This window comes from Corynebacterium macginleyi (assembly GCF_003688935.1).
Taxonomy (GTDB): Bacteria; Actinomycetota; Actinomycetes; order Mycobacteriales; family Mycobacteriaceae; genus Corynebacterium; species Corynebacterium macginleyi.
Window position 1 is genome coordinate 1 of sequence record NZ_REGE01000014.1, and the last position, 47,157, is coordinate 47,157.

Genomic DNA, 47,157 nt, shown 5'->3' on the forward strand with positions numbered 1-47,157 from the left:
CCAGATTCGCGGCTTCACGCCGGTACTCCGGGGTGTACTTCTTCCTTGACGAACTCACAATGAACATCCTCTCCTACGGACACAAGATCCGTACTAATAGGGTGTCCACTAAACGAGGGTAACCTCAGTAGCGCTTGAGTGTGTATCCGGTAGCAGTTCACAACGCTAGGGGCTCTCCTTCCGGTAGGTGCAACCCTCGGGTGCGGCACGTACCGGAAGGGCTCCGGTTACGACGGATTACCGTGCGGTGATAGCGCTGCTAATACGGCAGCGTTCTTACCGCTAGTGAAGATTAGCTAGGGTGCTCGCACCATGCGATTTACTGGGCGAGGCATGCACCGCGAAGCCTCGGCCTGACTACTGCCTAGCAGGTCGCGGCGTTGACGAAGGGCGGACCGCGGGAAGTCTCGCCCCGGTGGGCGCAGGCCCATCCGCTACTGGATACTCGCTCAGGTGCTACCAGATACTCACCACACCGCTACCATGTCAGTCTCCTGAACACACTAGGCTGGGTATTCGGACGTGTCGTGTGGAATCAGAATATTCAGCCGCACCCGTGGATTGAGGGCCCGACCCCCGATGTGTCCACTTTTCGGGGGTCGGGCCCGCTCGCAGTATGTCAGCGTTGTCTACAACGAGCGCCTTTCCCAGCACGGTATTACAGCTTCCACCGGAAGTGTTGGTGACTCCTATGATAATGCTCTGGCTGAAAACGTTAACGGACCCTCACAAGAACGAACTGATCCATACCCGCAGGTGGGATGATGTTGTCGAGGTAGAAATCGCCACGTTTGAGTGGGTGTCATGGTGGAACGAGGCAAGGCTCAACCAAAGCCTGGGGTACCGAACCCCGGTCGAGGTGGAAACCGAATTGTGGAAGAAGACCCCGCAACAGGGAATAATGCAAATCAAGGCAAATGCCTAGGAACAAAACCCGGGGCACTTCATACTGGCAAATCCGTGGGTATGTTGACTCGGATAACAAATTTGGCGCATCGCTTCGCGCTGACTGGTATTGCCAAGTCACACCCCAGCAGGATGGAGGGTTTGTGGCCTAAACGACAGGATGTGTTGGTGAAGTTATATGTTTAGCCCGTCTGGCGTGCTGGTATTAGGATTATTTCACTTATCAGGAGGGATAACGCAGCCTCGGACCTGAAATACCGCCGAGGACGTGCTGATGTGCTATGCGCCGAGGTTCACGATGAATGGATGAGTAAGAATCATCCTCGATGCCCCGTCTGTAGCGGGGCCTGCACGAAAAGCGGGACTACAAGCACCAATCCGCTAGCAATGGCAATAGAGCGCCTGTAACTACTGTCACTCGCGCTAGAGGCTGACCCAAGAAAGTGAACGCATCAGAGGCAGACCCACGTGCCAAAGCACACACCCTAGCCAGCCAAGCAACACAAGCCACCAGCGGCTGTGAATACGGTCCACCAGCAACTTTCGACAGTGCCTATAACCACTCTATGGGAATGCGCAAAGGCCATGTGCCCTAAACCACGCAGTCCACCAACACAAAATGTCGTTTAACACGACACGCCGAAAAACAACACGTTTTGTCGTTTAGCCCGGGTTTGTAGTCCATACCCAAGTGAAATAGCTACAATTACAGCTACACCCGCCTCAGTACCGGATGAGTACAGCCCACCCCTGCAACACTATTAATGCAGGTGGTGGGCTATTTTTGGTGTGGAGCCGACGACGGGAATCGAACCCGCGCCAGCAGCTTGGGAAGCTGCAGTTCTACCATTAAACTACGTCGGCACTGCGCTGAATGCGCTTTCCCTACTATACACCTTAAGGAGGCGATTGAGTAGAATCGGGTCCGTGCTTCTTTCAGATCGTGATATTCGTTCCGCCATTGATTCCGGAGAGCTGGGCATCGAGCCCTTTGATGGTGAGCTTATCCAGCCTTCTTCCGTTGACGTGCGCTTGGATAAATATTTCCGGGTATTTAATAACTCCCGTTATACGCACATTGACCCCAAGGCGGAGATGCCGGAGCTCACCACCCTGGTGGAAGTAGAAGAGGAACAATCCTTTATTCTCCACCCCGGTGAGTTTGTCCTTGGTGCCACGCTGGAGAAATTCACCCTGCCGGCTGACTTGGCCGGTCGGTTGGAGGGCAAGTCCTCGCTGGGGCGGCTGGGCCTTTTAACCCACTCCACTGCGGGTTTTATCGATCCCGGATTTTCTGGGCACATCACCTTGGAACTTTCCAATACCGCGAACCTGCCCATTGCTCTGTGGCCGGGAATGAAGGTGGGCCAGTTGGCTATCTTTAAGATGACCTCGCCGGCGGAAAGCCCCTATGGCACGGGCGCATTGGGATCGAAGTACCAAGGTCAGCGTGGTCCCACGCCATCAAAGTCTTACCTGAACTTCCGCAGGGATTAATCTGGTATTTACATAAAATCTCTAGGATGAGGTTTTATGCGGATGACTGTTATTGGCACCGGTTACCTGGGTGCTACCCACGCCGCCTGCATGGCGGAATTGGGGCATGAAGTTTTAGGCGTTGATGTAGACGAGGATAAAATCTCCGTCTTGCAATCGGGCAAGGTTCCCTTTTTCGAGCCGGGGCTACCGGATGTGCTCGAGCGCAATATTGGTGCTGGGCACTTAGGTTTTAGCACGAATTATGATGAGGCCGCGCAGTTTGCCAACGTGCACTTTCTCGGCGTGGGAACCCCGCAGCGCCGCGGTTCTTATGCAGCGGATCTGACCTATGTTAAGGCTGTTATCACGGACCTGGTGCCCAAGCTGCGCGGAGAACACGTCATCTTCGGCAAGTCCACCGTTCCGGTAGGTACGGCGGCGGAACTCCAAGAACTTGCGGATAGGCTGGCACCGGAGGGAACCTGCGTGGAAATCGCGTGGAACCCGGAATTTTTGCGCGAGGGTTATGCGGTGCATGACACCATCACCCCGGACCGCATCGTCATTGGTATCCGCGAATCAGAATCCCGCGCGGAGGGGCTTGCCCGCGAGATTTACGCGCAACAGCTAGCGCAGGACACGCCTTTCATCGTGACCGACTTGCAGACTGCGGAACTGGTGAAAGTTTCCGCCAATGCTTTTTTGGCCACCAAGATTTCCTTTATCAATGCAGTCTCTGAGATTTGTGAGATCGCAGGTGCTGATGTGGTGGCGTTGGCGGATGCCATTGGCATAGACAAGCGTATAGGCCGCAAGTTCCTCGGTGCGGGCCTAGGTTTTGGCGGTGGTTGTTTGCCCAAGGATATCCGCGCCTTTATGGCGCGCGCCGGTGAGCTCGGCGCCGATCAAGCGCTCACTTTCTTGCGCGAGGTGGATGCGATTAATATGCGCCGGCGCGACCGCATGGTGAATATGGCGAAAGAGGCCTTCAATGGCTCGTTGTTAGGTCACCGAGTCACCGTGCTGGGCTGTGCCTTTAAGCCAAACTCAGATGATGTGCGGGATTCGCCGGCGCTATCGGTGGCTGGTTCTTTGTCCCTGGCGGGTGCGGCGGTGACTGTCTATGACCCTGAGGGCATGGAGAACGCTAAAAAGGTTTTCCCCACCTTGAACTATGCCACCGACCCGGAATCCGCCTTGCAGGAGGCGGAATTGGTCATTCTGGCCACCGAATGGCAGCAATTTAAAGAACTGGACCCGAAGGAGGTCAGCGAGCTCGTGGATAATAAGCACATTATCGATGGCCGCAATGTGCTCGATGTTGCGGCGTGGTCCAACGCCGGGTGGAAGATACAGGCGCTGGGTCGCACGCTTTAGCTGCGGCGTGACGGGACTGTAAAGGCGGCAATCAGCGTTGTAATCGGGACTGCGAGGGTCAGCGCCATGGCGCCGACGCCGGAGCGCAAAAGCTCGGTGGCAACGAGATCACTGCTGAGGATTTGTCCCGCGGGGCGTTCGGCGGCGGTAATGAGCAGGAGTAGCGGTAATGCGGCGCCGGTATAGGTCAAAATGAGGGTATAGACCATCGAGGCAATGTGGTCGCGGCCGACCTTCATGGCGGATATGAATAGCTCTACCGGCGTGGCCGCGGGATCGGAATCGTGCAGCTCGGTGATGGTGGAGGCTTGGGCGATGGCGACATCGGCAAGGCTGCCCAACGCACCCACGACGAAACCGCACAGCAGTACGCCGACGATGGAAACATGGGGCATATACAGCAGCAGCTTGAGGTTATCTTCGGAGCTATAGCCTTGTAGTTGCGAACTATCGATGGCTGCCCATGCCAGGAACGCGGCGATGGCGAGCGCCGTTAGTGAGCCACCCACCGCGGAGGCGGACTTCCAATTCACGCCGTGGACAAGCGGCACGGCAAGGAGAATGATGGCGGTACAGGCGGCGAGCGCCACCCAGAGGGGATTGGTGCCCGCGATGAGCGCTGGGATGAGGAAGCTAAAGACGATGCCAAGGCTCAATCCCAAACCAATGATCGCGCGCACTCCGTGCCACGCTGCGAAAGCGATGATGACAATCGCGATGACCACTCCCCAGAGGAGCAGGCTACTGCTGCGCTGATAATCGGCGAAGGTGTACGACACGCCCCCGGCAGGATCGGTGGCTCTGGACAGCACGATGTTATCGCCCGGCTGCAATTGTGGGTCGCCCGCGTTGCCGTAGGTGACCAATTGGGTCATTTTTCCCTCGTCTTCGTCGGAGGTGATCCTCACCAGCGCTCGGTTGCAGTTGACTTCTTCCTTTTCCGGAATCGGTGGCGGGGTATCGAAGACCAGGCCGGTCAGCTCCGATTGGCATGCCGAGTGGTCGGTTTTCTCCACGACCCCCTCGGCCTGCGGGTGGTTGAGCGCATAAGTGGTTTCGAATTCCTCCGAGGTGTGATCAGAGGCGGCGCTCGAGGGCCATAGTAAAACGAGGCTGACCAGCATGGCGATAAGGGCTGCACCAATGGCGGTTACTAAGCCCATGCGCCACGGGTGGCCGGACACCGCCTGCACCAGCTGAGCTGGATTGAGGCGTTCCAAAAACGACCGGCCCTGCCCCTGCCCGCTGGGCTCTGCTTGACGCTGCAATTGCCGAGGCTGCGCAGCCGAGCCCGACGTGGAATTAGAATCCGAGGAATGTCGTCCCATACGATGTATTCTCAACGATTATCGCTGTAATTACCAACCGCCTGCTGGGGTGCTATTGGCGGTAGCTCACCAAGAAATTTCCTAAGCGCTCGATGGCGTTTTCCAGCTGCGAAGCCCACGGCAGCGTGACCACGCGGAAGTGGTCAGGGTGCGGCCAGTTGAAACCGGTGCCTTGGACCATGAGGATCTTCTCCGCCTTGAGAATATCCAACATGAGCTTGGAATCATCGTGAATCTCATAGACATTGGGATCCAAGCGCGGGAAGAGATACAGCGCGCCCTGAGGTTTTACTGTGGAGACTCCCGGGATCTCATTGATCTTTTCATAAGCGATATTGCGCTGGCGCAGCAATCGTCCCCCGGCCCCAGTGAGCTCATAAATGGACTGGCGCCCTCCCAGTGCTACCTGGATGGCATGTTGGGCGGGAACATTCGGACACAGACGGGTACCGGCCAGCAATTCGATGCCCTCGATGAGCCCGTGTGCATGATCCTTCGGGCCCGTAATGACCAGCCAGCCCGCGCGGTACCCACAGACGCGGTAAGCCTTGGACAGGCCATTAAAGGTAAAGGTTAAGAGATCGGGAGCTAGCGAGGCGATAGAAATATGTTTCGCATCATCATAAAGGATGCGATCATAAATCTCATCAGCCAATATGAGTAGGCTGTGCTCTCTGGCTACGTCCACGATTTGTTGCAGGACCTCACGCGAGTACACCGCGCCGGTAGGGTTATTTGGATTGATAACCACGATGGCCTTGGTCTTTTCGGTGACCTTGGACCTAATATCCTCGATGGACGGGTTCCACTCGTCTTCCTCATCGCACAGGTAGTGCACGGGGGTGCCACCGGCCAGCGAGGTTGCCGCTGTCCACAGCGGGTAATCGGGTGCTGGGATAAGGATTTCATCACCATTATTGAGCAGCGCCTGGGCGGTCATGGTGATAAGTTCTGATACGCCATTGCCCAAGAAGACATCGTTAATATCAAAATGCGGGAAATCCTCGAGCTCATAGCGCGTGACGATGGACCGCCGGGCCGAGGTAATGCCTTTAGAGGTGGAATAGCCCTGTGAGGTGGGCAAGGCGCTGATCATATCGCGCATGATGACATCGGGTGCATCGAAGCCAAAGACGGCGGGGTTGCCGGTATTGAGTTTGAGGATGGTGTGTCCATCCATCTCCATCCTCTCCGCTTCCGCTGAGACCTCACCGCGAATATCGTAGGCGATGCCCTTTAATTTTTCGGACTGGTCAAAGATGCGGGGTTTGGGAGAAGTCATGGCCATATTGTGCCATCTTTCACAGCGCTAAGAAATATCGCAGCGCGCCGCAGCGCTATTTTTCACTCCACTTGTTGATGTGCTTCTTCGCCAGTTCTAAAGCCTGGCCAGTAATTTCACCGGCCTGCTGGCGGCGTTCGGCCCACATCTTCTTCTCTAGTTCTTTCTGGTGCGCCCGCTCGTGTGCCGCCAGTGCACGGATTTCGCGCTGCTGTTGGCGCTCAATTTGCTGCACCGAGGGGGCATGCCACGATCGTGGGCCCACTTTGGCCACGTACAACAGGATCCACACGATGGGAATGAGTGCTGTGGCTACGGCACCACCCACCAGCAACCATGGTTCATTCATGGTGGCGCTGAGCATGACAAGAGTAGGCGATGTCACCAGTAGGGCCACCGAACTGGCCAAGGCAGTAGCGATGCGGGGCTTCTTTGCAGCGTTAAAGGCCCGGTCCACATCGCCTTGGGAGTAGATCTTTACCTCTTGGGATGCAGTCGCAGGGATATCTTTGAAGATCGGTGCCAAGTCTTTGTGAGTTTTGGCCTCCATGAGGCTAGTGGAGCGTTCCTCAAACTCAGTCATGGATAAGCGGCCTTCGCCCACTGCGCGGGCCAGGTCGGTCAGGGCATCGTTGCGCTCTGAATCGGATAAACGCAGCGCCCGGTCATAGGGGGAGGGTCCGTAGCTTTTAGTCACAGCCCCCATAATAGACACGCTGATTCCCAAAGAATGTGCCCTGCCGCGGTGGCAGGGCATAGCTTTCAGTGCGGAGCGTATAAGTTAGAGCTCTGGAGATTTTTCTGCCTTATCGCCCTGAGTAGATTCGGTTTTCTTTTTTGGATCGGATTCATCAGTCTTCTTGGAATCTTTCTTTCCAAACAAGTTCGCTAGCAACGGGAAGATGGCAACGGTTAACGCGCCTCCGGCGACGAAGATCGAGGCGGTTTCTTGCTTCATCAATTCGGAATCAACCGCCAGCGACGTCACGGCGACGATGATGGGCAGGCCGGTTGCAGTGTACAAACTGACTTGGAGGCGTTCGCGCACCGTCTCGATTTCAGAACCGGTATGCCCCACATTCTCGCGCAGAAATACCGGAAGGCCGCGGGTGACAAGAATCAGCGCCGGGATGCCCAGTACCTTCCCCGGGTTATTAGCGATGGTATCCCAGCTAATCGACATGCCGGAGACTACGAAGAAAACCGGGATGAGCATGGAGTGGAAGACCACATCGAGGCGGTGCTCCAAGCGGCGATGGAATTCATCCGGGATAATGCGATTCAAGATGATGCCGGCGGCGAAGGCGCCCAGCACGATGTCTAGCTCAAAGACTGCCGTGACGGCCATGAGGGTGGCGAGGATCAAAATGATAAGGCGCAAAATGGTCTGGTTGGTAGACCCCGCACCGGAGATAAACGCCGCTTTAACCCACGGAATCGTCGTTGCAATGGCAGCCGGCATGATGGCCACGGCTATGGCGATGCCGATAAACGCGAGCATAATCAGCAGTGTGGTCCACGTGGAGCGCGTGCTCAGTAGCAGCGCCATCGCGGTAATGGGGGCGACCTCACCAATAGCGCCGTGAATCATGACCGATTTGCCCACTTTGGTCTCGAGCACGCGGTCCTGTTTCAACATGGGCTGGAGCGTGCCCAATGCCGTGGACGTTAGCGCCAATGCCACCACGATGGCACCTGGGACATTATCAACCAAGAAGTACGCACCCACGCCACAGGCCACAACACAGATAAGCCAAGTGGATAAGGCTGTCCCTGCCTCTTTGGTTTTCAACGTAGAAATTTCGATTTCAAAACCGGCGAGTAAGAAAAGCGCGCCGACACCCAGCTCTTTTAGCATGCTGATGCCGGCATCCTCATGGGCGACATCTAAAAGCGAAGGGCCAATGACCATGCCACCGATGATCAGAAGGGCAACGGCTGGCAACCGCTTGCCCAACATGAACGACACCAAGGGTGCCAACAGTGCCGCAAGCATGATCCAGGCAAAGGAAACGAGGCTAGTGGTGTTTTCCGTCGCACCCGCGGCGAGAACAATAGTATCCGCGGCCCATCCTTCATCTAAATGCATGGATCTCAGCGTACGCACTCACCGCTGCGTATGCCTACTCGGTATCCGTGCGCTTCGGTGGCATGGGTGGCCTCGGTGGTTCCGGTGGCTTGGGTGGCTTGGGAGCCCCTGCGCTTGCCGACGGCGCTTTTGGTGCAGGCGGTGCAGGCGGTGCAGGCGGTGCAGGTGGAGCGGGAGGTGAAGGCGGCCCTGGAGGCCCGGGAGGCGCGGATGATGCGGGCGGCGCGGGCGGAGCAGGAGGTGTGGGCGGAGCAGGAGGTGTGGGCGCTGCCTTTGGCGCTGGGGGAGCAGGCGGCGCGGGAGGTGCCGCTGCTTTGGGTTTGTTGTCAGCATGCGGTGGCTTTGGCACTCCTGGAGTCTCTGGAGCCTTGGCAGCGTGCGGCGCCTTCGGCGGCTGTGGAGTGGCAGAGGCCTTGGGGGCCGCAGGCGGCGTGGGAGCGGTCGGTGGGGGTGGCGCGCTGGGCGCCGCAGGAGCCTGTGGTACAGAGGGGACAGCACCACCAGGGACTAGGGGTGCCGCTGGAACGGAGGGCGCTGTGGGAGCGGAGGGTGCCACTGGAGCGGAGGGCGCGGTGGAAACGGCGGGTGGCGCCGAAGCAGAAGGTGCGGCTGGTGGTGTGGAGTTGGTAGATGAAGCCATGTGGTGGCGTACTGGGGTGCCCAAGAAGGTCTTGGGGCGGGGGGCCGGAAGGGTGCCTTTGTCATCCAAGGAAATGGAGTTGCGCAGCATAACCGCTACGTCATTGACTTTCGTGGTGGGGGTGGAATCTCCCGACAGAGACTTCACGCCGCCGGTCATCATGACGTTACAGAAGGGGCAGCCGGTGGCGATTTCCTCGGCACCGGTCTCTAGGGCTTGCTCGGTGCGGAAGTCATTGATGCGGGTGCCGAGCTTTTCTTCCATGAACATGCGGGCACCGCCGGCACCACAACAAAAGGCCTCGTCGCGGTTTTTGTCCATCTCGCGCAGCTCCACACCGGTGGCCTCGAGCAGCTCGCGCGGGGGATCGAAGACCTTATTGTGGCGGCCGAGGAAGCAAGGATCGTGATAGGTAATGGGCTTTCGATTTTCGGGGGTGCGCGGCACCGGCTTGAGCAAGCCCTCGCGGACCAAGCGGTTGAGCAGTTGGGTGTGGTGGAAGACGTCGAAGTGTCCGTCAAAGTCTGGGTATTCGTTGCGGATGGTGTTAAAGCAGTGTGGGCAGGTGGTGATGATTTTGCGCTGGCCCTTCGGCACGCCGTCGAAGGCATTGTTGAGGGTTTCTACGTTTTGCTGCGCCATCATCTGGAACAGGAACTCGTTGCCGGCGCGTCGGGCAGGGTCGCCCGTACAGGTCTCGCCCGTGGAGAGGACGCCGAATCTCACGCCCGCGGTATGGAGCAGGTCCACTACGGCGCGGGTCGTGCGGCGGCCATCGTCATCATAGGCACCAGCGCAGCCCACCCAGAGCAGGTATTCCATTTCGGAGAAATCGGCCTCGTCTTCACCAATGATGGGGACGTCGATGTCGTCGGCGCGGGCCTCGTCGATCCACGCACGGCGCTCAGAATTATTCCGGCCCCACGGGTTGCCCTTGGTTTCCATATTTTTGAACAGCCCGGTGAGCTCGGAGGGAAAGTCCGATTCCGCGAGTACTTTGAAGCGGCGCAGGTTCGCAATGTGATCGATGTGCTCGATATCGGTAGGACACTGATCCACGCAGGCACCGCAGTTGGTGCAGGACCACAGCACATCATCATCGATGACGCCGGCCATTGATAGTACGTCTAGCCCCTCGTGTGGGTTGTAATTATCCAGGGCGCCCTGACGCAGGTCCATCATGAACTTTTTGGGGCTCAGCGGTTTCTCGGTATTCCAGGCAGGGCATAGTTCTTGGCAGCGGCCACATTCGGTACACGAGGTGGAATCCAGCAGCATCTTCCAGCTGCCCGGCGTGATGTCTTTCTCCAAGTCCGGGGTGGGCAAGGATTGCAGTGCCTTCTCACCAGTGGCATTGCGCTGGAAGAAGATATTGAAAAAGCTGGTGAAGCGGTGCCACATGACACCCCACTGGAACTTGCGGGAGATAAAGGCGATAAATAGCAGCCCAGAAAGCAGCTTGAAGAGGGCGAAGACGCTTACCAGCGTCGGTGATTCGGGGAAGAGCTTAGCCAAGTGGATGCTCAAAAAATCTGCCCAAGCGGAACCGTCACCTAAGGTGGCGATCGTGGTGGATTTCACCAAGATCATGCCGAGTCCTTCAGAAAAGACAATAAACTCGACCCAGCGCGCCGAGGCAGTCTGGGAGTTAAAGAAGCGGCTGCTGCGCTCAGTATCGCCGAGTTTGAGGCGCACACTAATAAGGAAGCCGATGCCGAGGACCGTCGCGATGCCTAAAACCTCTTCAATGAAGTGATACACCGGCCAATGGCTGAGCCACGGCCAACCCTGGCCAGGTGCGAAGGTTTGGATATAGGCCTCGAACCACACCAAGATGCCAAAAAGGAACCCCACCATCACCAGCCAGTGGGCAGCATTGACTAACGGTTTACCCTTGAAGTGAGAATGGCCAAAGACCTCAGCAATGACGCGCCACAGGCGTTTGTCTGGGCTATCGGTACGCCTAAGCTGGGTGGGTCCGCCCGAACGGATGAACTTGAAGAGGGCCCATACGCGGGTGAAAAAGTATAGCCACACCGGAATCGATGCGGCTATAGCTGTCCAACCGAATACGGTGGTCATGCGTGCTCCTTTTTACTGATGCTCCACGTTGCTATCTACTTTAAAGCCTTGGGCGAAAATCCCAGAGTCTGCATTCAGCGCGGTATCACGCTGGGGTGACAGTAGACTGCCACAATGAAGCACTTGGCCACCTAATCCATCTAAAAGCGCTGTACAGCATGGTGGAATAGAGCCAATATCAGTAACCACAGGCCTTGCCGCCTTTAGCGTTAGTGGATTCGCTATAGGTCAAGGCGGGGTGACTGCCAACCTGGTGCTTTCCGGTAGCTTTCTCAAAATCACCATGGGGCACCTAGATGCTGAGGGCAGTGCGGAATCTGATAGCCGGTTGGTAGGCGCTACCGAGGTGGACGGCTCTGTGGTGACGCACGATGTCAACGTGGGTATTGATGCAAACCAGCTAAGCGATACTGCCGATTCCGTCGCGTGGAGCCAATAGTCAAAGCAGGTTGTCCTCAAGGCCTACAGTGTTAAGGCCACCTTCGTGGGACGCAACGCCTTTTGCCTAGAACGTTGGAGCGACGGTGCGGAGGGGATTGCCGCTGTTGGCGCAGTGGCAGCCCGCTACTCCGTGCTCATGAATGGGAACCTAACTCTAAAAACCTCGCCAATCCTCCTGAGGGCAACGGCGAGAAGTAATGACTACACACTAACCACTAAGACCATGCGCTGACAATCCAAACATCAATAAACCTCTCCATCTACGCCCATGCATAGCCCTCACCATCACAAACGGAGAACCACCACTCCATCGGACTTGACCACCTTCAGCGGACCGGCCGCCTATCTTCGCTGCAAGCAGATGGTTTGTGCAATGTCGAAGCGCAGATCAATGCAGTAGAGGATATTCTGCTGGCTTTAGATTTACTGGCCTTAGAGGATTTGAATAGGGTCAAACGCGAAGATGCCTAGGGCGAGTTAAATTCCCACGTGTGCTAGCTGCGCGCGAGCTATGACGCTGCGCCAGTCCTCGAAATCCTCCAGTGGAGCGCACAGTCCTTCCCAGGTGGTAACTGCCACGCCGCGGGCCTTGAGCTCGAGTACGAGCATCTCGCGGTCACCAGCGGAAGAAAGGCGATGGATCTCGTCATGCGTGATATCGCCTTCGGTGCCCACACGGACGTTTCCTATAAGCCGGAGCCGGGGAGTGGTTCCGGGGCCGCAGTGGGCGGCAGAGACGGCCTCACCAAGCGCGCCTACCAAACCCGCGAAGCGGCGGAGTAGACCGAATGGTGCGGTGCTCTGGGTAATGAGGTCCACACACATGCCAGCGCTGATAAGCCTCTCGGCGGTGGATAGGGCTGCCGGACCCTCCCCAATGATGGCTATACGCTGCATGAAAGTGCCTCCTTATGCGGGTCGTGTACGCCCGCAATAGACTGTCTTGTCTGTAAATCTAGTCCGCTTGGTACGGATTGGAAACTTTTTATTCGCAGTTCCTGCCAAGCTCAGCGGCTTTTCGAACCTCATCTCCTGCGCCGCCATGGTGTTTTGCCTAATGTGTGACGGCATGAACCCAATAACGAACCTGCTGGACGGTGCTAAGACTTATCGCGACCCGAGCATCTCCCCGGAAGGCACACGCGATACTGCGCCGCTGCACGCCGAGGTAGCCGCGCGCAACCAGCGATTGGTGGAGCAGTGGGCAGATAAGCTTTATGGCGCCTGCGCTGAAACCATCACCGAATGGGCCGCCGAACACGCCCCTGGCCGCTTGGCGGTGACCATGTCCATGGAGAACACAGTCCTGGCTGAGCTCGCCCACCGCGCCGGGCTCGATGCGGACCTGCTTTTTATCGATACCGGGTGGCACTTTCCGGAAACCCTCCAGGTGGCTGATGAGGTAGAAAAGCGCTACTCAGAGCTGCCCTTGGTGCGAGTGCTGCCGCTGTTGAGTCCGGAAGAACAAGACGAGGTATACGGCCCTCGCCTGTACTCTCGCGATACTGCGGCCTATAACCGCATGCGCAAGGTTGAGCCGCTCAATATGGCGATGGATCCTTATGCCGGATGGGTCACTGGGCTGCGCCGGGCCGATTCCGAGCACCGTGCCACCGCCCCAGCGCTCAGCCTGGACCGCACCGGGCGGTTAAAGATTTCTCCTATTATTACCTGGAGCTTGGACGATACTGACCGCTATATCAGGGACAATGACCTCATCATTCACCCGCTAACTCTGCAGGGATACCGGTCCATCGGCTGCGCGCCGCTGACCTTCCCAGTCGGCGACGGTGAGGATGCCCGCTCCGGGCGAGTATTTGCGGATGGCAAGATAGAATGCGGGTTACACGAATAATGAGCACACTTTCCCCACACTTACAAGATTTAGAAAACGAATCGATCCACATCCTGCGCGAGGTAGCCGGGCAATTCGATAAGGTAGGCCTCCTCTTTTCGGGCGGCAAGGACTCCGTCGTCGTCTTCGAGCTAGCCCGCCGCGCCTTTGCCCCGGCCACGGTGCCCTTTGAGCTCCTCCATGTCGATACTGGGCATAACTTCCCCGAGGTCATCGATTTTCGTGACCGCCTCGTAGAAGAAACTGGTGCCCGCCTGCACGTCGCCCACGTCCAAGACTGGATCGATAGCGGCGAGCTGCAGGAACGGCCCGATGGAACGCGCAACCCGCTGCAATCGGTGCCGCTAGTGGAGACAATTGCCAAGCGCGAGTATGACGCCGTGCTGGGCGGGGCCCGTCGCGATGAGGAGCGCGCCCGCGCCAAGGAGCGTATCTTTTCCATCCGTGATGCCTTCGGTGGCTGGGACCCGCGCCGCCAGCGTCCCGAGCTGTGGGATCTGTACAACGGCGGCAAGATGGTCGGCGAAAATGTGCGTGTCTTTCCCATCTCCAATTGGACCGAATCCGATATTTGGGAATACATCGGCGCGCGCGGGCTTGCGCTGCCGTCTATTTATTATTCCCACCAACGCGAGGTCTTTAAGCGCAACGGTATGTGGCTAGCACCCGGCGATTGGGGTGGACCGGCCGACGGCGAGGAGCTAGAAACCCGCACCGTGCGCTACCGCACCGTGGGCGATATGTCTTGTACAGGAGCCGTGGATTCTACTGCTTCTACCCCGGACGAGGTGCTTGCGGAGATATCCGTTTCCACCCTTTCAGAGCGCGGCGCTACCCGTGCCGATGACAAACTTTCTGAATCCGCCATGGAGGACCGTAAGAAGGAAGGCTACTTCTGATGACGACTACCCTTGCGCCGAATGTCGGCGCCCTCAAACAGCGCGATACCCTGCGCTTGTGCACTGCCGGCTCCGTCGACGACGGCAAGTCTACCTTCGTGGGCCGCCTGCTCTATGACACCAAGTCCGTGCTCGCGGATCAGGTCGAGTCCATGGAACGCACTTCCTCCGATCGCGGCTTCGATGGCATGGACCTTTCCCTGCTTGTTGATGGCTTGCGCGCCGAGCGCGAGCAAGGTATTACCATCGACGTGGCTTATCGCTATTTCGCTACGGATAAGCGCACCTTCATCCTTGCCGATACTCCCGGTCACGTGCAGTACACCCGCAATACGGTTACTGGCATGTCCACCTCCCAGGTAGTGGTGCTTCTTATCGATGCCCGCCATGGCGTGGTCGAACAAACCCGCCGCCACCTCAACGTGGCCGCTCTCCTCGGCGTGCGCCATGTGGTCCTCGCGGTGAACAAGATCGACCTGGTGGACTATGACGAGCAGGTCTTTCGCGATATAGAGGCCGAGTTCAACCAGATCGCCGCACGTTTGGGGATTACAGATACCACCGTCGTGCCCATTTCTGCGCTCCAGGGCGATAACGTGGTCGAGCGCACCACCACCATGGGCTGGTACACCGGTCCTACCGTCCTTGAGGTGTTGGAGACCATTCCCGTTGCCACTGGCCGGGCTGATGAGCTGGACTTTCGTTTTCCCATCCAGTACGTCATCCGCGAGCATGCCACCGATTACCGCGGCTACGCCGGCCGCGTGAAGGCCGGTTCCATCTCCGTGGGCGACACGGTGTACCTGCCCGAGGGCCGCACCAGCACCATTACCCAAATTGACACCGCCGATGGCTCAGCCTCCTCGGCCGCCGCCGGCGATTCGGTCACGCTGCTGCTTGCCGATGCCATCGATCTCACCCGCGGCGATCTCCTCGCCGGCCCCCAGCGCCCCGCGGCCACCCAGGAATTCAACGCTACGGTGGTAGGGCTTACCGAAAAAGACCTGACACCCGGCCAGATGCTCAAGCTGCGCTACGGTTCCTCCCTGGTCAAAGCCCGCATTGCTGCTCTTGCCCGCACCTTGGATCTCGATGGCGTATCCGACGTGGACGAACCCGAGGCCGTCGCCATGAACGATATCGCCCACATCACCATCCAGACCCAAGCCGAACTGCCCGTCGAGGATTACGCCGCCCGTGGCGCCGTGGGGAACTTCCTACTCATTGACCAATCCTCCGGCAATACTCTGGCCGCCGGCTTCATTGGCCACCGCTTGCGTTAGGCATGCGCCATGCCGCAAAGGCCTGGTGCGCCACCAATTTTCCTGGGCTACATGAGCGATTGGGGATGATTCGATCACTAGGTTTCCGGCGTGACGTCGATACTCTGGCGCATATTACTGGCGGTGTTGATTCACAATGAACATCCCCGCTTGGGGGCACACGATCCGCACTACTTGGGTATCCACCAAACGAGGGTAACCCCAAGTACTACAATCTTATGTTGTATGACCCGTTTGATTACCTAGACCGTTGGGAGGCAGGGAAACCATGAACGAGCAACATAAGCGGCGCTATCGTGCACGTATAGCGGTTGCACAGTTGTTCCGCTCTGTCCTCAATAAGGATGGTGAGCGTGTCCGCCTAATGAAAAGTCTCGGGGTTGAGACCATGCCGGTTATCATTCCAGCACTCGGTGACACGTTGGCCTCTGATATTCGGGAAGCGTCTAGCCGTCACTTCAAAACTGGCGCGGAGCATGTAGTTGTTCCGGTTTGCTTGCCAGTTCACAACCCCGTCGGCATTAAGCTCTGTGTACTCATTGTTTCGACGCATGACGCTAAGACGTTTTGGCAACTGGACATGAATGAACTTCATGACAGTGTTGAGATGGCGCAAGTCGTTGAAGCGCTGGACGCTGCCAAGAAATGGGAAATTGAAGAACTTGATTCCGAGCAGCAAAAAGAATTTAAAGACTTAGCGGCCTCTATCTAGGCGGCGACACTCTTAACGGCATTTAGACTAAAATCGCTGACTTGGCGCTTAAAAGTGTGAGCGCCAAGGGTAGCAGTTTACCCCAAGTAGCTAGTTACCTAGCTGGCAGTCGAGTCTAGTATGACCTGCCCCTCGACTTCTCTACTTCCCGGGGTCAGGCCCGATATTACAATTCGCCTGCGGCAAAAGAACCGCACGTTAAACTTTGACGAGGGCGAGCAGGTATCCTCGCGGGCATGGAGAATCTCAATGGGCGTACCCTTTTCGTCGCCGCTGTGGATGCGGAAGCCGCACATATTCCAGACAACGAAGCGCTTCTTATTACCGGTATCGGCACGGTTCCAGCTGCGATTTCCCTGACCGAGGTATTGGCTGAGGCCCGCGCTCACGATGCAATGCCTGAACGCGTGGTCAATATTGGTACGGCAGGTGCGCTTGTCGATGGCATGGATGGCGTCTTTGAAATCAATAAAGTAACCAAGCACGATTTCAAGCTAGAAGTGCTGACCGATATCAGCCGTTACCTCTTACCTGAATTCATCGAGCTGGAAACCTCCGGGAAACTTCCGGCACGCGGGCTGGCCACCGGCGACACGTTTGTTTCTACTACCGCATTGCGCAATGAGCTGGTGAAAAAATCGCAGCTGTGCGATATGGAAGGCTATTCTATTGCGGCCACCTGCCAGCGCTTTGGCGTGCCTTGCACACTGCTGAAACAAGTGTCCGATTCCGCTAACGAGGAATCGATGGGCACCTGGGCCGGTGTCTTGGAACGCAGTGCCCGCCAGCTAGCCGCGGCAGCAGCCGATTTAGGCTTCTTGCGCTAACGGCTGTCACCGCTGCCTTTCTCGCCGCTTCGCACGGCGCAGCCATGGGAAGGCTCTATAAGTTAACTTAAGTTAGCGGACTCATGGCGGTGAAAAGCTGCTTTACCTTGTCGCGCGGAGACTCTTCGAGGGAGCTGCTGTTGCTGGTGCCTTCTTCGTTGGGGCGCTCGGTTTCGGGGTCTGTGTTGTCTACGTCGTCGTCTTTGTCATCTTTGTTGTCCTTGGACGCTGCCTTGGAACCGGTAACGACTTCGATATCCTCGGGAGCGACTTCCCCGGCGCGCAGAGCAGCCATTTCTGCGTGATAGCGCAGGATAACAGTAATGGTCGCGGCGACTGGCACGGCAAGGAAAGCGCCAATGATGCCGGCCAGGGAGGAACCCACGGTGACGGATAGCAAGACGATGGCCGCGTGCAGGCCCATGGCCTTGGACTGCAGGATGGGTTGGAGGACGTTGCTTTCTACCTGCTGGACAATGATGATAAGCAACAGCGCGAGCAGAGCATTGGTCAGGCCGTTGGATACCAAGGCCATAATGACGGCCAGGGCGCCGGCGGTGACTGCACCAATGATGGGGATAAAGCCTGCGAAGAAGGTAATAACGGCGATGACCAGAGCTAATGGAACCTGGAGTGCCCAGAGTCCGAGGCCGATAAAGACGGCATCAACAAGCGCGACTATGGCCTGGGCCTGAACGAAGCCAGACAGTGTTTTCCATATGCGGGAGGTGAGCTCCGTGATGTGCCAAGCGGCGGAGTTGCCGGTGTATTTGCGCAGCCAAGGCAGGAACTTATCGCCGTCTTTAATGATAAAGAAGGTGATAAAGAGCATGATGACGGTTGCTACCGCAATGGAGCTGGCCATGGAAAAACCAGAGACAACGCCGGTGGCGATGGTAGAGGCCTGGCCTTTGGCAAAGCTGACGATGTCCTGGAAGACCGATTGCAGCTGGTCTACCTCAATATCCAGTGGGGAATCATTGACCATCTTGGTCAGCTGCATAATGCCGGTTTCGGCTTCATTGATAAGAACCGTGGACTGCGCGGTCACCATGGGTGCCATGGCGGCAAACAAACCGCCGAAAACAACCACCAAACCCAGAAGAGTTGTGATCGCTGCCAGGGTGCGGGGAAAACCCTTAGAGCGCAGCCAGGCGCTGACTGGATAAAGCACCGTCGAGATCAAGATTGCGAGGATAACGGGCAGCAAGCCCACCCACATGAAGCGCAGTAGGAAACCCGCGAGGCCTAGCCCTGCGGCGATAAGCATAAAGCACACCGAAATCTTGGCCATGCTGCGGAAGTCTTGTGCCAGCACGGTGGATTTTTTATCGCGATTGGCGGGATCGGCGGTGGCTGCCTCCGCTCCCAATTGGGATTCATCGGGGGAGACCAGCGGCGTGGTATGGGGATCACTCGCATCGGTCTTGCGGTTCGCAGCGTTGTGTTCAAGCGCCGACGGGTACTGTCCGCGAGGTGCCTGTTCCTGGGCCGAGGACTGCCCGGTGCCATGAGGGGAGTGGTTATCTGGCTTAGTCATTCGTCTACTATGCCACACGAAGCCACTAAGCGATAACACAGGAAAAGCCGAGAAAAAGCGGTGCCCCACCCAAATCCCAGCGGAAAGGGAAGAAGGTGGGGCGTTGGTTCACTGTCCCGCGGGAGGCGGGGACTGGAACATTAGTCGCGCAGGTTACCCACGTTGCGGATAATGCCGAAGCGGTGCATGGTCACGGAGACCGCCTGCTCAAGGAGGTAGGGCAGGAGTTCACGACGGCCATCCGCAAGTACGGGCTGGTCCAGCACTACGGAGTTGGAGCGCACCGCTGCTTCGTAGACGGAATCAGGCACGGTGCCCAGGGCACGCACGCGGGAGGATTCGTCATTGGCTACGGCGGCGGCGAAGGAACCTTCAGAAATAGACTCCACGTCAAAGCCTAGATTCTGCAGTTGGGCGGCAACCTCTGGGCTGGCGGAGATTTCAGTTTCGGTGCCGGTAATCCCGGCAGCCAGCACCTGACGTGCGACATCGCGCAGCTTGTAGTCCTCGCCCACGCGGACGCGGAGCTTAGTCAGCAGCGGGCGGTAGCGGAAACGGTTGGCCTCAGATACCAGCGCGGTGCGGTCGTGAGTGCGGCCGAATTCTTCGAGCCACGCAATTCGGTCCAGCTCGGCAGCGCGCCAGAGCCATTGTAGATCGTCCTTGCTGAGTTCATCAGAAAGCTCATCGCGCAGGCGTTGCAGAATCTTCACGCTAGCTGGAGCGATATCCACGTCGCGCGGCTTGAGCTCGCCATCGGTCCAGGTACCCATCTGAGCCACGTAATTTGGGCCGCCGGCCTTGGCACCTGGGCCCATGACGGACTTCTTCCAGCCGCCGAAGGACTGGCGCTGGACGATAGCGCCGGTGATGCCGCGGTTGACGTAGGCGTTGCCTACCTCTACGTTGTCGATCCAGTACTGAATCTCGGCATCATCAAGCGAGTGGATGCCGCCAGTCAGGCCATAGCCGGTGCTGTTTTGCCAGGCGATGGCTTCTTCCAAGGTATCGGCGTACATGATGCCGAGAATGGGACCGAAGCACTCATTCTTGTGGTACCAAGAGCCGGGCTGGACATTATCGCGAATGCCCGGGGACCACAGGGTGCCTTCCTCGTTGAGCTTCTCCGGCTTCAGCAGCCACTTCTCGCCCGGCTCCAACTGGGTTAGGCCGCGCAGCAGCTTCTCACTGGGCTTTTCAGCCAGGCCATTCATCGTGGTGGTGATGTCATAGCCCGGACCAGGCTTTAAGGTCTTGACGGCATCCAGCAGCTGCTCGCGCAGGCGCTCAGACTTGCCCGCCGCACCCACGAAAATCACCAGCGAGGCAGCCGAACACTTCTGGCCGGAGTGGCCGAAGGCGGAGTTGTACAGGTCTTGGATGGCAAGGTCCGGGTCGGCGGCTGGGGTGATGACCAGCGCGTTCTTACCGGAGGTCTCCGCCATAATGTTCATCTTGGGCTTCCAAGAGCGAAAGAGCGCGCCGGTATCGGATGCACCGGTTAAAATGATGTTGTCCACGTCATCGTGGGAGAGCAGGGCTTTGCCGGCATCGGCTTCATCAGTAAGCACCAGCTGCACCAGATCCGGATCCAAGCCTTCTGCTTCGAGGGCGGTGCGGAAAGCCTCGACCACCATCTTGCCGCAGTGGACGACCTGGGGAGCAGGCTTGACGATGACCGCCGAGCCCGCCGCCAAGGAGGCCGCAATGCCGCCGGTAGGAATGGCGATGGGGAAGTTCCACGGTGGGGTTACCACGGTGACGGTGTGCGGGTGGAATTCGGAGTGTGCCTCTTCCAAGAAGCGGGCTGACTGTCCGTAGTAGGTACAGAAGTCAATCGCTTCAGAGACCTCCGGGTCGGTCTGGGTGACCGTCTTATTGGCCTCGTAGGCTGCCACGGAGATGAAGTCTCCACGCTGCGAGGCTAGCTGGTCCGCTACAGCTTCGAGGGCTGCGGCGCGCTCTGCGGCGGGGCGCTTGCCCCATTCAGCGCCCAACTTTTTGGCACGGGTGACGTAGCTGTCAACAGCGGATGGGTCGGTGACCTCCGAGACTCCGTGCTCACCCGGGTCATTCGCCAGTGCACGCTTGGCCCAGGTACGGTTCGGGGCAAGCGCCGGGTCCGTATCGGGCTCGTTCCTGAAGCGTCCGGAATCTGGTGCCTGGCGCCCGGAATCCTCGAGCCGGTTTTGGGTGCGGCGTGAGCCAGCAAAGGTATCCCAGCGCTGCGCCACGGCTTTGCGGAATGTTTCTTCCTGGCTGGCCAGCGCTTCTTCGCCCGGGGCGAAAAGAGCATAAAGGAAGTTCTGCGGGGCGGAGTTCTCCTCTAGTCGGCGTACCAGGTAGGACACGGCGACGTCGAAGTCATCCGCGTGCACCACCGGGGTGTAGAGAATCTGGCGGCCCTCGTAGACCGTGCGCACCGCTGCCTGCTGCGCCGGGGACATGCCCTGTAGCATCTCAGAATCCAGCATGTGCAGCACGCCGCGCTTTACGCCCAGCTCGTAGGCCAGAGCAGCGGTGTACAGGTTGTGGCTGGCCACACCGATACGGATGCAATCCGCGTATTCTTCTTGCAGGATGAAGTCCAGCAGGCGGTAGTAGTTAGCATCAACGTCTAGCTTGTTGGTGTAGGTAGCCAGCGGCCAGTCGTGGACTTCGCTTTCGGTGGTCTCCATGGACAAATTAGCGCCCTTAACAATGCGCACCTTGACCTTGGCGCCGCCCTCTGCCACGCGCTGCTTGGCAAATTCCGCGATGTCTTGTAGGGCATCGAAGGTATCGGGCAGGTAGGCCTGCAAAACGATGCCGGATTCCAGGTTCTTGAACTCCGGCTCGCTCATCAGGCTCTTGAACAGACGCAGCGTCAGGTGGAGGTCGTGGTATTCCTCCATGTCCATGTTGATAAAGACCTGCGGGTCGCGGCGTGCGGCTTCCTGGTAGAGCGGGCGCAGGCGGTTCTTCAGGCGTTCCACGGAACTGCCAATGTCCCAGTGATTGAGCTGCGCCACCATTGAGGATGCCTTGACGGATACGTAGGTCACACGCGGGTTTTTAATGAGCTCGAGCGTGCGGCGCGTGCGAGATTTTGCTTCTTCTTCACCGAGCACGGCCTCACCCAAGAGGTTGAGGTTCAACTGCTCACCGGAGGCGGCGGCCTTCTCCAATGTGTCATTGAGTGCATCCGATTCTGCATCCAGCACCAAGTGGCCGACCATCTTGCGCATGTACAGGCGCGCTACCGGCATGACTAGGTTAGGCAAGATGGGGCCGAAGAAGCCGCCGGCGCCAACCAGTGCGCCATTGAGGCTGCCCAAGAAGGAAGGATCGTACTGGGAAGAAATATCCTTCAGTGCCTTCGCCGCGACCTTGTCATCTTCCGGGCGCATGACGCGGTCAACGAAATCCATGGTGAACTTCACGCCGTTGTCATCGCGCAACAGCTCCGCGAGCTGCTCGGTGGCCTTGTCCTTTTCATCTGCAGTGGAAGCGAGCCATCCCTGTGCGCGCTTAATGGCAGCGGGCAGTACGGCCTCAACATCATCAGATAGTGGCGTGCGGGTGTATGCAGGAGAAGTCATGCGGAATTCAACCTCTTTTTTTCAAAACGTGTACTTCCAGGTTGGTGACCAACCCACACCGCAGTGTGGCCTGTGTGCTGTGTTTTTAGCGCCGGTGGCAGAAAGTGACTGGTAAATCTATGGAAATGGGAAATTAGGCGCGGCGTAGTGGCGCCGCATGTGTGGCAATGAGTGGAACACGTGGAATGCGCGCGCCGCTCCTCGGTGGTGCAAGGACAACTAAGCGAATCAATAAACCATCGTGCGATCACTAGTGGTGACCGGGGGCCTGTCGCTATGGGGGCGGACGCGTGCGAAGTCTGTGTTCAACACTCACCTGCTTTCTACACTGTGGCGATGTGGAGCTAGGGGAAGGAAAGCAAAGCCACGTGGTGGTTTCATGTTCCGTTCCTAGCATGGAGATTTTCGGGCAGGTCCGGCTGTATGCAGCCGCACGATGTCCGATAAATGTTATGTGTTTGTATGAGAAATTGATTATAGAGTGGTCGATATAGTGATGCTAGTCTCGTTAGAAAAATGTGCGGTGGGGGTAAAAGGGCGAAAAATAAAACCCCAGCATGTGGGGTTTTAAGGGGGTGAGACCCTTTTAGGGGCAGGTGCTAATCGCGGGTAGGCAACTAGGTGCCGTATCCCGCTTTGAGCGCCTTGACTGCTAGCTCGAGACGAGACTTGGCGTGAAACTCGGTCAACAGGCTAGAAACGTACTTTTTTACCGTTCCCGGAGCATAGTGGGTGCTGTGTGCTATCTCCTCGTTGGATTTTCCCTCGCACACCAAATCGAGAATTTGCGCTTGGGCGGGCGAAATATGGTGCTCAGAGGCGGACATTGCCGACGGGGATTGAGCAGCGTTTTCGCTCCACCCCGGCATCTGTTGGAATAAACGCGTCAATGATTGGGGCGCTACGACCGTGCCGCCGCGGACTGCCTCGCGCACCGTATCCACAATATAGGCCGGCTTCGAGCTTTTGAGAATATAGGCCGCCGCCTTGTTAGATAGGACTTCTCTTAGGGTGTCATCATTATCCATTGCGGTCATGGCAATGAATACTGGCGGATCGGGCAGCTCATTAAGCTCACGCAGCAGCGCTGTGCCGTCCATCTCCGGCATATGGATATCGGCAATGACGGCATCGACATCGTGTTGTTCTAGCTGCTGTAGAGCGGTTTTCCCATTGTCTGCGACGGCGACGATTTCCATATCTTCGGCCGCAGCGAAATAGTGGCCGAGTGCCTCGATGACCAGTGGATCATCATCAACTAAGAGCAGTGAAGTTTTTACTTGAAGCACCATGGAGCTGGGCAGCCAAAGACGAGTTCTGCCGAGGTCTTGTACTTAGTGTTTTGTGGAAGATCACCGGGGGTGAGGTCTGCGCCAAAGAGAGAAGTGGACAGCATTAAAGGTGCGAGGACGCTAGCGAGGGCAGTTTGCATGGCACGACTCCTTTATTAAAGCGGAACTATGAGAATAAGACGCAAGTGTAGTAGAGGAATAGTGGCACTGCCACCGGAGGTGGCTCAACTAACGCTGTTCATGCGCAGACGGGGGCAGTGCGAGCGTGAGCTCCCAATGATCATCGACGCGGCCGGCCTCAAGCCGGGCATCGATAGTCGCCGCGAGGCGCGTCATCGAATTAATACCAATGCCGGAGGAAGTCTCCGGTGTGGTGCTCGTTGGCTTGGCAATAGGGTTGCGAATGCTCATCAGCGTCCATCCCATGTGCGGTTGGGCCGATACGGTAATTTTCGCCCCAGGCGGCGAATACTTGACGGCGTTGAGACAGGCCTCCCTGGTGATGGCTACCACTGAGTCGAGTACAGAAGGACGAAGCTGAGGGCAAAAATCTCCCCCGCTTACCTTAATAATTGGAGTGCGGTTGAGCTTAGACAACTGACTTTCTTCCCAAGCCAACACTTGTGCAAGGCTGATAGGGCGTGGCCCGTGTTTAAAACTCAATTCGTCATCGATTCCGTCAATATTGGAGCGCAAGACTTTAGTTAAAGCGCGTATTTCAGACATCGACGAGCGCATTGCATCGCTTAATTCATCGAGGCGGCGGCTAAGTTCCGGTGTGCTGGCGTATTCTAAACTGAGCGCTTCTAGTTGCATGGTATTAACGGTCAGGCTGGAAATTACGGAGTTATGCAGGGTTTCGGCTAGGTCGGACTGTCGGCGTTTGACATCGTTATTCCACTCCACCATGGCTGTTTTATAGCGCCGTGCGGAATGGGCGAGTGAGCTGCCGATGAAGGTGCTAATGACCAAGAAAATTCCCCAGACCAGTGCAGGTGTTGGAGCGAAGACCAGTCGCAACGTACCAGGATCTACCAGTCCTACTAGCCAAAATGCCGCGCAGAGAAGAATCGACTGCCACTTGGTGCTGTGAAAAGCGAATACGGCAAGGAATACCGGGGCTAAGAAAACGCAACTGGCGTAGGGAATTCCTACGGTAAGAATGGCACTCATCCAAATTGTTAGAAAACCCACCGCCATTGTCTTTGGATACCGATAGGCAGCGGTAATGATCACTGACAAAAGTACCCCGATAATTGCCGCTGAAAGTTGGTGTTGAGGAGGGGTGAGAAATGCGGCGAACAGTGTCAGTGCTAAGCACGTGATGGCGACCAGCGCTGCTGTGCGCTGTAGGGTCATCGCCGCGCGAAGGCGGTGACGCAATGGATGCGGCGGGGTAGGAGTAAAAGTCACGGTCGTATGCGCTTCTGTGGTGCTCAGACTGAATAGTACTGAATAGTTTTGAGAGGGCTTGGGGTGTTGTGCACCTAGCTTAAGGCCTCAAAGCGGGAAACCAATAAATGAAAAACAACTAAACCCCGCACCTTCCGGTGCGAGGCTTAAAACCTGCGTGGATAAAGTGCGGGGGTTTAGTCGGTCTTCATGAAGGAGTGTAAACGCGAAGGTTTACTTAAGCCTCAGCTGCGGTCTCGGTGGCCTCAGCTGCGGTCTCGGTAGCGTCAGCTGCGGTCTCGGTAGCGGTAGCTACGGAGTCGGTAGCAGCGTCAGCGCCGCCCTTGGAGGACAGGCCGTCGAATACGGAGGACAGGCCTGCGGAGTCGGAGTTCGACTCGGAGGACAGGTGAGCAACGCCCTTGATGGCCTTGAAGATTGCCTCGAAGTCGAGGGAGGAGCTGAGGTTTACGAGGGTACCGATCATTGGCATTTCCTTTCGGGTTGGCTGAGTGACACTACAAATCAATCTCTCTGGGTAGCAACCAGTGGCTGCTGTGGTTTTCAGTATGTGCGAGTTGGCTACTCCTGCCAAGCCTCTTTTGGATCCTTTGTGGGGTAACTTTTGGCCACTTTGTCATGACTCTTTAATTAGCGTGTGGTGCCGGCAGGGTGAGCGTGTGGTGCCGGCAGGGTGTGCTGTGAAAAATACTAGCTCTTGTGGGGCGGAAGAGGGAGGTCCGGCTTGGAGGCTAAGAGCTGGGAAAATAGACAATTTTTTGAGGAAGTTTGTACCGGCGGGAATAAGATGTGAGTGTGGAAAGTTATAAAGATTGAGTGACACAGGCTCAAGATTTTATGAACGAGTTTGTAACTTCTGTTAGAGTAACTCACAGACTCAACGAGAAGTTGAGTCACTGACAATCAACTTTATTAACTGCATTCGACAAGAAGGAGAATGAATCATGGGACGCGCAGTAGGTATTGATCTTGGTACGACGAATTCCGTCGTTTCCGTACTGGAAGGTGGCGAGTCCACCGTTATCGCTAACTCTGAAGGCTCTCGCACCACGCCTTCTGTGGTGGCATTTGCTAAAAATGGCGAAATCTTGGTTGGTCAGTCCGCCAAAAACCAGGCCGTGACCAACGTGGACCGCACCATCCGCTCCGTTAAGCGTCACATTGGTACTGACTGGACCGTCAACATCGATGACAAGAAGTACACCTCTCAGGAGATTTCCGCTCGTACGCTGATGAAGCTGAAGCGCGATGCAGAGTCCTACTTGGGTGAAGATGTTACGGACGCCGTTATTACCGTCCCTGCATACTTCGAGGACGCGCAGCGCCAGGCCACCAAGGAAGCTGGCCAGATTGCTGGCCTGAACGTCCTGCGCATTGTTAACGAGCCCACCGCAGCTGCACTTGCGTACGGCCTAGAAAAGGGCGAGCAAGAGCAGACCATCCTGGTCTTCGACTTAGGCGGCGGCACCTTCGACGTGTCCCTGCTGGAAATCGGCGATGGCGTCGTTGAAGTTATGGCTACCGCAGGTGACAACAGCTTGGGCGGTGATGACTGGGACCAGCGCATTGTTGACTGGTTGGTAGATCGCTTTAAGAGCTCCCAGGGTGTTGACCTAACCAAGGATAAGCGCGCCGTGCAGCGTCTGCGCGAGGCTGCAGAAAAGGCAAAGATTGAGCTGTCCTCCTCCCAGCAGGCCAATATCAATCTGCCCTACATCACCGTTGACTCCGACAAGAACCCACTGTTTTTGGACGAGACCTTAAACCGCACCGAATTCCAGAAGATTACTCAGGATCTGCTGGACCGCACCAAGGCTCCGTTCAACCAGGTCATCAAAGATGCGGACCTCTCCGTCGGCGATATCGACCATGTTGTGCTGGTCGGCGGTTCCACCCGTATGCCGGCCGTATCTGAGCTAGTCAAGGAGCTGACCGGTAAGGACCCGAATAAGGGCGTCAACCCGGATGAGGTCGTTGCGGTCGGCGCTGCTCTCCAGGCAGGTGTGCTGCGCGGTGAGGTTAAGGACGTGCTGCTTCTTGATGTCACCCCGCTCTCCCTCGGCATTGAAACCAAGGGCGGCGTGATGACTAAGCTCATCGAGCGCAACACCACCATCCCCACCAAGAAGTCCGAAACCTTCACCACTGCAGAAGATAACCAGCCCTCTGTGCAGATTCAGGTCTTCCAGGGTGAGCGCGAGATGGCTACGGCCAATAAGCTGTTGGGCTCCTTCGAGCTTGGCGGCATCGCACCAGCACCTCGCGGCGTTCCCCAGATTGAGGTCACCTTCGACATCGACGCCAACGGCATTGTTCACGTGACCGCCAAGGATAAGGGCACCGGTAAGGAAAACACCATTAAGATCCAGGACGGCTCTGGCCTTTCCCAGGAAGAGATCGACCGCATGGTCAAGGATGCCGAGCAGCACGCTGAGGAAGATAAGAAGCGTCGCGAGGAGCAGGAGCTGCGCAATAGTGCAGAGTCCACTTCCTACCAGACCCGCAAGTTCTTGGAAGACAACGAGGATAAGGTCTCTGAGGACATCAAGACCAAGGTCACCGAGGCTGCTGACGCCGTAGATGAGGCCCTCAAGGGCGATGACCTCGAAGCCATCAAGTCCGCCGTAGAGAAGCTGTCCACCGAATCCCAAGAGATGGGCAAGCAGATCTACGAGGCACAGGCTGCAGAGGCCGCCGCTGAGGGTGCTGCCGATGGCGGCACTGCACAGGGCGACCCAAACGTGGTCGACGCTGAAGTTGTGGACGAAGATGAGCAGAACTCTGACGACAACAAGGATGGCAACAAGTAATGACTCAGGACAGCGGAATGCCGCAAAACCCAGGCGACCCGAAATACACGGATCCGGAGGCTACCTCGGCTGACCGCGCTGAGGCTGCTGCCGAAGAGGCTGAGGAAGCACAGGCTGTCAACGACGCGCAGGTCGATGCCGCCGAAGAAGCCCAGTTGGATCCCACCCTTGATGCTGACCTTGAGGACGCGCTGGCTGATGTCAACGTCGGTGAGGTTGAAGCTGAGGCAGAGGGCGATGAGCCTATCTCCGCCGGTGCTGCCGCTAACGATGTGGAAGCTCAGCTGGCAGAACGCACGGAAGACCTCCAGCGTTTGAATGCGGAATACACCAATTACCGCCGCCGCACTGAGCGTGACCGCCAATCCGTTATCGAGACCGCGAAGGCAAAGGTCATAAGTGATTTGCTGCCGGTTCTTGATGACCTCGATTTAGCCAAGCAGCACGGTGATTTGGAGGGCCCGCTCAAGGCGGTTGCGGATAAGCTCCGCAAGGCCCTCGAGCAGCATAACCTCACCGCCTTTGGGCAGGAGGGCGAGCCCTTCGACCCAGAGATGCACGAGGCCGTGCAGGATTTGTCCTCCGGCGATGAGCAGGTGCTTGGCACCGTGCTGCGCCAGGGCTACCGCATAGGTGAGAGGCTGGTGCGCAACGCGCTGGTTATTATCGCGGACCCCGGTGAGGATTCCGGCAGTTCGGAAGGCACCGAACAAGCCGATTAATCCGGGACAAGGGCGCCTTGGGAACTGACTGATTCACCTTCCCCTGGCGCCTTTTTTACTAACTACAATCGAATCTTCTTGAAAGGAGGAGATGCCCAGTGAGCGCTAAACCCGAATGGGCAGACAAAGATTATTATGCGGATCTGGGGGTCTCCTCGTCCGCAGACCACAGCGAAATCAAGCGCGCGTACCGCAAGCTTGCCCGCGATAACCACCCTGATACCCACCCTGATGATCCCGCGGCAGCGGACCGGTTCAAGCGGGTTGCGGAGGCCTACGATGTGCTTTCTGATGCCTCCACTCGCAAGGAATACGACCAGTTCAAAGCCATGCTGCGTACTGGCGGCGGCTTCGGACGGAATGGGGGCGCCGGCTTTCCCGGCGGGTTTCGATCCCCGAACATGGGTGGACAAGGTGCGCAAGACTTCGACCTCTCGGACCTCTTCGGAGGAGCCACTGGAGGAGCGTCTCAAGGCGGCGGTTTGGGGGATATCTTCGGTAGCGTTTTCAACCGCAGCGGTAGTGCTGGCCACGCAGCTAAACCGTCGCGGGGGGTCGACGTCGAAACGGAAATAACCCTCGATTTCCGTGAGGCCGCTAAGGGGACCACCATCCCGCTGGCCTTAAGCGGGAACGCGCCATGTACCACGTGCCATGGCTCGGGTTCTTCCTCTGGCAAGACCTCTACGTGCGGTACCTGCAATGGCACCGGATATACCTCAGAAAACCGCGGTGCTTTCGGCTTTTCCGCCCCGTGCAAGGAGTGCGATAGTACAGGCCGCCGCATCCCAGATCCGTGTGCGGACTGCAACGGCACCGGAACGGTGCACCGCACCCGTAATATTACGGTCCGCATCCCCGCTGGGGTTATCGACGGCCAAAAGGTTCGCATCGCCGGTCAAGGCGAGGCCGGCCCGAATGGTACCCCAGCTGGTGACCTCTTTGTTGCGGTCACTGTCACGCCGGACCAGGTCTTTACCCGCGACGGCGATGATATTCACATCACCGTCCCCGTCTCGTTTGCCGAGCTCGCCTTGGGTGATACCGTAACGGTTCCCACCTTGGACAGCCCGGTTCGTGTAAAGATCCCTGCCGGTACCCCAGATGGCCGCACCTTGCGTGTACGTGGGCGCGGCATTGCCAAGCGTGGGGGCAAGGCCGGTGACCTCTTGGTGAGCGTGCACATTACTGTGCCTTCCAAGCTCGATGCTGCAGCGTCCAGCGCCCTGCGCACCTATGCGCAAGCCGAAAAAGACTCCGGCTTTAATCCCCGCGCGGGCTGGGCCGGCGCGCAGAGTAATTAAGGCAGGAGGTGCACCGCACAATGAGTACTGGAAAAGCTCAAGGCTCCGGCACCGCCGTCTACGTCATTTCCGTGGCGGCCGAGCTGTCCGGGATGCATGCCCAAACCCTGCGTACCTATGACCGCATGGGTTTGGTCTCACCAGCCCGCACCCGGGGCGGAGGCCGCCGTTATTCGGATCGCGATATTGAATTGCTCCGCAAGATTCAAGCACTTTCGCAAGACGACGGTGTCAACCTGGCCGGCATCAAATCCATCATCGAGTTAACTGAAGAACGCGACCAGCTTGAGGCCGAGCGCGACGCGCTGGCCGAAGAAGTCCGTGTCCTGCGCGATCAGCTCGCCGCCGGGCAGCGCGTGGGGGTGCAGAACCCCCACGCGCAGGTGCAGAATCCCCACGCGCAGAGCCCACACACCCCCGGGCGTTCCCAACGCAGCAGTGAGCTCGTCCACGTCCCGCGGTCTACCTCCGTGGTGATGTGGAGCCCGCGCACAGCGCGCGACCGCAAGAGGAATCGCCGAAACCACGGTGGTTAATCCATATGATTTGTTCTGCGAACGAGAAACCTCAACTTACACCCTCCATACCTGTGCAACGGCGTAGTGCCGCTAAGGGTATGGAGGGTTTATCTCTGCCTCAAAGGCCTGAGCCACCGGGGCGCGGCCCACCGGTTTATCCGGACTTAGCACCGTGAAGAAATGTTTATTTCCCACCCCTATGTGGTGCGAAATGTGAAAAAGTGAACTACCATGGCGGAAAGCCAGTGAGGTATGACATAGTAAAACTCCCATAGTGACGTGTGGCATACCTGGCAAGGGTTGTACATGATATTTCTACACGAGAGGACAACACCATCATGACTTTGTACGCGGAACCCGGCACCGAAGGGGCTATTGTCAACTACCGCAGCCGCTATGACAATTACATCGGCGGTAAGTGGGTTCCGCCAGTCGATGGCGAATACATGGACAACATCAGCCCCGTGACCGGCGAAGTATTTTGTCAGGTGGCCCGCGGCAAGCAAGCCGATATCAACGCCGCTATCGATGCCGCCGAAAAGGCCTTTACTACCTTTGGCAAGACCACTCCCGCAGAGCGCGCCCTTTTGCTGCATCGTATCGCGGACCGCATTGAAGAAAACCTAGAAAAGATCGCTGTGGCGGAGACCTGGGAAAACGGCAAGGCCGTCCGCGAAACCTTGGCTGCCGATATACCGCTTGCCGTTGATCACTTCCGCTACTTCGCGGGTGCGATCCGCGCACAGGAGGGCCGCCTATCCCAGATCAGCGAAGACACCGTGGCCTACCACTTCCACGAGCCGCTCGGCGTTGTCGGGCAAATCATCCCCTGGAATTTCCCGCTGCTCATGGCCGCGTGGAAGATTGCACCGGCGCTAGCCGCAGGAAACTGCATCGTGCTCAAACCTGCAGAGCAGACACCCGCATCCATCCTCTTGCTCATGGAGATCATCGGTGACCTCCTCCCGGACGGCGTACTCAATATTGTTAACGGCGTGGGCGAGGAAGCTGGAGCAGCATTGACAGGATCGGACCGCATAGCCAAAATCGCGTTTACCGGATCCACCCCGGTAGGCAAGCTCATCAATAAAGCCGCTGCGGATAAGGTCATCCCGGTCACCCTGGAGCTGGGCGGCAAGTCGCCGTCCATTTTCTTCAAAGACATCATGGATGAAGATGACTCTTACCTGGATAAGTGTGTTGAGGGATTCGTCATGTTTGCCCTGAACCAAGGTGAGGTCTGCACGTGCCCGTCGCGCGCCTTGGTCCATGAGGATATTGCCGATAAGTTTCTAGAGCTCGCCATCCAACGCGTTAAAAAGATTAAGATTGGCCATCCGTTGGATACCGAAACCATGATGGGCGCCCAGGCCTCCCGGGAACAGATGGACAAGATCGCCGAATACCTCACGATCGGCCCGGCAGAAGGCGCGGAAACGCTCATCGGTGGCCACGTGAATAAGCTCGAAGGACTCGAAAACGGCTATTACATTGAGCCCACCGTGTTTAAGGGCAGCAATGAGATGCGTATCTTCCAGGAGGAAATCTTCGGCCCGGTGCTTTCCGTAGCGACCTTCAAGGACTACGAGGAGGCCATCGAGATCGCAAATACCACCAACTTTGGTTTAGGTGCTGGCGTGTGGTCGCGCCAGCAAAACATTTGCTACCGCGCCGGGCGCGATATTCAGGCCGGCCGCGTGTGGGTCAACCACTACCACGACTACCCGGCGCACCGTGCCTTCGGTGGCTATAAGGAGTCCGGCCTGGGACGGGAAAATCACTTGATGATGCTCAGCCACTACCAGGAAACGAAGAACATGCTGGTCTCGTACTCGGATACCCCTGCAGGCCTATTCTGACCCCACAACCGCCCTTGTCAGGGGTGGCGCTGCCTAGTCCGGTGCTGCCAAGCCAGGCGCTATTCCGGCCTGGAATTGTGGGAAGCCACCTTGCCTAGCCCGCGCAGGAACTGAGGGTCTTCCCAATAAGAGCTGTGATCTCCGGGCAGGCCATCCGCGCCGGGGAGGGCAGTAGCACCAAAGGACTGGGTGGTGGGATCCGGGCCGTGGATGCCGCCCAGTGGCCCCGTCGCGATAGCGATGGGGTCATTGTCGTTGGTCGCCGCCCACACGGTGCCGTGCAGCTCGCTGGCATGCCGGGCGCTGGTGCCGGGGCTTCCCACCAGCACGATATCGGAGGCGATGTTCTCCTCGCGCGCCGCGTATCCAGTTACAACGGAGCCATAGGAATAGCCCACCACCGTCCGCTTTGCGCCAGGATACCGCGCACCGATTCCCCGCTGAAACCGCACTAACTCCTGCCCCGCTGCCCGCGCGGGATCGGCGTGTACGGCCCGCGGCAGGCTCGACGGAGCCTGGTATCCCAACCAGACGGCGGCCGGGCCACCGCTCGCGGAGGCAATAGCGCGTCCACGGTCGATGGCGCGCTGCCAGGTACTGGGGTCGGAGGAATGCACTCCTTCGACAAACGTGGTTACGCAGGCAGGTTCGGTGCGAAAGCTCTCCGGATCCACCAGCGCCACCAGCCGGCCGGGGCTCGTTTCTACGATGCGCATATCCGGATTATCCGCGGCCAGCTGCACCACGCGGTCGCTGGCCTGGGCAAGGTTAATCTCATGGATGGTATCGAGGGGAAGATCGCCAAAATCCTCCAGCCGCTGCGGCGGTTGTACCCCGGTGGGCGTGCACAGAGCATCGATTTCTCGGGCGCAGAGCCAATCGAGGGCATCCCCCAGCTCGCGAACCTCGCGCAGCAGCACACCACCGGCCAGCGCGGCTGGAACAGAAAACTCATCGAGTTTGCCCAAAAAGGAAATGATGCGTGCCTCCACCCCTTCGCGCCAGGCCTGTAGATCCGCATGGTGGTTAAGCACCTCAATGACCTGTTTCATCTCCTCTAGGGGGCTACGTAGCCACTCCGTAGCCTCGGCCAACCCGGACCGCGCAGCTACGCCTGCGGGCCCACCCAGCGGTATAGACCGCCAATCGTTGTGCGAGTCGGCATAGTGAGTATGCAGGCCAGAGTGATCCGCCGCGAGTTGGGCGGCGCTGTGGCGAAGAGCAGTTGATAAATTCATCGCGGTCGCTCCAAACTCGCGGCGAGCGAGGAATCGAGCGCGTGGCTGCGGTCGATAAAGTCGTGGAGGCTACGCAGGCGCTCGGAGATGGTGGCATCGCTACGCCGCTGCGTGGTAGACCACTGCGCCACCGCGCGTTGCAGGGCAATAGACGTTCGGGAGGCCACGCTTAATGATGCCCCCGGCAACGCCGCCACCGGCCGCGCCCTCAAGGTATGCACATGTGCGGAAAGGTGTTCAGGAATGTCTAGGAAAGTCATAGCCCCCAGCGTGGTCGCTGTGGGGTTGAGCCGCGAGCGTAAAAATTCCAACCTGTGGATAACTAGGTGATGCTGCACTAAGTTGGGGCTTATGAAAGTAGCAGCAGTGCAATTGACGTCCACCGGCAGAATCGAGGACAACCAAGAACTCGCACTGGATAACATTCGCGCGGCCGCAGCGGCGGGCGCGCGCCTTATCGTGCTGCCTGAGGCCACCTCGCAGAATTTCCGCTCGGGCCGCCTGGATGAGCAGGCGCAGAACCTCGAAGGTCCGTTCGCTACCGCGATTCAGCAAGCGGCGGAGGAACTAGGGGTGACCGTCGTCGTCGGCATGTTTTGCCCAGCCGATACTATCGAGCGCGAAGACAAGACCATCAACCGCGTCTTCAATACTGCGCTCATCGCAGGCCCGGGCGTGCTGGGCGGCTACGAGAAAATCCACACCTATGATGCCTTTGACTACTGCGAATCCGATACGGTGCAGCCCGGGGAATCCTTGGTGACTTTTGATGTCGATGACCTCACCGTCGGCGTCGTAGTGTGCTACGACATTCGCTTCCCTGAGCAGTTCAAAGACCTTGCGCGCGAGGGGGCGCAGCTCATTGTCGTGCCCACGAGCTGGGCGGATGGTCCTGGCAAGCTGGAGCAGTGGCGCCTGCTTACCGCGGCGCGAGCACTGGATTCCACTAGCTATATCCTTGCTGCTGGCCAATCCCGGCCGGGCGGTAATGCGGAGGCCGGATCCACTTCGGGTCCGACCGGGATTGGGCACTCCACCATTGTCGATCCTAATGGTGTGCGCGTGGCAGAGGCCGGTTACGACGATGAGATTCTCTATGCCGACATTGATCCACAAGAAGTAGCGAAGACGCGCCGGTACCTGCCGGTGCTAGAGCTGGGCCATTAAGACTGTGCCGCATAATCCTCCGGCAGCCACTCTCGGTCGCGGCTCCAGCTGTGGCTAAAAATCCACTGCTTGTCTATGCCCTTTTTCTCCAGACCCCTCCTCGCTTCCGCCACCTCCTCGGCGCTGCCGAAGAGAGCAAAATAGGTGGGCGTGCCTGTGGATAACTCAACCTCGTTGACTACTACATCGGTCGGGTCAGGGGAGAGGGTATGGATGGCGGCATCGGCAAGCGGCTGTGCCCCTAGCAGCCATGGGTCGTTTTCTTGCCGGATGATGCGGCGCAGGCTGAGATCGGGGTAGAAGGCTTGCAGGTTCTGTTGGAAGTGCGTGTCATAGTGCGCGCCGGGGCTATCGGCAACGGCAAAAATCTGCAGGGACAGATCTTTTGCAAGACCCTCCTCGCCAGCATCTACTGCCTGGCGGGCCGCCAGCGTCAAACACCGTGCCGCCGCCCAGCCCGTGCCATAGGCCACGATGACCAATGTGCCGCCTCGCAGCTCGCGCAGGTCTTGCCAGATGGACCCGGTGGGCCGACCCAAAGTCCACCAATCGCCCGGCTTGGTATGTGCAAGCGACCGTGAAGCCTCGCCTACCGCGGCGATGTGGAAGACCAACTGGCCGGTGGCATCGCTCGGCTGGGCGGGGGTGAGCATGCGCCATTGCCCGGGAAGGTACTGGGTGGTGACGGGGAAATACTGTCCCGGTTCAAACGCGGCGGGCATTCCCGCCTCAACGCGAATGACTGCGGTATCGCGAGTCGGACGATCCACCGCAACGACGTGACCCGAATACGCCGGTGCCTCCCCAGCCAGGTCGGCCTCGCGCGCCGCGGCGGCCATGTCCTCGCACACCTGGTGGATGACGGCGCAGGCAAAGTCGTATTGGTACCTCGTAAGCGACAAAGCCCGCAGGCTCGCAATGAGCGCTTCCTCGAACCGCTCATAGACCTCAGCCGGGAAGCCGTGTCTGCGGTGATCGCGGCCGAGCTGCATGATTTTTTCCCGCACGGCCGCAGGAACGGTGGCCCCAACCCTGGTCCCTGATCCGGCGCCGCTAGTGCTGGGTTCTGCGTGTTCAATGACCCACGCCAGTGCGTGCACCATGGACCGGTGGGTGTCCTGCATAGAGAGGGAGAAGACTTGCCGCGCCTCCGGCACTGTGAGGAAAAACTGCTCATGCACCGCGTCGCGGTAGTCGTCTGCGTACTTCCGGAAGTGCTCGCCCAATTCCCACATGCTTTTTCATCCTAGTGTGCTTGCCCGTCTCTACTGTGTACTTACGGCCTGTGCCTTTCCGTTGACGGGGAGCGTGGCCGACTCTATCCCTGCTGCATCATCGACCCAGTACCTTGATAGCCTCGCACGGCGCGCGGATTGCGCACGCCGCGGACCCGCGCCGATGATGGTGTTGAGGTAGCGTTTCACCCTCGGGTTGCATCGGGGGTGAAAAATCCATCGTATGTTGTGGCTCACTCCATGATGGGTAATGTACTTTTTATCTGCATGCTCTCTGCACGTGAGCGGCCTGCCATAACTACACAGCTAGAAAGGGTTCCCATGGAAGATTTTTCCGCTTATACGCTCATGCTGGACGTGGGTTGGATTTCCTTACTCATGGTCATCGGCAATATTTTGCGCCACAACGTGAAGTTTATCTTCCAGGACTTATTGCTGCCCGCCCCCATTACCGCTGGCCTGCTCGGCCTGCTCGTTGGGCCTAACGTGCTGGGGTGGATCAACTTCTCCGATAACCTTGGTGACTACACCTCCATCCTCATTGCCGTGGTCTTTGCGTCTATGGCCTACTCCATGGAAGTCGGCGGCAACATGGGCAAGGGTTCGCGCAATATGTGGGGCTATTCCACCATGATGTTCACCGGCCAGTGGGGCCTTTTTATCGTGCTGGGCTTGCTCTTTTTCGCCCCGGTCTTTGATACCCCCAACTGGTTCGGCATGATGCTGCCGGTGGGCTTTACCGGCGGCTTCGGCACAGCCGCCGCTGTGGGTGGGGCGCTGGAGGGCGTCGGTGCTGAGGCGGCAGCGTCTTTGGGCTTTACCTCCGCGACCGTTGGCACGCTGGCTGCAATTATTGGTGGCGTTATGGCTGGTAACTGGGGCATCCGCAAGGGCAAGGTGTCCTATGTGCCTAAGGAGCTGCCGGAAGAAATTCGTCGCGGCTATATCAAGAACCTGGATGAGCGGCCTTCGCTTGGCCGCGCCACCACCAACCCTTCTTCCATTGAGCCGCTCGCGCTGCACTTTGGTTTTATCGTCCTGACTGTCGTGACGGCTTACGGCGTCAATAAGGGCATTTCTGGCATGTGGGACAATGTGTCGATCCCGCTCTTTGCGATGTCCATGGTTATCGGCCTCATCTTCCGCGCCATTATGAATTTTGTTGGTGCCGAAGACTATCTGGATAAGGATTCTGTATCCTCCATCTCCGGTGCTGCTACCGACTATCTCATTGCCTTTGGCGTGGCTGCCATTGTGCCTGCCGCTATCGCTTCCTACTGGCAGGCGTTGCTTGTCCTATTCGTTCTGGGCACCATCTTCTGTACCTTCTTCCTGATGTGGTTCCCTGCCGAGTTCTTTGGCGAGCGCTGGATCGAGCGTGGCATCTTCGGCTGGGGCTGGGCGACGGCCACCGTGGCTACCGGCATTGCCGTGCTCAAGATCGTTGACCCGAAGCTGAAATCCGGCACGCTATCTGAATACGGCATGGCGTATATCGGCTTCGGTCCGTTTGAGATTTCGTGGACTATCATCGCGCCAATGGCTGTGATGTACGGATTTACCGGTGCGTTCGGTGCTGTCTCGTTGGCCATTTCCATCGGCGTGTACCTGGCGTTTAAATTTATGGGCTTGCTTCCGCCGCGCGGCACGATTTTCAAGGAGGGCATTGGCCACGTGGGCCAGAAACAAAAAACCTAGCCTTCACCACTCCACTCTGCACAAGCCGGGCTCCCACAACAAAGATTGGGGAGCCCGGCTTTGTCGTGCACCTCAGTCCGCTCCGGCCGAATGTCAATGGGGGATTGTGCGGCATTGCGGCAAAGTGGTGCTAAGGCTCTACCTCCGGGAAGTTGAGCCGGGTATACTCAAAAAAACTTGGGTTGAGTGGAATAGGCTCAACTTTGAGGGCGTTATACCAAGTGAATCCTTAAAATGGATGAATAAATCTTAGAAGGAGAAACGTACACATGAGTTCTTTTAACCCCACCACTAAAACACAAGAGGCATTGCAGGAAGCTCTGCAAACCGCTTCCGCGAATGGCAACCCGGACATTAGGCCAGCGCACCTGCTGGCGGCCATTCTTGGGCAGGAAGGCGGCATTGCCGCGCCGGTACTCAAGGCTACCGGCGTAGATCCGGATACCGTGCTGAAAGAAGCGCGCGAGCTGGTTAATTCCTATCCCAGCGCCGAGGGCGCTAATATGTCCAACCCGCAATTCAACCGGGATGGTCTCAATGTACTGACCAAGTCGCAGGAACTAGCGGGCGAGCTTGGGGATGAGTTCGTATCCACCGAAGTCCTCCTCGCTGCCATCGCCGGTTCAAAGACCGACGCTGCCGAATTGCTTACCGGACGCGGTGCCACCTACGACGCCATCAAGGGCGCTTTCCCGTCTGTGCGCGGAGCGGCCAAAGTGACCTCGGAGAACCCGGAGGACCAGTTCCAAGCCCTTGAAAAGTATGCCACCGACCTCACTGCACGGGCGCGGGAAGGCAAGATTGACCCGGTTATCGGACGTGATCAGGAAATCCGCCGCGTTGTCCAGGTGCTGTCACGCAGAACGAAGAATAACCCGGTGCTCATTGGTGAGCCGGGCGTGGGCAAGACAGCTATCGTCGAGGGCCTAGCCCGCCGCATCGTGGCTGGTGATGTCCCTGAGTCCCTCAAGGGTAAGACGCTTATTAGCCTGGACCTTGGCTCCATGGTCGCTGGTGCGAAGTTTCGGGGCGAATTTGAAGAGCGCCTCAAGGCAGTCCTGGATGAAATCAAGCAGTCTGAGGGAGAAATCATCACCTTCATCGACGAGCTGCACACCATCGTCGGCGCCGGTGCTACCGGCGAAGGTTCCATGGACGCCGGCAACATGATTAAGCCCATGCTGGCTCGCGGCGAGCTGCGTCTCGTCGGTGCCACCACGCTGGATGAGTACCGCAAGTACATCGAAAAAGATGCCGCTCTTGAGCGCCGTTTCCAGCAGGTCTATGCGGCAGAGCCATCCGTGGAAGACACCATCGGTATTTTGCGTGGGCTCAAGGAGCGCTACGAGGTGCACCACGGCGTGCGCATCATGGACTCCGCTTTGGTAGCGGCAGCGGAGCTATCGAATCGCTACATTACCAACCGCTTTCTGCCGGATAAGGCCATCGACCTCGTCGATGAGGCTGGATCCCGCCTGCGCATGGAAATCGACTCCTCGCCGCAGGAAATCGATGAGCTCGAGCGCATCGTTCGCCGCATGGAGATTGAAGAGCTCGCGCTGAAGAAGGAATCCGATGCCGCCTCCAAAGATCGCCTGACCGTCTTGCAGGGCGAGCTTGCGGATCAGCGCGAAAAGCTGGGTGAGCTCAAGGCGCGCTGGGCCAATGAGAAGAAGTCCATCGATGACGTGCAGGATATTAAGGAGGAGCTGGATGATCTCCGCCGCCAAGCAGAAATTGCCGAGCGTGATGGTGATCTCGCCCTAGCCTCTGAGATCAACTACGGCAAGATCCCGCCGCTGGAAAAGGAACTGGTTGCAGCCGAAGAAAAGGCCGCCGCCCAGCGCAATACCATGCTGGATGAGGAGGTCAGTCCGGATACCATCGCTGAGGTTGTCTCCGCGTGGACTGGCATTCCCGCCGGCAAGATGCTGCAGGGCGAGACCGAGAAGCTGCTGCACATGGAATCGGTATTGGGCAAGCGGGTCGTTGGCCAACATGAGGCCGTGACCGCCGTCTCCGATGCCGTGCGTCGCTCCCGCGCGGGCGTGGCTGACCCCAACCGCCCGACCGGCTCCTTCCTCTTCCTGGGCCCCACCGGCGTGGGTAAGACGGAGTTGGCCAAGGCACTGGCGGACTTCCTCTTTGATGATGAATCCGCCATGGTGCGCATCGATATGTCCGAGTACGGCGAGAAGCACTCCGTCTCCCGGCTCGTCGGTGCCCCTCCGGGATATGTGGGTCACGAAGCCGGTGGCCAGCTCACCGAGGCTGTGCGGCGTCGGCCTTATACGCTCGTGCTTTTTGATGAAGTGGAAAAGGCCCACCCGGATGTCTTCGACGTGCTCCTCCAGGTCTTGGACGAGGGGCGGCTGACTGATGGCCAGGGTCGCACCGTCGATTTCCGCAATACCGTCATCATCTTGACCTCCAACCTGGGGGCCGGCGGCACGAAGGAAGAGACCATGGAGGCGGTGAAGAGGGCCTTTAAGCCCGAGTTCATCAACCGTCTTGATGATGTGGTGATGTTCGAGTCGTTATCGGAGGAGCTGCTGCGTGGCATCGTGGACATCCAGCTGCGCGGGCTTTCCGAGCGTCTAGAGGCTCGCCGTTTAACTCTGCAGGTATCCGATTCTGCCAAGTCTTGGTTGGCCGATCGTGGCTACGACCCTGCTTATGGCGCCCGCCCGCTGCGCCGGACCATCCAGCAGGCCATCGGTGACAAGCTGGCGAAAAAGCTTTTGGCCGGTGATATTGTCGATGGTGATACCGTCCACGTCGACGTCGCCGATGGCGGTGCGGAGCTGGATATCTCTGCTCGCTAATTTACCGGGCGAAAAATAATGCTCATGCCTTTAGACTGGAAGGCATGAGCATTTTAGTTTCCCCGCAGGAACTCAAAGAATCCATCTACCACGGCGATCGTTTCACCCTCCTGGGCACCCACTGGCAGCCCAAAACGGGTCAGAGCTTCATCGATTTTGCTTCCCAGCACATTCCCACCGCGCTTTTTGGTGATGCCGGCGCGGCCTTTGTTGGCCTTCCCGGTTCGCGTAATGGGCGCAACCCGCTACCTGATGAAGACAAGCTGCAGGCCTGGATCCGTTCTTGGGGTATAGAGGAAAACCGCCCAGTGGTGATCTATGACGAGGGCCGCGGGCTTTTTGCTGGCCGCGCGTGGTGGACGCTGCGGTGGGCAGGCCTGACGGACGTGCGTATCCTCGATGGCGGTCTGGAAAATTGGCTTGGGCACGGTTTTCAAACCCTCACGGGCCCAGGCACTATCGCGGTTGGCTCGAAGTTTGAGGTCACTGTCGGCCAGATGCCTACCGCCACGATCGATGACGTCCGCGCGCATGATGGTGTGCTCATCGATACGCGTTCAAGCAACCGCTTTGCCGGCCGCCGCGAGAACCTAGATTTGAAGGCGGGCCACATCCCCGGTGCGGTCAACATTCCTGAGCTCCTCTTCCACAACGATGGGGTGCGCACCTTGAAGTCCCCCGATGAAATCCGTGCCGTGTTGACCGCTGCCGGATTGACCCGGGAAAACACCCAGGATGCAATTATCTATTCCGGTTCGGGTAATCACTCTGCGCTGGCAATCGCCGCGATGGAAAATGCCGGATTCACCGGCCTGCGCCACTATGTTGGTGGTTGGTCGCAGTGGTCAGCAGACCCGGCCAACCCGGTGGAACGCGGGGACAGGACCACGATTAGCGAATAATCGCTCATAATCGCTCCGACTCTGACTGGTACCGGCACCGTGGGGTGCCGGTACCTATTATTATCGGGACATTATGGCTTCTTTACTCCTGATTTTTGCGCTTGTACTCGGCATCGCCGGTGGCTTTTTGCTGTATTATGACCGCACGCAGCGCGCCTCCGCTGCCCGGCGAGACACCGCATCCCAGCAGGACACCACCTCCCAGTACGGTCCGGATACCCAGCGGCAAGACTCCGGCGTGGGCGAATCCGATAGTTCGCTGCCAGAACAATCTCCGGGCGGGACGACCCCACGAATCCGGGAAGATGGGGGCAACCGGGAAGAGCGGGCCGCGCCTTCGCACGCAGGTACCGAAGCGGGTGCAGGTCTTGAAGGTCAAGCCGGTGCTGACGGTGGAGACCGTGCTGAAGGCCACTCTGGTTTTGCGGTGAAGTACTCGCCGTCTCCCGATATTGAATCCGATTCTTCCTCCGCTAACTCTTCAGACGAACATCATCGCACTGCAAGCGATTCAGAGCGGAGCGGCGGCGATGGAGCCAACGCTGATAGAGCCCATACCGAGGCTGTAGCCGACCACACTCGCGCTAGCGAGTCCCAGGCTCCTTCGGGCACGGACGTTGAGAAAAACACCGCCGCCACGACCGGGGAAGCTGGCCAGGATTGTGCTCCGCACTTAGATACAGACACGAAATCTAAGCCGGTAGGCAGACCGCGGCCGCTAATTCCGGGTGCGCTTCGTCGGGAGCGCAAGCACTGGGCCGAAACCCGGGGCTTTGAGTATATGAAGTCGGATCACTATCTGGTCGATGAATGGACACGGGGCGTCGCCTCCTCCGGCGCCGCACCGAAAAATATCGTTGCCGGCAATGCATACGGCCATGAAATGCTGCTGATGGATATCGACGGTGTCAATGTGATGGCAATGCGTACGGGGGCTGCATCAGATGTGGTCATGGATTTTCAGCGCTGTGACAGCCAGAAATCCGCGATGTCCGAGGACCTGTTATTGGCCATGCGCATCGAGGGATTCGATGTTTATTCCTCCGATCGCGGCGTGACGGAACGGATGGTCGATGATCGCGTGCGTATCGCGCTGCAGCGCATGCCAGAGGTGGTCTCGGCGCTGTGGTTAGAGACCGAGTGGGTGTTGGCACAAACCACCAAGCATTCGCGCACTGCGGATTGGGAGGCCATGCTCCCGCCCCTGGCGTTGCTAGCTGATTCCTCCCGGGTCCTTCCACCCCGTTCTTCCTCTCTACGCGGCCTTGACCTGGAGGACCTGGATCCAGCCAGGGACATTCCCGCCGCGCCGATGATCGAAGCGCTGGGGGGAACAGGGCCGGTGGGGGAGCCGGAATTTTCCCGGCCGGTTATTCAGCGGCCGGAAGAACCACTGGACATGCCGTCGCGCACGTACTCGCAGACCCGCGGCATGGTTGAGCACACGGCGATTGGGGCGGACGAGGTCGGTGCTATTGCTGATGGCAATGAGCGCCCCACCCCCGATTCAGGCACCGCCCGCCTGCCGCGACGGCAATTAGGTGAGGCTTCTATCTTTGGCAATGCTTCTGATAAATCTCACGGTAGCTTATCTGACGGCGGCCTCGATGCTGCCTCCCCGGACGATACTGGCCAGATCGCTGCACGGGGTAAAGACCGCCGGGATGACTCGGGGTCACAGGAGGGGGAGTAGCCTAGAATGGTGCGTTGGCCCATATAGCCAGGGCTTTCCTCATAGGCCGAAGACTCTACAGAAGTACCCGATAGAAGGAGCAATGCGATGACTGAAGTGCACCTGCAAGAAGACAAGAAGAAGCGTCTTGCGGAATTGGTCAAAGAGCTTGCCGTTGTGCACGGTAAAGTGACTTTGTCCTCGGGCGCAGAGGCCGATTACTACGTGGATTTGCGCCGTGCGACTTTGCAGCACGAAGCTTCCCGCCTCATTGGCTCTTTGCTTCGCGAGCTTACCGCCGATTGGGATTATGCGGCCGTGGGAGGACTCACCCTTGGTGCCGATCCGGTAGCGACCTCTATCATGCATGCTAATGGCCGTGATATTGACGCCTTCGTCGTACGCAAAGAATCCAAAAGGCACGGCATGCAGCGTCGCATAGAGGGAGCAGATGTAAGCGGTAAGAAGGTGCTGGTGGTTGAAGACACCACCACGACGGGCAACTCGCCGCTCACGGCTGTCGCCGCGCTGCGGGAAGCCGGAGCAGAGGTAGTTGGCGTGGCTACTGTCGTTGACCGCGCGACCGGCGCCGAGGATGTTATCTCCGCCGAGGGCCTGGAGTACCGTTTCCTGCTTGGCTTGGATGATCTCGGACTCGCGTAACGAGATGGACCAGGCACACCAGGCGGAGCCAGCCGCGCAGCACGAAGAGCCCGCGGTGGCGAAGGGGCCGACCGAATGGAATGAGGGCCGCCACGGGGTGGGGCCCTGGAAAGGGCCCTGGCCGCAGGGACCAGAGGCGGAAAAATACGATCCGGAGCTCCTGCGGGAGGGTGACCGGCGCAATGTCGTCGACGCGTATCGGTATTGGCGGAGGGAGGCGATTAAGGGGGACATCGATAAGCGTCGGCATAGCCTGCATATTGCCATCGAGAACTTTGAAAATGACGCCAATATCGGCACCGTCGTGCGCACCGCCAACGCCTTCGCCGTCGATACCGTCCACATTGTTGGGCGGCGCCGGTGGAATCGTCGCGGCGCCATGGTGACAGATAGGTATCAGCATCTGCGGCATCATGAGAGCGTCAATAAACTCATTGCCTGGGCGGCCGAGGAAAACCTGACCGTCGTAGCTATTGATAACACCCCCGGGTGCGTGCCCCTCGAAACCGCCGAACTACCGGAACGCAGTCTGCTGCTCTTCGGGCAAGAAGGCCCCGGCGTAAGCGCCGCCGCGCAAGACGCTGCCTTAATGACCTGCTCCATAGCGCAATTTGGCTCCACGCGCTCCATCAACGCCGGCGTGGCCGCGGGTATAGCCATGCATACGTGGATCCGGCAGCACGCCGATCTGAACAATTCCTGGTAAGAGAGCGCTACACTACACTTAATAAACCTTGCTACAGGAGTGATAAAGAAAAGTGGAAGAAAAATGGGCCCACCGCGCCGAACTCGCGGAAACCGCCATTGATGAGCGCCATGGGCATTCCGTATGGGGCCTACCGCGAACTAACCTCGCCATAGTCAGCTGGCCGCCCACCACGAAAGAAAAACTCCTCGTGCACTGGCACTACTGGTGGCAGGCGCACTACCTTGATTGTCTCGTTGATGCGGTACAGCGGAAGAATACCAAAGCCGGCCGTCAGCGCATCCTTGACACCACGCGTGGGATCCGCATTCGAAACCTGACACAGCTGACCAATAATAAGTACTTCGACGACAAAGCCTGGCTTGCGCTCGCCCTGGGACGTGTGGCCGAGGTGAAGAAGATGAAACCGCCTAAGGCATTGGCATCTTTGCAGCGCAATATTTACGAAGGCCTCGATGACTCACTGGGCATATTGCCGTGGCGCGATGGCGAGAACTTCATGAACGTGCCAGCCAACGGGCCGGGGGCTATCATGCTTGCGCGGATGGGAAATATCACCACAGCCCGCCGCATCGTTGACTGGGTCTACGACAATTTGGTCAATGAAGATGGCTTCATCATGGATGGCGTGCGCATGCGCATGGATGGCCCTGAGATAGTCAAGCAAGTTCACCCGTATTGCCAAGGCGTGATGTTGGGGGCATGTCTGGAGATTGTGTTGGCGATGCGGGAAGAGTCCAGCATAGGCAAGCTGGAGCAGATCGATAGCGTTTATGAGGCCGAACTGGCATCTGAGATGATGAGCTACATCATCAAAATCCGGGGCCTGGTGCAAGCTATTGCCTCCGGGATGGCGACTCCCTCCGGCGTCGTGGACTGGGAAACCGGTGATGGTGATGGCGGCCTGTTCAAGGGGATCCTGATGCGCTACCTTGCTGATGTTGCCGTGCGGTTGCCTGGGGACTCGCCCGCGAACCGGGCCACCAAAAAGTTGGCGACCCGTATGGTGACAGCCTCCGCTGAATCCGTGTGGGAACACCGGCTTGAGGTTGATGGCCTGCCAATCTTTGGTTCTGATTGGACTGCTGATGCCCGCCTACCGCATAACTACGGCTTTGGGCACACGACCGTCGGTGAGAAAATGGGCATCATTCGCGTGGATGAGCGCGACCTATCCGTGCAGCTGTCTGGCTGGATGCTTTTGGAGGCGTGTGCGCGGGTGACCCACTACCTGCATAAACAGCAGGGTCGCGCTTAACCGTGCTGTTGAGCACCTCGTGCGGGGTTTGTCGTACGGGGTGCGGCAGTGTTGAGAGTGCGACTGTAAAGACGGGAAATGTCACACAAAATTTACGACAGGATTCCGGAAATGTGGGCATAATTGGGTGTTGGAACGTGTTTGACCGCAATCCCACTTTAAGGATGGAATTTTATGCCAATTGCAACTCCTGAGGCGTATAACCAGATGCTGGACAGCGCGAAGCAGAACGGCTTCGCCCTACCGGCGATCAACTGCACCTCGTCTGAAACGATCAACGCAGCACTGAAGGGCTTTGCTGAGGCAGAGTCTGACGGCATCATCCAATTCTCCACCGGTGGCGCAGAGTTCGGCTCTGGCCTCGCAGTCAAGAACAAGGTGAAAGGTGCTCTCGCTCTAGCCGCATTCGCGCACGAGGCTGCGAAGCACTACGGCGTCAATATCGCACTGCACACCGACCACTGCCAGAAGGAAGTTCTGGACGATTATGTTCGTCCGCTGCTGGCCATCTCCCAGGAGCGCGTTGACCGCGGCGAGAATCCCCTCTTCCAGTCCCACATGTGGGACGGCTCTGCTATTCCCATCGATGAAAACTTGGTCATTGCCCAGGAGCTTCTGGAAAAGGCCAAGAAGGCGCACATCATTCTCGAGGCAGAGATCGGTGTTGTCGGCGGTGAAGAAGACGGCGTCGAGGCTAAGGCCGGCGCTAACTTGTACACGACTCCGGAAGACTTTGAAAAGACCATCGATGCCCTGGGCACCGGCGAGAACGGCCGCTATCTTTTGGCCGCTACTTTTGGCAACGTCCACGGAGTATACAAGCCGGGTAACGTGAAGCTGCGCCCCGAAGTTCTGCTAGAGGGCCAGAAGGTGGCACAGAAGAAGCTGGGCCTCAGCGAGAGCGAATACGTCTTTGACTTCGTCTTCCACGGCGGTTCCGGCTCCGAGAAAGAAAAGATTGAAGAGGCACTGCGTTACGGCGTCATCAAGATGAACGTGGACACCGATACCCAGTACGCGTTTACTAACCCAGTGGCTCGCCACATGATGGAAAACTACGACGGTGTGTTCAAGATTGACGGCGAGGTAGGCAACAAGAAGGTCTACGACCCACGCTCCTACCTGAAGAAGGCAGAGCAGGGTATGTCCGAGCGCGTCATTGAGGCATGCCAAGACCTCCACTCCGTGGGCAAGACCACGGCCAAGTAGGACGAGCCTAGACTAGAGACTCATACTGGGCTGGAGTCCAACGCGCGAAAGCGCAGTAGACGCCACGAGTCAGCCGCTTCCAATTAGGTTGTGAGCAGTTCCGCTTGAGGCAACCCAGGATTCGTAACTTGCCCCCGTCTAGGGGGCTAAACAACACAGTTTGGTGTTAATGTCGGCGTTTAACCCTCATTGGATACGCCCGGCCGCAAAGGAGGGCCCGACCCCCGAAAAGTGGACACATCGGGGGCTAGCTATGCTGCTGTGGTCCATGTAGCTGAAGTCTCGGCTTCAAAGACATCAGGGGCTACAAGGTTGCACCAGGAGTGCCGCCGGCGCGTGTTATAA

General features: G+C 58.1%; 38 protein-coding genes, 1 tRNA gene and 1 pseudogene. 24 read left to right on the forward strand and 16 right to left on the reverse strand.

Annotated elements, in window-relative coordinates:
• Positions 1-697 precede the first annotated feature (697 nt).
• Together D9V82_RS13120 and D9V82_RS13125 are read left to right on the forward strand one after the other, a co-directional pair.
• The gene (locus D9V82_RS13120; protein WP_200440234.1) at positions 698-925 is read left to right on the forward strand and encodes an IS3 family transposase; all 228 of its coding nucleotides are present in this window, start codon (positions 698-700) and stop codon (positions 923-925) included.
• A 442-nt stretch (positions 926-1,367) separates the two neighbouring features.
• A pseudogene (locus D9V82_RS13125) lies at positions 1,368-1,502 on the forward strand (IS1249 family transposase); the annotation flags it as partial.
• Positions 1,503-1,696: 194 nt separating this feature from the next.
• Here the strand turns inward: D9V82_RS13125 and D9V82_RS09045 are convergent.
• Positions 1,697-1,770, reverse strand: a tRNA-Gly gene (locus tag D9V82_RS09045).
• Positions 1,771-1,833: 63 nt separating this feature from the next.
• On the opposite strand from D9V82_RS09045, the gene dcd reads away from it, so the two are divergent.
• Positions 1,834-2,403 carry a dCTP deaminase gene (dcd, locus tag D9V82_RS09050; protein ID WP_121912070.1) on the forward strand — a complete coding sequence of 190 codons (570 nt, stop codon included), beginning with the start codon at positions 1,834-1,836 and terminating at the stop codon, positions 2,401-2,403.
• A 36-nt stretch (positions 2,404-2,439) separates the two neighbouring features.
• Positions 2,440-3,762 carry a UDP-glucose dehydrogenase family protein gene (locus D9V82_RS09055; protein WP_121912071.1) on the forward strand — a complete coding sequence of 441 codons (1,323 nt, stop codon included), beginning with the start codon at positions 2,440-2,442 and terminating at the stop codon, positions 3,760-3,762.
• Here the strand turns inward: D9V82_RS09055 and D9V82_RS09060 are convergent.
• The 5 genes from D9V82_RS09060 to D9V82_RS09080 all read right to left on the reverse strand — a co-directional run bounded on the left by D9V82_RS09060 (position 3,759) and on the right by D9V82_RS09080 (position 11,183).
• Positions 3,759-4,925, reverse strand: coding sequence for a YibE/F family protein (locus D9V82_RS09060; protein WP_121912100.1), 1,167 nt, complete (start codon positions 4,923-4,925; stop codon positions 3,759-3,761). The two genes, D9V82_RS09055 and D9V82_RS09060, sit on opposite strands and share 4 nt — an antisense overlap.
• Before the next feature lie 217 nt (positions 4,926-5,142).
• Positions 5,143-6,372: a pyridoxal phosphate-dependent aminotransferase gene (locus D9V82_RS09065; RefSeq protein WP_121912101.1), complete on the reverse strand. Its 1,230-nt coding sequence runs from the start codon at positions 6,370-6,372 to the stop codon at positions 5,143-5,145.
• Between the two features lie 55 nt (positions 6,373-6,427).
• Entirely contained in the window at positions 6,428-7,078 is a 651-nt protein-coding gene (locus tag D9V82_RS09070; RefSeq protein WP_200439240.1) for a DUF1707 SHOCT-like domain-containing protein, read from the reverse strand.
• Between the two features lie 75 nt (positions 7,079-7,153).
• Positions 7,154-8,461, reverse strand: a complete 1,308-nt coding sequence (locus tag D9V82_RS09075; RefSeq protein ID WP_121912072.1) for a cation:proton antiporter — start codon at positions 8,459-8,461, stop codon at positions 7,154-7,156.
• Positions 8,462-8,495: 34 nt separating this feature from the next.
• Entirely contained in the window at positions 8,496-11,183 is a 2,688-nt protein-coding gene (locus D9V82_RS09080) for a (Fe-S)-binding protein (RefSeq protein ID WP_121912073.1), read from the reverse strand.
• A 238-nt stretch (positions 11,184-11,421) separates the two neighbouring features.
• On the opposite strand from D9V82_RS09080, the gene D9V82_RS12700 reads away from it, so the two are divergent.
• Positions 11,422-11,622, forward strand: coding sequence for a hypothetical protein (locus tag D9V82_RS12700; RefSeq protein WP_234457358.1), 201 nt, complete (start codon positions 11,422-11,424; stop codon positions 11,620-11,622).
• Positions 11,623-12,101: 479 nt separating this feature from the next.
• Here D9V82_RS12700 and D9V82_RS09090 read toward each other — a convergent pair whose 3' ends face one another.
• The gene (locus D9V82_RS09090; protein ID WP_121912074.1) at positions 12,102-12,521 is read right to left on the reverse strand and encodes a methylenetetrahydrofolate--tRNA-(uracil-5-)-methyltransferase; all 420 of its coding nucleotides are present in this window, start codon (positions 12,519-12,521) and stop codon (positions 12,102-12,104) included.
• 172 nt (positions 12,522-12,693) lie between these two features.
• Here D9V82_RS09090 and D9V82_RS09095 point away from each other — a divergent pair, with 172 nt between their 5' ends.
• From D9V82_RS09095 to D9V82_RS09115, 5 genes are all read left to right on the forward strand, one after another.
• Positions 12,694-13,479 carry a phosphoadenylyl-sulfate reductase gene (locus D9V82_RS09095; protein ID WP_121912103.1) on the forward strand — a complete coding sequence of 262 codons (786 nt, stop codon included), beginning with the start codon at positions 12,694-12,696 and terminating at the stop codon, positions 13,477-13,479.
• Positions 13,479-14,378 carry a sulfate adenylyltransferase subunit CysD gene (cysD, locus tag D9V82_RS09100; RefSeq protein WP_121912075.1) on the forward strand — a complete coding sequence of 300 codons (900 nt, stop codon included), beginning with the start codon at positions 13,479-13,481 and terminating at the stop codon, positions 14,376-14,378. The genes D9V82_RS09095 and cysD overlap by 1 nt, the downstream gene beginning before the upstream one ends.
• On the forward strand, positions 14,378-15,661 hold the full coding sequence (locus D9V82_RS09105) for a sulfate adenylyltransferase subunit 1 (protein WP_121912076.1): 1,284 nt from the start codon (positions 14,378-14,380) through the stop codon (positions 15,659-15,661). The genes cysD and D9V82_RS09105 overlap by 1 nt, the downstream gene beginning before the upstream one ends.
• Before the next feature lie 268 nt (positions 15,662-15,929).
• Positions 15,930-16,373, forward strand: coding sequence for a hypothetical protein (locus D9V82_RS09110; protein ID WP_121912077.1), 444 nt, complete (start codon positions 15,930-15,932; stop codon positions 16,371-16,373).
• Positions 16,374-16,609: 236 nt separating this feature from the next.
• Entirely contained in the window at positions 16,610-17,200 is a 591-nt protein-coding gene (locus D9V82_RS09115) for a nucleosidase (RefSeq protein WP_121912078.1), read from the forward strand.
• Between the two features lie 67 nt (positions 17,201-17,267).
• On the opposite strand, the gene D9V82_RS09120 is transcribed toward D9V82_RS09115, so the two are convergent.
• From D9V82_RS09120 to D9V82_RS09140, 6 genes are all read right to left on the reverse strand, one after another.
• The gene (locus tag D9V82_RS09120; protein ID WP_121912079.1) at positions 17,268-18,740 is read right to left on the reverse strand and encodes an AI-2E family transporter; all 1,473 of its coding nucleotides are present in this window, start codon (positions 18,738-18,740) and stop codon (positions 17,268-17,270) included.
• Between the two features lie 140 nt (positions 18,741-18,880).
• Positions 18,881-22,321: a bifunctional proline dehydrogenase/L-glutamate gamma-semialdehyde dehydrogenase gene (locus tag D9V82_RS09125; RefSeq protein ID WP_121912080.1), complete on the reverse strand. Its 3,441-nt coding sequence runs from the start codon at positions 22,319-22,321 to the stop codon at positions 18,881-18,883.
• A gap of 617 nt (positions 22,322-22,938) precedes the next feature.
• Positions 22,939-23,613: a response regulator transcription factor gene (locus D9V82_RS09130; RefSeq protein WP_121912081.1), complete on the reverse strand. Its 675-nt coding sequence runs from the start codon at positions 23,611-23,613 to the stop codon at positions 22,939-22,941.
• Entirely contained in the window at positions 23,598-23,753 is a 156-nt protein-coding gene (locus D9V82_RS12250; protein ID WP_167449772.1) for a hypothetical protein, read from the reverse strand. Before D9V82_RS12250 ends, D9V82_RS09130 begins: the two co-directional genes overlap by 16 nt.
• 88 nt (positions 23,754-23,841) lie before the next feature.
• A complete protein-coding gene (locus tag D9V82_RS09135; protein ID WP_121912104.1) occupies positions 23,842-24,972 on the reverse strand; it encodes a sensor histidine kinase in 1,131 nt (376 codons plus the stop codon).
• A gap of 271 nt (positions 24,973-25,243) precedes the next feature.
• Positions 25,244-25,498, reverse strand: coding sequence for a hypothetical protein (locus D9V82_RS09140; protein WP_239088609.1), 255 nt, complete (start codon positions 25,496-25,498; stop codon positions 25,244-25,246).
• 472 nt (positions 25,499-25,970) lie between these two features.
• Between D9V82_RS09140 and dnaK the strand changes: the two genes are divergently transcribed.
• The 5 genes from dnaK (at position 25,971) to exaC (ending at position 32,239) form a co-directional block, all read left to right on the forward strand.
• Positions 25,971-27,836 carry a molecular chaperone DnaK gene (dnaK, locus tag D9V82_RS09145; protein ID WP_121912083.1) on the forward strand — a complete coding sequence of 622 codons (1,866 nt, stop codon included), beginning with the start codon at positions 25,971-25,973 and terminating at the stop codon, positions 27,834-27,836.
• A complete protein-coding gene (gene grpE, locus D9V82_RS09150) occupies positions 27,836-28,558 on the forward strand; it encodes a nucleotide exchange factor GrpE (RefSeq protein ID WP_121912084.1) in 723 nt (240 codons plus the stop codon). The genes dnaK and grpE overlap by 1 nt, the downstream gene beginning before the upstream one ends.
• 98 nt (positions 28,559-28,656) lie before the next feature.
• Positions 28,657-29,862 (forward strand): molecular chaperone DnaJ, encoded by a 1,206-nt coding sequence (gene dnaJ, locus D9V82_RS09155; RefSeq protein ID WP_121912085.1) that lies wholly within the window; start codon positions 28,657-28,659, stop codon positions 29,860-29,862.
• 20 nt (positions 29,863-29,882) lie between these two features.
• The gene (locus D9V82_RS09160) at positions 29,883-30,398 is read left to right on the forward strand and encodes a heat shock protein transcriptional repressor HspR (RefSeq protein ID WP_121912086.1); all 516 of its coding nucleotides are present in this window, start codon (positions 29,883-29,885) and stop codon (positions 30,396-30,398) included.
• A gap of 320 nt (positions 30,399-30,718) precedes the next feature.
• Entirely contained in the window at positions 30,719-32,239 is a 1,521-nt protein-coding gene (gene exaC / locus D9V82_RS09165) for an acetaldehyde dehydrogenase ExaC (protein WP_121912087.1), read from the forward strand.
• A gap of 59 nt (positions 32,240-32,298) precedes the next feature.
• Here the strand turns inward: exaC and D9V82_RS09170 are convergent, their stop codons facing one another.
• Together D9V82_RS09170 and D9V82_RS09175 are read right to left on the reverse strand one after the other, a co-directional pair.
• Positions 32,299-33,477 (reverse strand): alpha/beta hydrolase, encoded by a 1,179-nt coding sequence (locus D9V82_RS09170; RefSeq protein WP_121912088.1) that lies wholly within the window; start codon positions 33,475-33,477, stop codon positions 32,299-32,301.
• Complete coding sequence (locus D9V82_RS09175; RefSeq protein ID WP_121912089.1) at positions 33,474-33,737, reverse strand: hypothetical protein; 264 nt, start codon at positions 33,735-33,737, stop codon at positions 33,474-33,476. The genes D9V82_RS09170 and D9V82_RS09175 overlap by 4 nt, the downstream gene beginning before the upstream one ends.
• Positions 33,738-33,828: 91 nt before the next feature.
• On the opposite strand from D9V82_RS09175, the gene D9V82_RS09180 reads away from it, so the two are divergent.
• Positions 33,829-34,644 (forward strand): carbon-nitrogen hydrolase family protein, encoded by an 816-nt coding sequence (locus D9V82_RS09180; RefSeq protein WP_121912090.1) that lies wholly within the window; start codon positions 33,829-33,831, stop codon positions 34,642-34,644.
• On the opposite strand, the gene D9V82_RS09185 is transcribed toward D9V82_RS09180, so the two are convergent.
• Positions 34,641-35,879 carry an FAD-binding oxidoreductase gene (locus D9V82_RS09185; protein WP_121912091.1) on the reverse strand — a complete coding sequence of 413 codons (1,239 nt, stop codon included), beginning with the start codon at positions 35,877-35,879 and terminating at the stop codon, positions 34,641-34,643. The two genes, D9V82_RS09180 and D9V82_RS09185, sit on opposite strands and share 4 nt — an antisense overlap.
• Positions 35,880-36,200: 321 nt before the next feature.
• Between D9V82_RS09185 and D9V82_RS09190 the strand changes: the two genes are divergently transcribed.
• The 8 genes from D9V82_RS09190 to fbaA all read left to right on the forward strand — a co-directional run bounded on the left by D9V82_RS09190 (position 36,201) and on the right by fbaA (position 46,812).
• Positions 36,201-37,577, forward strand: a complete 1,377-nt coding sequence (locus D9V82_RS09190; RefSeq protein WP_121912092.1) for a sodium/glutamate symporter — start codon at positions 36,201-36,203, stop codon at positions 37,575-37,577.
• A 269-nt stretch (positions 37,578-37,846) separates the two neighbouring features.
• Positions 37,847-40,402 (forward strand): ATP-dependent chaperone ClpB, encoded by a 2,556-nt coding sequence (gene clpB, locus D9V82_RS09195; RefSeq protein WP_121912093.1) that lies wholly within the window; start codon positions 37,847-37,849, stop codon positions 40,400-40,402.
• A gap of 44 nt (positions 40,403-40,446) precedes the next feature.
• A complete protein-coding gene (locus tag D9V82_RS09200; RefSeq protein WP_121912094.1) occupies positions 40,447-41,304 on the forward strand; it encodes a sulfurtransferase in 858 nt (285 codons plus the stop codon).
• Between the two features lie 73 nt (positions 41,305-41,377).
• Positions 41,378-42,997 (forward strand): type III secretion system chaperone family protein, encoded by a 1,620-nt coding sequence (locus D9V82_RS09205; RefSeq protein WP_239088608.1) that lies wholly within the window; start codon positions 41,378-41,380, stop codon positions 42,995-42,997.
• Positions 42,998-43,084: 87 nt separating this feature from the next.
• Positions 43,085-43,639 (forward strand): orotate phosphoribosyltransferase, encoded by a 555-nt coding sequence (pyrE, locus tag D9V82_RS09210; RefSeq protein ID WP_121912096.1) that lies wholly within the window; start codon positions 43,085-43,087, stop codon positions 43,637-43,639.
• 4 nt (positions 43,640-43,643) lie between these two features.
• On the forward strand, positions 43,644-44,345 hold the full coding sequence (locus D9V82_RS09215) for a TrmH family RNA methyltransferase (RefSeq protein ID WP_121912097.1): 702 nt from the start codon (positions 43,644-43,646) through the stop codon (positions 44,343-44,345).
• A 52-nt stretch (positions 44,346-44,397) separates the two neighbouring features.
• Positions 44,398-45,603, forward strand: a complete 1,206-nt coding sequence (locus D9V82_RS09220; protein WP_121912098.1) for a glycoside hydrolase family 76 protein — start codon at positions 44,398-44,400, stop codon at positions 45,601-45,603.
• Between the two features lie 174 nt (positions 45,604-45,777).
• Complete coding sequence (gene fbaA / locus D9V82_RS09225) at positions 45,778-46,812, forward strand: class II fructose-bisphosphate aldolase (protein WP_121912099.1); 1,035 nt, start codon at positions 45,778-45,780, stop codon at positions 46,810-46,812.
• Positions 46,813-47,157: the final 345 nt, after the last annotated feature.

Excerpts from the sequence above, each read along its gene's own strand:
- D9V82_RS13120 (WP_200440234.1), top strand. The coding sequence starts at position 698 with ATGCTCTGGCTGAAAACGTTAACGGACCCTCACAAGAACGAACTGATC.
- D9V82_RS09055 (WP_121912071.1), top strand. The coding sequence starts at position 2,440 with ATGCGGATGACTGTTATTGGCACCGGTTACCTGGGTGCTACCCACGCC.
- D9V82_RS09060 (WP_121912100.1), bottom strand. The coding sequence starts at position 4,925 with ATGGGCTTAGTAACCGCCATTGGTGCAGCCCTTATCGCCATGCTGGTC.
- D9V82_RS09065 (WP_121912101.1), bottom strand. The coding sequence starts at position 6,372 with ATGACTTCTCCCAAACCCCGCATCTTTGACCAGTCCGAAAAATTAAAG.
- D9V82_RS09070 (WP_200439240.1), bottom strand. The coding sequence starts at position 7,078 with ATGGGGGCTGTGACTAAAAGCTACGGACCCTCCCCCTATGACCGGGCG.
- D9V82_RS09075 (WP_121912072.1), bottom strand. The coding sequence starts at position 8,461 with ATGCATTTAGATGAAGGATGGGCCGCGGATACTATTGTTCTCGCCGCG.
- D9V82_RS09080 (WP_121912073.1), bottom strand. The coding sequence starts at position 11,183 with ATGACCACCGTATTCGGTTGGACAGCTATAGCCGCATCGATTCCGGTG.
- D9V82_RS09090 (WP_121912074.1), bottom strand. The coding sequence starts at position 12,521 with ATGCAGCGTATAGCCATCATTGGGGAGGGTCCGGCAGCCCTATCCACC.
- D9V82_RS09095 (WP_121912103.1), top strand. The coding sequence starts at position 12,694 with ATGAACCCAATAACGAACCTGCTGGACGGTGCTAAGACTTATCGCGAC.
- cysD (WP_121912075.1), top strand. The coding sequence starts at position 13,479 with ATGAGCACACTTTCCCCACACTTACAAGATTTAGAAAACGAATCGATC.
- D9V82_RS09105 (WP_121912076.1), top strand. The coding sequence starts at position 14,378 with ATGACGACTACCCTTGCGCCGAATGTCGGCGCCCTCAAACAGCGCGAT.
- D9V82_RS09110 (WP_121912077.1), top strand. The coding sequence starts at position 15,930 with ATGAACGAGCAACATAAGCGGCGCTATCGTGCACGTATAGCGGTTGCA.
- D9V82_RS09115 (WP_121912078.1), top strand. The coding sequence starts at position 16,610 with ATGGAGAATCTCAATGGGCGTACCCTTTTCGTCGCCGCTGTGGATGCG.
- D9V82_RS09120 (WP_121912079.1), bottom strand. The coding sequence starts at position 18,740 with ATGACTAAGCCAGATAACCACTCCCCTCATGGCACCGGGCAGTCCTCG.
- D9V82_RS09125 (WP_121912080.1), bottom strand. The coding sequence starts at position 22,321 with ATGACTTCTCCTGCATACACCCGCACGCCACTATCTGATGATGTTGAG.
- D9V82_RS09130 (WP_121912081.1), bottom strand. The coding sequence starts at position 23,613 with ATGGTGCTTCAAGTAAAAACTTCACTGCTCTTAGTTGATGATGATCCA.
- D9V82_RS12250 (WP_167449772.1), bottom strand. The coding sequence starts at position 23,753 with ATGCAAACTGCCCTCGCTAGCGTCCTCGCACCTTTAATGCTGTCCACT.
- D9V82_RS09135 (WP_121912104.1), bottom strand. The coding sequence starts at position 24,972 with ATGACCCTACAGCGCACAGCAGCGCTGGTCGCCATCACGTGCTTAGCA.
- D9V82_RS09140 (WP_239088609.1), bottom strand. The coding sequence starts at position 25,498 with ATGCCAATGATCGGTACCCTCGTAAACCTCAGCTCCTCCCTCGACTTC.
- dnaK (WP_121912083.1), top strand. The coding sequence starts at position 25,971 with ATGGGACGCGCAGTAGGTATTGATCTTGGTACGACGAATTCCGTCGTT.
- grpE (WP_121912084.1), top strand. The coding sequence starts at position 27,836 with ATGACTCAGGACAGCGGAATGCCGCAAAACCCAGGCGACCCGAAATAC.
- D9V82_RS09160 (WP_121912086.1), top strand. The coding sequence starts at position 29,883 with ATGAGTACTGGAAAAGCTCAAGGCTCCGGCACCGCCGTCTACGTCATT.
- exaC (WP_121912087.1), top strand. The coding sequence starts at position 30,719 with ATGACTTTGTACGCGGAACCCGGCACCGAAGGGGCTATTGTCAACTAC.
- D9V82_RS09170 (WP_121912088.1), bottom strand. The coding sequence starts at position 33,477 with ATGAATTTATCAACTGCTCTTCGCCACAGCGCCGCCCAACTCGCGGCG.
- D9V82_RS09175 (WP_121912089.1), bottom strand. The coding sequence starts at position 33,737 with ATGACTTTCCTAGACATTCCTGAACACCTTTCCGCACATGTGCATACC.
- D9V82_RS09180 (WP_121912090.1), top strand. The coding sequence starts at position 33,829 with ATGAAAGTAGCAGCAGTGCAATTGACGTCCACCGGCAGAATCGAGGAC.
- D9V82_RS09185 (WP_121912091.1), bottom strand. The coding sequence starts at position 35,879 with ATGTGGGAATTGGGCGAGCACTTCCGGAAGTACGCAGACGACTACCGC.
- D9V82_RS09190 (WP_121912092.1), top strand. The coding sequence starts at position 36,201 with ATGGAAGATTTTTCCGCTTATACGCTCATGCTGGACGTGGGTTGGATT.
- clpB (WP_121912093.1), top strand. The coding sequence starts at position 37,847 with ATGAGTTCTTTTAACCCCACCACTAAAACACAAGAGGCATTGCAGGAA.
- D9V82_RS09200 (WP_121912094.1), top strand. The coding sequence starts at position 40,447 with ATGAGCATTTTAGTTTCCCCGCAGGAACTCAAAGAATCCATCTACCAC.
- D9V82_RS09205 (WP_239088608.1), top strand. The coding sequence starts at position 41,378 with ATGGCTTCTTTACTCCTGATTTTTGCGCTTGTACTCGGCATCGCCGGT.
- pyrE (WP_121912096.1), top strand. The coding sequence starts at position 43,085 with ATGACTGAAGTGCACCTGCAAGAAGACAAGAAGAAGCGTCTTGCGGAA.
- D9V82_RS09215 (WP_121912097.1), top strand. The coding sequence starts at position 43,644 with ATGGACCAGGCACACCAGGCGGAGCCAGCCGCGCAGCACGAAGAGCCC.
- fbaA (WP_121912099.1), top strand. The coding sequence starts at position 45,778 with ATGCCAATTGCAACTCCTGAGGCGTATAACCAGATGCTGGACAGCGCG.